Genomic DNA, 55,020 nt, shown 5'->3' with positions numbered 1-55,020 from the left:
AGCGTGCCGACCTGGTCCATGCCCTTCTGGCCGGACTTGACGACGATCTTGCCGCTGTCGATCAGCGGCTGCAGCACCGACATCGCGCCGTCGTAGAAGAAGAAGGCGTTGTTGTCGTCAGGCGAACCGCCGAACAGTTCGATGTTCTTCGCCTCGGTGGCGCCATCGAGCTTGAGGCCCTGCACCAGCGAGGTCGCCTGCTGCACGCCGACCTGGAAGTTGTCGAAGGTGGCGTAGTAGTCGACATTGCCCGAGTCACGGATCAGGCGGTCATAGGCAATGACCTTGACGCCCGCGTCATGGGCCTTCTGCAGGATGTCGGAGAGCGTCGTGCCGTCGATGGCGCCGATGACCAGAACCTTGGCACCCTTGGTCACCATGTTCTCGATCTGGGCGAGCTGGTTCGGAATGTCGTCGTCAGCGAACTGCAGGTCCGGGGTGTAGCCGGCTTCCTTGAACAGCTTCTCCATCGTCTCGCCGTCGGAAATCCAGCGGGTCGACGTCTTCGTCGGCATGGAAATGCCGACCGTGCCCTTGTCCTGCGCAAATACGGGCGCAGCGAAGGACGCGATCGAAATCGCAGCGGCTGCGAGAAGCGAAGTCATCAATTTCATCAGTTCTCTCCCAAAAAAGTTGAAGCCGGCAGGCAGAGCCTTTCCGTCTATGCGCAGCAATCCGCGGACCGGGATCTCGTCTCCGGCCGCGGATCAAGGTGAAGGAGAGACCTCCCCGCCTCGCATGCTCCTACATGCGCTGGCACATGAGCAAAAACTGGAATCAAATCATATAACTGTCAAATACAATATCGCTTTGAATGCATACCAAAAATGATATAGCAGACACAAACAGTGTGATTTTTGAAAATCCTTGAAAACCTGAAAGCCAGAAAGGTTGGGAATGCGCGACCAGAAGCCCGGCTCGACCGGAGAACTCTTCGATTCACCGCTTTTTCGCTCCGGTTTGAAGATCAGCCACCTCCGGCTGATTCTCGCGATCGATGATCACAGGCGCATCAGCGCCGCCGCGGAAGCCCTCGGCATCTCCCAGCCGGCAGCCTCGCGTATGCTGTCGGAAATCGAGACGATGCTGAAGGCTCCGGTCTGCGAACGCATTGCCCGCGGCGTCGAACTGACGCCTTACGGCGAAGCGCTGGCACGGCGCGCCCGCACGATTTTTCTGGAGCTTCGGGAAGCCTCGCGCGAGATCAACGAGCTCAAGACGGGCAGCGGCGGCTCGGTCTCTCTGGGTTCCGTCACCGGACCGGCGCTCAATCTCGCCGTCCCCGCCATTCGCCAGGTGATCACCGCCTATCCCGGCATCGAGATCAACGTCCAGATCGAAAACAGCAACGTGCTGGCAAGGGAGCTTCTCGCCGCGCGCCACGATTTCATCATCGGGCGCATCCCCGACGACCAGCCGCCGCGGCTCTTCAACATGGTGGAGATCGGGTATGAAGAAGTCTGCCTGATCGTGCGCGACGGCCATCCGCTGCTCGACAAGCCCATGGTCGGCGCCGAGGACCTGCCGTCCTACGACTGGGTGTTCCAACCGCCGGGCACGCTGCTCAGGCGCGCGGTCGAGGATAGTTTCGTGGCGGCCGGCGTGAGATTGCCGGCGACCGTCATCAACACCTCGTCGATCATCCTGACGCTGTCGATCGTGCGCCACACCAATGCGATCGCGCCGGTGGCGCTCGACGTCGCCAACCTGATTGCCGGCAACGGCACGCCGGCCGGCGAAATCCGCATCCTCAAGACCGAGATCCCGATCCGCATCAAACCCTACGGGCTAATCACGGCCGAGGGACGCGCGCTGCCGCCGAGCGCCAAGCTGCTCTACGATCTCATCCTGAAGCAGGGCCGCGCGTGATCAGCCCGGGATAATCTCCGGGCGGCATAGTGCCGCTGCAATCGGAGGCCACATGTTCGGAATGTCGGTGTTTCAGTCGGTGCTCGAACGGCTGAAGACGGAAGAGGATAGCGAGCTCGACCATGCAGCTGCAGCGACGTCGCGCGCACCGGTGCTTGCGAATGCCTTTGCGATCGAAAGCACCGGCCTTGCCGCCTTTGGCGCGGTCGAGCGCGCCTATCTCGATGCCGCCTTCGTTGAGCCGCCACCCGCCCCCGTCATGCCCGACTATCTCGCCCGGACGAGCCTTGCGGAAGTGGCGGAGGAACTGCGGCTTGCCGATGACGAAACATCGGCGACCCTTGCGGGGAAACGGCGGATGTTCGCCGCCGATAATCATCCCGACCGCTTGCCGCCGGAGTTCCGCGCCAATGCGACGGTGCGAATGAAACTTGCCAATATGCTGATCGATGAAGCCGCGCGGCAGATCCGTGCGGCCGGTGCGGCGCCATAGTTCTCAGTCGGCGGTCCCGTCCTGGTCGCCTCGGCCTTCGCTCTTTTCGCCGCCTCCCGCCCCCTCGTCGCCCTTCTCGCTCGGTTTGTAGAAGATCAGCAGCGCTGCCGAGGCATAGGCCGTGACCGCCAGGAAGATCATGCCCCACATCGCCTGTTCGCCGAGGAATTCGACCACCGTCCACACGGCGCAGAAGGCCACGATCAGCAGGCGGACCCATAGCGGGCGGTAAAAGGGGTGGTCCGGGTCGATGAACTTGAGCATTCTGTCCTCTGGTGGCCTTTTCGTGCACCGCCCATTTACGAGAACTTTGCCTGAGACGGCAAGTCCAGCGGCGACTGACGCCCCTTGACGGAGACTACAAAAATGGAATAAAAATTCCGAAATAATCCACATCAGCCACTTCATTCCAAAAAATGGAACGGCCGAGTGGAAGCGGAGGTACCAAGGGAGAGGCGCCGGCGCAGCGTTCCAACGCGCGATCTTTCGTGGCAATTCTCCGACCGATTCGCGGAAACAGCGTTCCGCGGCGCCTTTGCGCGATGAGCGCCGATCATCACGCCCCTTCCCGGTCGCGAACCGGAATTCGAGAGAAACAGAGATGACAGTCAGATTTGGTCTTCTGGGCGCCGGACGCATCGGCAAGGTTCATGCGAAAGCCGTCAGCGGCAATCCGGATGCCGTGCTCGTCGCCGTCGCCGACGCCTTCCCTGCCGCCGCCGAAGCCATCGCCAAGCAATATGGCTGCGACGTGCGCACCATCGAGGCGATCGAAAAGGCTGACGACATCGACGCCGTCGTCATCTGCACCCCGACCGACACCCACGCCGACCTGATCGAGCGTTTCGCCCGTGCCGGCAAGGCGATCTTCTGCGAAAAGCCCGTCGATCTCGACGCCGAGCGCGTCAAGGCCTGCCTCAAGGTTGTGGGCGAGACCAAGGCCAAGCTGATGGTCGGCTTCAACCGCCGCTTCGACCCGCATTTCATGGCCGTCAAAAAGGCGATCGACGCCGGCAAGATCGGCGACGTGGAAATGGTGACCATCACCTCGCGCGATCCGGGCGCCCCGCCGGTCGATTACATCAAGCGTTCGGGCGGTATCTTCCGCGACATGACGATCCATGATTTCGACATGGCCCGCTTCCTGCTCGGCGAAGAGCCGGTTTCGGTGACGGCAACCGCCGCCGTTCTCGTCGACAAGGCGATCGGCGAAGCCGGCGACTACGACAGCGTCTCGATCATCCTGCAGACAGCTTCCGGCAAGCAGGCGATCATCTCCAATTCCCGCCGCGCCACCTATGGCTACGACCAGCGCATCGAGGTGCACGGCTCGAAGGGCGTCGTCTCGGCCGAAAACCAGCGTCCGGTTTCGATCGAGATCGCCAATGGCGAAGGCTACACCCGCCCGCCGCTGCACGACTTCTTCATGACCCGCTACACCGAAGCCTATGCCAACGAGATCGAAAGCTTCATCGCCGCGATCGAAAAGGGCGCGGAAATCACACCTTCGGGCAAGGATGGCCTCGCCGCACTCGCGCTCGCCGACGCCGCCGTGAAGTCGGTTGCCGAGAAGCGGCAGATCAGCGTCGCCTGAGGCTACGGCCGGCGAAGCATCAAATGGAAAGGCCGGGCGCCACGCGCCCGGCCTTTTTTCGTGTCACCACTCTGGCAAATCGGGACCCGCGCAGGTGCCTCAGCCCTCGGCGCACGCCGGCATCTTCGCCCATCGCGGCGCCTCCCGGCCGGTACTGGGGGCAGCGCCCGGTCGGCCGGAGAGATAACCTTGGATCTGCAGGCAGCCCTCCTCCGCCAGGATCTGCCTCTGCCGTTCGGTTTCAACGCCCTCGGTCACGACCGCGAGCCTGAGGCTATGGCCGAGCGCGATGATGGCGCGGACGATCGCCTGTGCGGAAGGGTCCTTTTCGAGGGCAGCGGTGAAGCTGCAATCAATCTTCAGCTTGTCGAAGGGGAAGGTCTGCAGGTTGCTCAGCGAAGAATGTCCGGTGCCGAAGTCGTCCATGACGATCCGGACGCCGAGGACGCGCAGCCGAACCAGCACCGCCAGCACATCCTCGCGATTGTGCATCAGCGCCGCCTCGGTGATTTCGAGCTCCAGCCGCCAGGGATCAAGGCCAGTCCGACGCAATATGCTCGCGACCTGATCGAAGAGATTGGGCAGAAGGAACTGGACCGGCGAGATATTGACGGAAATCGGCAGCGGCTCGTTCCATTTTGCCGCTTCCGTGCAGGCCTGTTCCAGAACCCACTCGCCGATCTGGATGATCGAGCCGCTTTCCTCTGCGATCGGGATGAACACGTCAGGGCCGATCAGCCCGCGCTGCGGATGGCTCCAGCGTAGCAGTGCCTCGTAGCCGATGATCCTGTCGCTCTGGACCTCGACCAGAGGCTGGTATTCGAGAAAGAACTGGCGGCGAAGCACCGCATGGCGCAGGTCGTTTTCGATCTGCCGGCGGGTGCGAACCGCCTCATCCATTCCCCGGTCGAAGAAGCAGGCGATGCCCTTGCCGCTCTGCTTGGCGCGGTAGAGCGCCGTGTCGGCATTGTTGCGCAACTGATCTGCCGTCTGCCCGTCGAACGGATAGAGCGCAGCACCGATGCTGACGCCGACCGCGGTCGGATCGCGGTTGGTATCCATTTCCGCGGCAAACAGCGCCAGGATGCGGTCCGTCAATTGGCGCGCCGCCTCCGGCCGCTTGCCGCCCACCTGGATGATTGCGAACTCGTCACCGCCGAGCCGGGCGACCGTATCCTGCTCTCCGGCAGCCTGGCGCAGAATATCGGCAACCTTCTTCAGGATGCGGTCGCCTTCGCCGTGGCCGAAGATATCGTTGACCGCCTTGAAGCGGTCGAGGTCGAGGCAGAGGATCGCCAGCTCTTCGCCCCGCGCGGAGGCCGCGGCCAGAGTTTGGGCCAGCCTGCGGTCGAAGAAGGCGCGGTTCGGCAAGTCGGTGAGCGCATCATGATGGGCCAGATGCTCGATCGTGCGCTCGGCTTCCTTCCGTGCCCTCAAGTCGCGCACGAAGATCACTTCGCATTCGCGGCCACGATACTCGATCGTCCGGCACATGAATTCCACGGGAATGGTGCGCCCCTCTGCGTTGAGAAGATCGATCTCGCCGGGACCATCCCCGCGCCTGTGTCCCTCGAGCCCCTCCTCGCCGAAGACGAAGATCTCCGACGGGCGCCGCCCGGACAGATCGGAAAACGTCCGACCCGTGAGGCCGGAGAAGCGCTCGTTGGCTTCGACGATGACGCCATCGAAAACGATCGCCATGCCTTCGAGCGAGGCGTTGGCGAGCCCTCTGAGATCGGTCAGGTGCCGATCGACGAAGAGGGCGCCGAAGGCGAGCACGATCAATGTGGTGGAGGCTGCGATGACCCCGCCGGCAAGCCAGGCGGGATGAATGGTCCCGGCGACGGCCACATTGGCCTCCGGCATGAGCGTCACGCCGCTCATCGACGTGAAGTGCATGGCGCAGATTGCCAGCACCAGCAGCAAGGAGGAGACGACCAGCCGCCGCATGCTGCGCAAGGCGTGAAAAGCATGAAGCGCGGCACCCGCCAGCAGCGTTCCCACGACGAGCGCCGAAATAGTCGCTTGCGGATCGTAGGTTATGTGCCCGTGGATCTCGATCGCCTGCATGCCGGTGAAATGCATCGCCGCGACGCCGGCGCCAAGCACGAAGCCGCCGCAGGACATCGAGAGACGCGAACCACCACCGAGGCCGATTGCAAAGGCGACCCACGACGCGGCTATGGCGACGACCACCGACAGAGCGGTGCCCCAGAGGCCGTAAGCAACCGGCACACCACCATCATAGGCCAGCATGGCGATGAAATGCGTCGACCAGACACCGACACCGCAGGCAAAACCGCTGGCCGCGATCCAGAGGCTGCGCTGGCTACCTTCGCTTCGCCGGGCGCGCAGCAGCAGCAACATCGTTGCGACACTGCCCGCCAGGCAGACGATCGCGGCGGCCACGATAAGGCGCCAGTCGTGGTCATCGCTTATGCATGCAATCACTGAAAACATGAGTGTCTCCCGCGTCACGGCCACATTGACAAGGAGTTGCTAAATAACTGTAAATTGTATTACCAGAGGCGTTCGCCTTAGATACAACCTCAAAAATGGTTGCGTCAGGCGATGCACTTCAACCGTGCATCAGGAAGTGCCGGTGGCGGCAATATCGGCGTCGATCGCGCCCAGCGCCCGCTCCAGATGTCCCTCGAAGACGAGGCGTTGCTCGTCGGGCGCGACCGATATTTCGGGAGCTCCCTGGAGGCGGACCTGCATGGACTGGGCAAGTCCTTCTTCGATACCCGGCAGCATGAGATCGAAGTATCGGATGCCGGGCCCGGTGACGTGGACAGGCATGCGCTCGTAGAGGCTCAGCATGCGCGAGATGCCGTTGCCGAGCGCAAGGCCCGCCTGGCGGAAGGCGTAGCCGGCCATGCGATGTCCCTGCCGCGCGCTGGCCGCGATCTTGTCGAGCTCGGCGACGGGAACGAACTTGGCGGGGATGGTATCCGCCGGCACCTCGAAGGCGGCACGCAGAATCCCATAGAAACCGGCTGCCGCCTCGATGCAGCCATAGGCGCCGCAACGGCACAAGCCCGCCGACGGCGCGTGCAGCATGTGGCCGAAATTCGGCGCGCTGACATCCATCTCGCCGCTCTGGCTCTTGCGGGCAACGCCAAGGCCGATGCTGTGGCCAAGAGAGATCGCCGCAAGCGCTCTGAACCCACCTTCCGGCTTGCGTTCGGCTTGCGCTGCAAGCGCCTGTGCGACCAGCAGCGTCTCATTGCTGAGCATGACTTTCGCGCGCCATTGCGGCGCAAGCAGTGCAGCGAAATCCAGCTCTTCCCGACCGAAGACCGGCGACCACAAAAGCCGCGCCGTGTCGCTGTCGACCAGCCCCTTGCTGCTGATCGAAACGGCGAGCACGCGATCCCGCTCCAGCCTTGAGCGCTGCAGCAGACGTTCGAGCGCGTCCACGAATGCGCGGGCGAAAGGGACCGTGCCGCGCTCGTCGTGGTTTCGCGTTTCGTCGAAGCGGTCGAGAAGCGTGCCGCCGTAGTCGATCAGCGAATATTGCACGATGTCGGAGGAGATCCTGACGACCACGAGATGGCCGTAGTCGCGCCGCGGCGTGAAGAGCACACGCGGCCGCCCTCGCCCACCCTGCACCTGGTGCTCGGCCTTGGCGAGCACCCCCGCCTTTTCCAGCTCCGCCGTGATCGCGGAAACGGTCGCCGAGGCAAGCCCCGTATCAGCAGAAATTTCCGTATGGGAGAGATTGCCGGCACGCCTGAGCGCCGCAAGGACCAGCGCGCTGTTTTGCTGACGCACGAGCTCAGTGCTGGACTTGGTCAGCATGAGACGTCCCTGTCAGTGGCGGATCCTTCGAACACATGCCCCTCCCAAAGCATCTGTTGAACGGCAAGACAAGGCGCCGATTTTCTCGGCGGCCAAGAAACAACGGACGCGACCGCTCGCGAAGCACTTTGTTGATGCCGCGACCACCGCGTTCATGCCGTGTTGACACCCTTAAAAATCCATGACATTCATTTTCTCGACTGTCGAGAAAATAATTCCGCACGATGTAGCGGCACGATCTACGACAGCGTTCCAAGGCTGGCGGAGGATGGTGCGGGAGGTTCGCACGCTCGGCCGGCCGTCACTCGGGAGGATAAAATGAAATCTGTTTTGAAGCTGATGGCAGGCGTTGCCGTCATCGTTTCCCTGCATTCCGTTGCCCAGGCGAAGGACCTCGTCGTCGGCGTTTCCTGGTCGAACTTCCAGGAAGAGCGCTGGAAAACCGACGAAGCCGCCATGAAGGCCGCACTCGAGGCTTCCGGCGACAAGTACATCTCCGCTGACGCCCAGTCGTCCCCCGCCAAGCAGCTGACCGACATCGAATCGCTGATCGCCCAGGGCGCCAACGCGCTGATCGTTCTGGCCCAGGACAGCGACGCCATCGGCCCAGCGATCGAAAAGGCCACCGCCGAGGGTATCAAGGTCGTCGGCTACGACCGCCTGATCGAAAACCCGGCTGCCTTCTACATCACCTTCGACAACAAGGAAGTCGGCCGCATGCAGGCCCGCGAAGTGTTCAAGTTGAAGCCGGAAGGCAACTACGTCTTCATCAAGGGCTCGTCCGCCGATCCGAACGCCGACTTCCTCTTCTCCGGACAGATGGAAGTGCTGAAGGAAGCCGTCGATGCCGGCAAGATCAAGAATGTCGGCGAAGCCTACACGGACGGCTGGAAGCCTGAAAACGCTCAGAAAAACATGGAACAGTTCCTGACCGCTAACGACAACAAGGTCGATGCGGTCGTCGCCTCCAACGACGGCACCGCCGGCGGCGCCATCGCAGCGCTCGACGCACAGGGCCTCGCAGGCTCCGTTCCAGTTTCGGGCCAGGACGCCGACAAGGCAGCGCTGAACCGCGTTGCCTTGGGCACACAGACCGTCTCGGTCTGGAAGGATAGCCGTGAACTCGGCAAGCGCGCCGCGGAAGTCGCGGTCGAACTTGCGGGCGGCAAGAAGATGGAAGAAGTCGCCGGCGTCACCACCTTCAACGGCGGACCGAAGGGCGTCGCCATGCAGTCGGTCTTCCTCGCACCGCTGCCGATCACCAAGGACAACCTGAACGTCGTGGTGGACGCGGGCTGGATCTCCAAGGCAGAAGCCTGCCAGGGCGTCAAGGGCGACGTCGCGGCCTGCAAGTAAACCGCATCAGCAGAACTGAGCGCTGACGTCAGACAAGCGCCGCAACGCAACCCGTTGCGGCGCTTGCGCAAGGTGCGTGCCGGGCCGACAATGCCAGATGCACAACCAGCGCAACTCAACGAAAACGCTCGATCTCTGCCGTCGTACCGGACTTGTCGCGTCGATCCCGGCTCTTGGTGCCACCTGACGCGACGACATCAACACAAAAAGTGGGGGAAGGCACGTCCATGGCCGACATCACACAAGGCAACACGCAGGGCGCACAAGCAAACCGCGCCCGCACAGCGGACGAAAACCCGGTGAAGCGCTTCTTCCGCGCCACCGAAATCGACACCCGGCTGCTCGGCATGGTCGGCGCGCTCGTCATCATCTGGATCGGCTTTCAGATCATGACTGGCGGCCTGTTCCTGACGCCGCGCAACCTGTGGAACCTGACGGTTCAGACTTCTTCCGTCGCCGTGATGGCGACCGGCATGGTGCTGATCATCGTCACCCGCAACATCGACCTTTCCGTCGGCTCCGTTCTGGGCTTCTGCGGCATGGTCATGGGCGTCATGCAGGTAAAATTCCTGCCGCAATATCTCGGCCTGGAACATCCGGCCATCTGGATCATCACGCTTTTGAGCGGCATCGCCGTCGGTGCCGCCATCGGCGCCCTCCAGGGCTCGATCGTCGCCTTCCTCAACGTGCCTGCCTTCATCGTCACGCTCGGCGGCCTGCTCGTCTGGCGCGGCGCCACCTGGTTCGTGACCAGCGGCCAGACCGTTGCGCCGATGAACGCCACCTTCCGCCTCATGGGCGGCGGCACCGAAGGCTCCATCGGCGCAACGGCAAGCTGGATCGTCGGCATCCTCGCCTGCATTGCCATCGTCGCTGCCATCCTCAATTCGCGAAAGCAGCGCAAGCGCTTCCGCTTCCCGCTGCGCCCGATCTGGGCGGAGTACTTCCTGGCGATCCTCGGCTGTATCCTGGTGCTGGGCGCAATCGCCGTCGCCAACAGTTACTACTGGCCGGTGAACATCGCCCGCAAGTATGCCGACGCCAACGGCATCGCCTGGCCGGACGGCGGACTGCAGATCTCGCACGGCATCGCCATTCCGGTTCTTGTCGCAATCGCCGTCGGCATCGTCATGACCTTCATCGCCACGCGGCTGCGCTTCGGCCGCTACGTCTTCGCGCTCGGCGGCAACCCGGAAGCGGCCGAACTTGCCGGCATCAAGACGCGCTGGGTCACTGTCAAGATCTTCACGCTGATGGGCATTCTCTGCGCCATCGCCGCGGCGATCTCGACCGCCCGCCTCAACGCGGCGACGAATGCGCAAGGCGAGCTTGACGAGCTCTATACGATCGCCGCCGCGGTTATCGGCGGCACCTCGCTTGCCGGCGGCGTCGGCACGATCGCCGGCGCCATGATCGGTGCGCTCGTCATGCAATCACTACAGTCGGGCATGGTGCTGCTCGGGATCGACAGTCCGTTCCAGCGCATCGTCGTCGGTGTGGTTCTCGTCGTTGCCGTCTGGCTCGACACCATCTACCGCGCCCGCGCCAAGTAAGGAGTACGATCCATGAAAGACCAACGCACTCCGCTTGTGGAAATGAAGAACATTTCCATCTCCTTCGGCGGCATCCACGCGGTGGACAACGCCTCCGTCGACCTCTATCCCGGCGAGGTCGTGGCGCTGCTCGGCCACAACGGCGCCGGCAAGTCGACGCTGATCAAGATCCTCTCCGGCGCCTACAAGCGCGATGCCGGCGAAATCCTGATCAATGGCGAGGCTGCGGACATCAACAACCCGCGCGACGCCAAGAAATACGGCATCGAGACGATCTACCAGACCCTCGCCGTCGCCGACAATGTCGACGCCGCCGCCAATCTCTATCTCGGCCGCGAGCTCAGGACCCCCTGGGGCACGCTCGACGACGTGGCGATGGAGGCCAAGGCCCGCGAAGTCATGGGGCGCCTCAATCCCAACTTCCAACGCTTCAAGGAACCGGTAAAGGCGCTTTCCGGCGGCCAGCGGCAATCGGTGGCGATCGCGCGCGCGATCCTCTTCGACGCCCGCATCCTGATCATGGACGAACCAACGGCGGCCCTCGGGCCCCAGGAGACCGCCCAGGTCGGCGACCTCATCAAGCAATTGAAGCGCGAAGGCATCGGCATCTTCCTGATCAGCCACGACATCCACGACGTCTTCGACCTCGCCGACCGCGTGTCGGTGATGAAGAACGGCCAGGTCGTCGGCCAGGCCCGCACCGAGGACGTGACCAAGGACGAGGTGCTCGGCATGATCATCATGGGCAAGGTGCCGCCAAAGGCGATCCCCGGCCCCGGTGCCATGCAGGTGGCGTGAACCAATACTCGGCGGCGCGCCTAACCGGCCCGCCGCCGAGCACTTTTTGTCGACCGACAGAGACAGGGCGCGCGGCTGCATTTTCAGCAACAACCGCAAATTCCCCTGCGAACTCCGCCTTTTCACCATTGATGCGGCGCGCAAGCTAAGCTATGAACCGCTTCACAGCCTGGTTCGGCGGCCCTGCCGCCAACGGATGCACCCGTAGCTCAGCTGGATAGAGTGTTGGATTCCGATTCCAAAGGTCACAGGTTCGAATCCTGTCGGGTGCGCCATTTCCAAACAATTTGCCGTGGTGGCTCCGGCCTTGGTCACGGATTGGTCCATTCGCGTGGTGCTAGGTAGGCTGGCGCTGTGTCGCAACGAAATCTCCTCGACTGCACCCCACCGCTCTTACCGCCGCTTCTGAACACGGTATTTTTGAAGACTTTGGGATTCGCGCAAATCCGCCACGGCTGCCGCCTTCGACCTGGACAGACTGGGAATCGAAGGAGAACAACGCAATGCACTCCCGCAGGAACTTTCTCGGGCGCGAGAGCTGGGACACTGCTTGCGGTCGGGGACCGTTCAATGTGGCCGTCGAGATTGCCGAGACCGCAAAAGACGGGTTAGCCGTCGTGAACCGCCACATTGAAAGCCGCGTCACCGGCCTTGAGGTCGAGGCGGCGACTACTCAGGATAGGCTTGAACGTCCTCCGGCTCCGGCTTGTTGAACAGGATGAATACCAAGGGGTTGCCGGGCTCAGACATTGCATCGCTGCGCAGGCCGGTTATCTCTCCGGCCACGCCGCTTGCATACTCGGCAACCACCTCGCCGAAGCTATCGCGCTGGACGGCAACCTTCTGTCCAGCTCCGACCTTGTCGTTGAGTTTGACCAGATGCTCAACGAGCCCGCCCGCGGTCGCCAGGATCGGGAATGCGCTGTTACCGACAAAGACAGTCACGTCCTTGCCTGTACGTCCCATTGGCCCGGCGACGATACCGTGATGCTTGAGGACGTTCATTGTGCCTTCGACGAAGAGCGAGATCATCTCGGGGCTCAGGACGCGCGCAGCGCCGATTTCCGGCGTGAAGGACGGGATGCCCACGTCCATAAATGCGTTGTGCAGGACACCGGGATAGACATGATTGTCGAAGATCTGGCCGACGGGATACAGCTCCATCATCGCCTTGACCTCGGGCACATCCATGCCGCCAATATTGAATGCAGTGACTTCAAATCCGGTTGTCCCGGTGTGGAAGTCGATCGCGAAGTCGGCGTTCGGCCGCAGCAGCCGGTTGAACAGAAGTCCGGCGTGTCGGCTGGGTGCGGTGGCGCCGTTCTCGTTCCCGGGCCACTCCCGGTTCATATCGATCAGATCGATACCTCTGCCCTGGTTGGGCCATCTGCGCTGCATGCTTTCCAGGGCCGGGCGCGACACGTCCGTGACCGCCATTACCGTGCCCGACATCTGCGCCGGGTCGAGCTGGTTCATCACGGTGTGGACCGTATGCACAGAACTCATCTCGTCGCCATGCACGCCACTGGTCAGGACACCGCGCTTGCCCGGCTTTGCTCCCTTGGCGACCGTCACGGACACATACCAGTGCTGTCCGGTCGGCATCTCAACGCCCTGGAAATACAAAAGGTGCTTTTTGCCGGGATCAAGGTCGTTGACGTCGAGCGCGCTGACGACCTTTTTGCCTTCGATAACATCGCCGGTATAGACCGTTCCTGATGTCGGATTGGCAGGAGGTTTCGCTGCGTCCTGGGCATGCGCAGCACCAGCGTTGACGGTGACAGCGGCCGCGGCTGCGGCGCCGACCGTGGCAATGGATGCCATTATCAGATCGCGGCGATCAATACCTTTCGCAGACTTGTCCGGCATGATGGGGTCCTTTGTGATTGTCAAAGGCACGTTCGTACGATGGCACGGCGCACATCGGTCGCAAAATCCCGAGAGACTTAAAATACGGGTATGCCGCTGAACTCGCAAGGTTGCATAATTTCTACGGGAACCATGTCGGGGCTTGCGATCTTGCGGTGTCGTATGCCCAGGGGCCAGAGACGGTGCAATGCAGAACTGCCGCTCAAAAGTCGGCAGCGATAACAATTACATACGAGTTCGCCGTTTCATCTCGTCCGGTGCGCCATTATTTTCATTTGCTTCATCAAGCCGATTTCAGACGCGACGATTCTGCGTGTTGTCTTGACTCGCGCGTGTAGCATGGCACCTTGCAAGGAGAAGTTTTAGCAAAAGGCGCCTGAGCTTTGCGGGAGACAACAATGGCGAGGTTTGTAGCGAGAATACTTTTGGCCGGCCTGTGCGCAGGCGCAACAGTGGGGGCTGCCTCCGCGCGCAGTTGGCACTCGGACGATACGGCGGCACTGGTCGGAGGGTTGCTTCTCGGCGGCGTCGCAGCGGCTGCATCCTCCCATGACCACCACCATCAGAACCAATATATTGCGCCCCGGCCGGCCTATGGCGGCGCCCCCTTCAGTCCTTCCACCGGTGTGATTTGCTACCCGAACCAAGTCGCCTGTTACAACAACAACGGGACCTACCTTCCTGCATGGACGAGCCGCGCATTCTGACCCTGTCGAAGGATTCCACTATGAAGTTCTGGCTGTCACTCGCCGTTGGCGCCTCCCTCTACCTGCCTTCGGTCCACGCAAGCGCCAAGGATCCCGCGACGAGCTTTGTGCGATTGCACGCCATCGACCTGTTGGAAGGCGCGCTGAACGCAGACCAAACCGCGAAGCTGCAACTCATAGCCCACCAAGCCGCCATCGCCGCTGTGTGCGATGGGTTCACCCTGGACGACAAGAAAGTCTCAAAGGCCTTCGAAGCACTCGCACCTGTCGGTTCTGACAAGATGACTGCAGAGCAGAAGGATTATCATGACAAGCACATCCTTGTCATATACGGGATGCTGGTCGGCGGAGAGCTGACGGCGATGTCCGAGGGCGCCTGCAAGCTGGCCGAGCAGTCAAAGGCTGACCCCGACTTCGCGAAGGAAATGGTGTGGCAATAGCATTTCGGCCATCGCATTCATTTGCCGGCTCCGGCCTGTCGATGGGCCGCAAAAGCCGGTAGACCCGCTGCGTCTATCAGAGCGCGTCGCGCTCCGTGCGCAGATTGGAGACGACGCGGCGGTTCTGTACCTTGCAGGAGCGCTCCGTGCAGTCGCGGACCTCGCGATCGTTGCCGTACCCCTTGGACCACATGCGGTTTGGGTCCACGCCTTTCGAGCTCAGATAGGCCATGACCGCATCGGCGCGCTGCTGCGACAACGTCGCCATCTTTGATGCGGAGCCGCTGTCGTCGGAAAAGCCCTGCAGCTTGACGAGCCAGCGCGGGTTGCTGTTGAGCCAGATCGCCTGCTTGTCCAAGGTTGCCTTGGCAACGGGATCGAGCGTGGCCGAGTCCTGCGTGAAGTAGGTCCGGCGGCCGACGTTAAGGATGAAGTCCTCTTCGCTGCCCGCCGAGACAGTCTCGAAGCCGGGCGCCGGATCGTCGGTTTGTCCGGTCATCGGCACCACGGCCGGTTCTTCGACCGCGGCAATCTCGGTGGTGTTGCAGGCGGTCAGCGTCAGCAGAATGGCCGCAGCAGAAAGCAGCCTCGTATATCCGGGCATAGCGGGCATCAGGGTGGTATTCCTCATTCGACCTGGGTTGCGACCGGGGTTGCCTGGCTGACCTCGGGGGCCTTGTCGGCAATGTGCGGCAGGACCTGCACGGCGGTGCCGATGGGGCAGCGCTGATAAAGATCGATCGCGTCCTCGTTGAACATGCGGATGCAACCGCTGGAGGCATCCTTGCCGATGCTGCCCGGCTCCAGCGTACCATGGAAGCGATAGCCGGTATCGACGCCATCACGAAGCAGGTACATGGCGCGCGGGCCAAGCGGGTTCTTCGGCGAGCCGCCCTCGACGAACTCAGGCAGTTCGGGGTGACGCTCGCGCATTTCCGGCGGCGGCGTCCAGCGCGGCCAGAGCGATTTGCGGTCGATCGTAGCGCGGCCATACCATTTGAAGCCCTCGCGCCCGACCCCGACGCCATAGCGGATGGCCGTCTTGTTCTCCATGATCAGGTAGAGAAAATGGTGCCTGGTATCGACGACGACTGTGCCGATCGGCTCGGTGCTGAAATACTTGACGACCTGACGCTGCCATTTCCTGTCGATCTTGGCGAAATTCGTGCTTCGGTAAGTCACGCCATTATCGACTGCGGGGCCGGAAAAATAGGACGTCGCCGCAGCGAAGGCCGGTTTCTGGGCTGCGCCGGCGCTAAGCAGCGCCAAACCACCAAGCATAATATCCCTGCGGGTGCATTCCATCGGCAATATCCCCCGAAAAGCCAAGCAGCGAGCCGCAGTAAATCAGATTTTTCATTTGCCACAACGGAAAATTATCAAGCACCGATTCTTTCAGTGACTGTTTTACAAGAAGCGTTTCGCCGATAGTTGCAGACTATCACGCGATTTTGCCCGCTCTGCAGGTCTACAGCGTCGCGCGTCTTATCAGACGCGCAAAGGTCGCTGTAGCACTTTGAATTGCTGCATGTTTTTGTCCTTTAGTCGGGTACGATTAAAGGAAACATGCAGTAGAGGCTAGGATCTATCACCGGATCGGCCGCCCCAGTGAGCAACACCGGCAAGTGACGCTTGCGAAGCGCCACAATCGATTGGCTCTTCTCAGTATTCGCAACAATGGCACATTGGTTATTGTCGAAATTCACAACATCGGGTGACGATATTTGGGCAACCATAACCCTCGCGGCATCTTGGGAACCAAGGCAGCTTTTGTCGATCACGTCACCTGCAACAGGCTCGATGGCGAGTGCGGTCCTAAAGCCTGTCGCGCAAAAGTTCGCAGCGGTTTTGCGATAACGACACGCGAAATATCAGAAACTTAAAGCGCAAGGAGCGAATCTGAAAGATCGCGACGCGCTTTAGTTGGCCCTGATGTCCCGCGCCTGGCCCGATTCTCTCAGCTCTTTGACCGTCTTGCCGAGGCAGCTGCCGCCCTGTTCGGTGCCTACGGCCTTTGCCTCTCCGCCCAGGGTAATCGTCCCGGCGAAGTTGTCCGAGGCCAGGTATGTCGCCGTGCCATCGGCCGATACCTTCGACAGGTAGAAGGCATGCTGCGTGCCCTTGTATTCGCAGGCGACAGCGAACGGAAACTGATCGAACAGATTGCCCTGCGCGAGGGCAACAGATCCGAAAGCTTGAGTGCTGGCCGCAACCAGCAGCAGCGCCAGAGACTTGGACATATTCGTAGAGCGTATGCGCACCATCGATCCCCCCAACCCGGTATAGATAAGGTGTCCGTCGAAAAGGATGGTGACGCCAAGCTCCCGCTTTGACAAGCCCGACAGGCTGCATTCGAACTCGGCAAGGTTCGACCGCTGGTTGGCTGTCATCTCCGACCCAAGAGAACGGCGCGCGAACGCTGCCCCCCGGCGGGACCGCCGGCCTGGCAAATTCTCTGAGCGACCGTCAGGCCGGGTGGCTGAAGCGGGCGATCTGCGCACCCTTCATCAGGTTGCGGAAGTTCGATCCGCTCATGTGCACCAGCGTCCTGTGGTCGCCGCCCTCGAAGTAGACGTCGTTTACGTCGCCCAGACTTTCGTCGAGCAACACCGGTACGTCATAGGCCGAGCCGATCGGCGGCACCGCACCGATATCGCAATCGGCGAAGAGGTTACAGACTTCCTCTTCCGAAGCGAGCCCGAGGCGCCGGTCCATCACGTCCTGCAAGGTGGAGAGTTCAACCCGGTGCGTGCTCGGCACAACGGCAAGCACGTACCCCATCTCGTGGTGGACGACCACGGACTTGGCAAGCCTGTTGCCAGGCACATGTGCCGCTCTCGCCGTCTGGCTGGTGGTGGCTGTGCGGTGATGGGCGACGGTGTCATAGGCGACACCCGCACCATCGATATAGTCTTGTAGTTTTCTGGCGATCGTCATCGTCGACACCCCTTCTCTCGTGGTGGCGCGGAAAGGTTATTCTCCTCCCATCCACGATGAAGTCAACGACGGACGGGACCGACGGTCAGCGCTTGTCCTTCAGCATCGGAAAGGCCTGGTCGCGCGCCGACATCTGGGCGACCGGCAGCGGCCAGGCGATCGCGAGCCGCGGATCCAGGGCATTGAGCCCGCCCTCCGCATTGGGCGCATAGGGCTTGTCGTGCAGGTAGATCAGTTCGCAGTCGGCAGCAAGCGTCTGGAATCCATGTGCGAAACCACCGGGGATCATCATCGACCGGCCGTTTTCGGCGCTCAGCACCTCGCCATGCCACTGAAGATAGGTCGGGGAGTCCGGCCGCATGTCGACGGCGACATCGAAGATTGTGCCCGCGAGACAGGAGACAAATTTCGTCTCGTCGTGCGGCGCCCGCTGGAAGTGCATGCCGCGAACCGTGCCTGCCACCCGCGTAAGCGTATGATTGATCTGGGCAATGGAGCCGCCGGCGCCGAAATCGGCGAGTTCGTCGCGGCAGAAGAAACGTGAAAAGAAGCCGCGATCGTCGCCAAAGCGTTGGCGTTCGACAACAACGAGACCCGACAGGGGTGTAGGAATACGATCAAAGCGCGACATCGAACTCTCCGCGAGCGAGCGAACCGCCGCTCTTTTACCCCTTAACAAACCGGCCTTGACCGTATTTGCAATTGACGACATGAAAGCGTTCACAGGAAAGCGTCACGAATCGACGAGGCTGCAAGATCGCGAATCGTGACCTGCGGCGTATCCGAATAAAGGGTAGCAGTTATGGCAGCAGCAGACGATCGTCTCGCATTCGAGGCTCACAAGAAGGAAATGTCGCTCGCGCTCGGTAAGGACGAGGACGCCTTTCGCCAGTCGCTCGAGACATTGGTGACGCTCGACAAATACGACTATGCCTATCTCTGGTCGTTCATGGGCGTGCCGATCATCCAGATGCCGGCCGATGTCATGGCAACCCAGGAAGTGATCTGGAACACCAAGCCGGACGTCATCATCGAAACGGGCGTCGCCCGCGGCGGTTCGGTCATCTTCATGGCCGCGATGCTGCAACTGATCGGCAAGGGCAAGGTCATCGGCGTCGACATCGATATCCGCACACACAATCGGGATTCAATCGAAAAGCATCCGATGTCCTCGCGCATCACGCTGATCGAAGGTCCGTCGACAGCGGCCGAGACGCTGGCGAAGGTGAAGGCGGAAATTCCTGAGGGCGCCTCGGTCATGGTCGTGCTCGACAGCGACCACAGCCGCGACCACGTGCTGGATGAACTGCGCAGCTATGGCCCGCTGGTCACCGAAGGCCAGTACATGGTGGTGGCGGATACGGTCCTTGGATGGGCCGACACATCGCAAACGCCCACCAAGCGCTCGAAAATCTGGCGCGCCGGCGACGAGCCCTATGCGGCGCTCAAGGCGTACATGGAAGAAACGACCCGCTTCGAGACCGATGAGGCCTTGAACGGCAAGCTTGTCCTTTCAAGCTCGCCGCGCGGCTATCTGCGCTGCATCGAAAAGTAGGGGCACGAAAAGGGCGGCTCGACCAGGCCTTCGTGCCGCTCGCCAACGCTCGATCGCGAAAACACGAACACTAGGCAAGTACCGGATGACTCGGAATATCGTCATCTCACAATCCATGTACTTTCCTTGGGTTGGGATGCTGGAGCAGATCAAACTGGCGGACGTGTTCGTCCACTACGACGATGTGCAGTTCTCGCGCGGCAGCTTCACGAACCGCGTACAGATCAAGACCCAGAACGGCGTCCGCTGGCTGACCGTGCCCTTGAAAGACCTTCGCATGGGGCAGCGGATCGATGAAGTGCTGATCGACAATCGAGACGACTGGCGGAGCCGCCACCGCGATATCCTCCGGCAGGCCTACATGAAGGCCCCCTTCGCCAAGGATATGCTGGAACTGGTCGACGACGTGTTCGCCAAGGACGCATCGACGATTGCGGATGTTGCGCGCAATTCCATGCTCGCCCTTGCTGCCTACTTCAATCTGGACAGACCGAAGTTCGTCGCGTCGGACACGCTGACCATTGGCGGCGCGAGCAGCGAGAGAGTATACGACATCACTGCGCATCTCGAAGGGACGGTTTACATCACCGGCCACGGCGCACGGAACTATCTCGATCACGATCTCTTCAATCGCAACGGAATTTCAGTTCAGTACATGAACTACGAACGCACACCCTACCCGCAGATGCACGGAGAGTTCACCCCTTATGTGACGGCATTGGACCTCGTCGCCAATTGCGGTACCAAGGGCGCAAGTGTCGTGCATTCCGGAACTGTCGATTGGAAGGAGTTTACCCAGTGAAATCCGAGAACCTGGACAACGTGGCGTCGGAATATCTTCCAAACGCAGTTACATCGATCGAGAACAATCTCATTCTCAATTGGTATCCGCAGCGTATGGTCGAACGCTTTGGCAAATGCCAATCGCTGCTCGATCTTGGAATTGGCCACGGCTACACCCCTCACCTCTTCAACAAGGTCTGCGACCGGCACGTAATCGTGGAAGGCTCGCAGTTCGTCATTGATCTTTTCAAGAAGAACAGCCCGGACTTTTCCGGCGAGATCGTCTTCTCCTACTTCGAAGATTTCGAAACGGAAGAGCGCTTCGACGTCATCATCATGGGTTTCGTTCTCGAGCATGTCGACGATCCGGGCCTTGTCCTCGACCGATTCCGGCGCTTCCTGAAACCCAATGGCCGCCTGTTCGCAGCGGTGCCGAATGCCAAGTCTTTGAACAGACGACTGGGCGTGGAACTCGGCAAGATCGACGACATCTACAGCCTGAACGCCAACGATCTGGCGCTCGGCCATAAGCGCCAATACTGCCGGGACACTTTCCGCGCCGAACTCGAAAATCATGGCTTCCGCGTCGTGCACGAGGAAGGCATCTATCTGAAGCCTTTGCCACTGCCGGTGTTGCAGACGTTGCCCGATTTCGAGGCCAATCTTCATGCGATGCTCAGGGTCGGCATCGAATTCCCCGATCTTTGCGTCGGTCTGTTGATGGAAGCAGAACTGGCATGAAGACCGCTGCCATCATCGGCACGCGCTCGATGTTGGGGAGCCAGCTTGTCGCGCGCCTGCGGAACATCGGCGTCGAGACCATCAGTGTCGGCCGGGCGAAGACAGATGACATCTTCTTCGACATGGAGGGCGGCTCGGCAAAGGCACCGGATGGCCTGACCGCGGACGTGCTTTTCCATTGTGCCGCGAGCTTCGCAGACGACGGTCCATCGGGGATACAGCAAAACTTTGCGGCAAACGCCGCAAGCGCGCTTCACGTCGCCGAGCTCGCCAATCGGCTGCAGGCCGGGGCCGTTATCTATGCCGGATCGCTTTCCTCGGATGCGACGCTGGATGCGGCACCCCTGACGTCCTACGGTCTCACCAAGCAACTGGCTGAGCAAATCCTGGAATGGAGTTCGCAGAAACAGGGCTTTCGCTTCTGCAGCCTTCGCTTTTCGCAGCTTTATGACGTGGAGGGCCGCTGCTGCGCCCACCAGCCGTGGATGGGGCGCATCATCGCCTACGCGTCCCGCGGGCTCGACCTTCGCATGCCTGCTTCCCATGGCGTGCGCAACTTCCTGCACGTACAGGACGCGGCAGATATGATGATTCTGGCCGCCAAAACGGGCGCTTCAGGTGTCCGGAATGCGGTTCACACAGAGGCGATGACCTGCGACAGGATCGCTGAAATCGCCTATGAAACCTTCGGGCTCGGGGGCAGTGTCGTGATCGCTGCGGAGAAGGCTCCCTTTCGGAAGGTGAATTTTCCTGATGGTGCGGAAACACTGGCCGAGCTGGGCATGCCGCCTCTGATCACGATGCGAGACGGGATTGCCATGATCAAATCAGCCGGAACCGCCGAAGCATTCGGCCCGATGGACGTCAAGTAATGCACGACGACGCAAAGCAATCGAAACAGCCGATTACGGTCGTGGTGACCGCGGTAGGCGCAATCATCGGCCAGGGTATCGTCGCGTCGCTCCGCCGATTGAAAGCACCGATCCGGATCATCGGCATCGATCGTGATGCCAATGGTATCGGTCGACACTTCTGCGACGATTTCGTCGCCAAGCCGTCATGCGACGAGACCTCTCCCGAATATCTGGAGTTCTGGCTGGAACTGCTTCGGCGAGAAAACGTCGCACTGGTGTTACCGGGCCTGGAACTCGATGTCCTGTTCTTCAATGACAACCGTGCACACTTCGAGGCGACCGAGACGCGCGTCGTCTTGAACAGCTCGCCGCTGATCGCGCTGGCGCAGGACAAATGGGATATGGGCGAGGCACTGCTGCAAGCGGACCTTCCGGCCATTCCGAGCACGCTTAGCCGCAGCCTGGAAGATTGCATCCGCGAGCTCGGCCCATTGCCGCTGCTGCTGAAACCGCGTCGCGGCAACGGCTCCCGTGGAATTGCGCTGCTCCGGGATGCGGCAGATTTCGACTACTGGACCCTGAAGAGCGCGGACGACTTCCTCATCCAGAAATTCGTGGGCAGCAACGACCAGGAATACACGGTCGGCGCCTTCGGGTTTGGTGACGGCACGACGCTGCCGCCGATCATCTTCAAGCGCAAGCTGTCCGTCGCCGGCAACACCCAATATGCGGAGGTCGTCGACGAGCCTCTCCTGACCGAGGCCATGCGCAGGCTGTCGCAACACTTCAAGCCGCTCGGACCGACGAACTATCAGTTCCGGCTGGAAGGCACGATCCCCTACCTGCTCGAAATCAATCCTCGCTTCTCGAGCAGCACATCGCTGCGTGCCGCCTTCGGCTACAACGAAGCGGCGATGGCGCTCGAATACTACGTTTACGGGAGAAAACCCGAGGCGCCCGAGATCAAGACGGGCCGGGCCTGGCGCTACTCCGAGGATCTGGTGGTTCTATGATCGCCATCATTTCCGATATTCATGGCAACCTTCCCGCCCTCGAGGCGGTGCTCGCCCGCATCGATGAGCTCGGCTGCAGCTCGACCCTGTCGCTGGGTGACGTCGTCGGATATTACGCTCAGCCGGGCGAATGCGTCGACGTGCTGAAAGCACGCGGCATTGCGAACATCCTGGGCAATCACGATTATTACATCGTCAGCGGAGAAGGCTGCCCGCGATCGAAGATGGTCAATGACATCATCGAGTACCAGAGGGGCATCATTTCGGCCGATCAACGCGCCTGGCTCGCCGGATCGCAAACCTACGTCGTCGATGGATCGACCTATTTCGTTCACGGCAGCTGGCAGGATCCGATCGACGAATATCTCTACAAGGTCTCGCAGGCGCAGTTTCCCGACGGCTGCGAACGGCTTTTTGCCGGACACACCCATGTGCAGGTGCGCCTGGAGATCGGCGGCAAGGTCTTCTGCAATCCCGGCTCGGTCGGGCAGCCGCGCGACGGCGACCCGCGCGCCGCCTTTGCGACGCTCTCGCCGACAGGTATCGAACTCCACCGTGTCGCCTACGACATCGACAGGACGGCCCACCACATGCGGCAGGCGGGCTTCCCGGAGCGCTTTTACGAAAACCTCTATCTCGGCGCGCAGATCGGCGGCCGGATTGACAAGATCGTTGCCGCAGACGCAACCAACGACCGATCGGCTTGAGCACAGGCGACCCACATGACGAAACCTCGCATTCTCTACACCAAGCCCTCAATCACCGAACGCGAAGTCGCCTATGCCACCGATGCAGCGGCGAACGGCTGGGGCGAGCGCTGCTACGACTACATCAATCGCTTCGAGTCCGCCTTTGCCGCACATCTCGATGTCACCCATGCGATTTCGACATCGAGCTGCACCGGCGCGCTGCACATGGGCCTTGCCGCTCTCGGCGTCGGGCCGGGTGATGAAGTCATCCTGGCTGACACGAACTGGACCGCATCCGCCGCCCCGATCGTCCACCTCGGCGCAAAACCGGTCTTCGTCGACGTGCTCGCCGACAGCTGGTGCATCGACCCGGACAAGGCCGAGGCGGCCATCACGCCGAAGACCAAGGCGATCATGGCCGTGCATATCTACGGCAATCTCTGCGACATGGACCGCCTGCTCGAAATCGGCGCGCGGCACAATATCCCCATTGTCGAAGACGCAGCCGAAGCACTCGGATCGGAATGGCGCGGACGCAAGGCCGGTTCGCTCGGTGCCTTCGGCGCATTTTCCTTCCACGGCACCAAGACCGTGACGACGGGCGAAGGCGGCATGTTCGTCACCAGCGACAGCAAGCTCTATGAAAAGGTGCTGACCCTTTCCAATCACGGCCGGGCACGCGGACAAAAGAAACAGTTCTGGCCGGACGAAGTCGGCTTCAAGTACAAGATGTCGAACCTGCAGGCAGCCGTAGGCCTGGCGCAAATCGAACGCGTCAGCGAACTGGTCGAGCGCAAGCGCGAGATCTTCTACGCCTACCGGGAACAACTCACGGGCGTGAACTCCATCTCCATGAATCCGGAACCGGAAGACACGAAGAACGGCTTCTGGATGCCGACGGTCGTCTTCGCGCCTGAAACCGACGTCACGCGGGAGAAGCTTCAGGGTGCTTTCGCTGCCGAAAACATCGACGCCCGCGTCTTCTTCTGGCCGCTGAGCTCGCTGCCCCCCTTCGAGGGCGTGCCGGCAAACACTGTTGCCTATGACCTTCCCGGCCGGGCGATCAATTTGCCGAGCTATCACGACATGACGTCCGAAGAGATCACGCGGGTGGTGCAGGTTTTGCGCGACTGCGCAGCACAGTGAGGGACGAGATCAGCGAAGCGACAGGACTGATCGGAGCTTCTGTCTGAGCGCCCGTTTATGCGTCTTGAACCAGGGGGCGACCCGGCGGTCCATGTGCAGCTCAAGCGCGCGCTTCATTGCCTTCAGTTCGGATGCCGACCACTGTCGTTCTGCAAGCATCTCAAGTGCAATACGCTTGTAGCGACGGCGCGCCTCCAACAAGTCGAGCGGCGGCAGATGGTAGTCGGCTTGCCGCTTGATGCGCTGAATGAAACGCCCTTCCGGCGAAAGGGCGATTGCATTGTCGAGAATTGCAGGCAGCAGCGCGAGATGATCCGCCGCCCACGCGAACCCGTAGTCGGGAAGACGCCGCAGTGCCAAGGCTGTGGCCTCTCGGCGCCATAGGCCGTAGAACCAGCTTGGGTGGCAGCCGAGAAGGATGTCGCGAATGCGCAGCGCGCGCTCCCCTGACAGCTGAGACGGCAGGCCGTAAAGTCGCTCGATCCGCTCCGGCAGCTCCACTATCCTCAACACCGGCGAAACGGCAAGCGAGGCATGCGGCTCCCTGTCCAACGCCGCGACCAGGCCGGAAATATGGCTCGGATCGGCAAGGTCATCGTCGGCACGCCAGCAGAAAAAGGGAGCGCTGCTCATGGCATGCGCCCGGTGGAAGTTCTCCGTTGCCGAAACCGTCTCACGGTGGAACACGTGCCGAAAGCGCGTGTCGGTCTTCACGAAATCGGCGCAGATATCGGACGTGCCATCGGTCGATCCATTGTCCGAGATGAAGACCTCAAAATCCTCGAACGTCTGATCACGGAGGCAGGCGAGGCACTCGGCGATGAAATCCGCGCCGTTATATGTTGGCAGCCCGATACCCACCCGCGCCATTTCCGTGTCCTTCCCGGCAATTGATTGAGCCGGCAAATCGTGCAATGAACCGTGCGCGTCCGCCCCGAAAGTCGCGTTTCCGGCTGTGATAATTCGATCGCCTGGATTGTCAACATCGCACGAGCGATCCACGCGCAAGGTAGCATGGGTTATCTCAACGGGAGGAATGCGTCGCGCGCTGTACGCGCGTCACTGTGAGGTAGCTGCATGAAAGTCGTCATACTCGCCGGTGGTTACGGCACGCGCATCTCGGAAGAGAGCCATCTGAGACCCAAGCCGATGATCGAAATCGGCGGACGGCCGATCCTCTGGCACATCATGAAGATCTATAGCCACTACGGCTTTTCGGATTTCGTGATCTGCCTCGGCTACCGCGGCTACATGATCAAGGAATACTTCTCCAACTACATCCTGCACTCTTCCGACGTCACCTATGACATGGCGACCGGCGAGACACTCTTCCATTCCAACAAGGCCGAGCCGTGGCGCGTGACGCTCGTCGACACCGGCACGGATTCCATGACCGGCGGGCGCCTGAAGCGCGTCGCCGATCACCTGGGCGATACCTTCTGCCTCACCTACGGCGATGGTGTTGCCGACGTGAACATCAAGGCGCTTACCGATTTCCATCGCAGCCACGGCCGCGAAGCGACCGTGACCAGCGTCGTTCCGCCGGGGCGTTACGGCGCGCTTGCCGTCAGCGACGGGCGGGTTCAGAGCTTCATCGAGAAGCCCGCCGGCGACAACAACCGCATCAATGGCGGCTTCTTCGTCCTCAACCGGTCCGTGCTCGATCGCATCGAGGGCGACCACACCTCGTTCGAAACCACGCCGCTCGAAGGCCTGGCCAGTGACGGCCAGTTGATGGCCTTCCCGCATGACGGTTTCTGGCGGCCGATGGACACGCTGCGCGACAAGAACCAGCTCGAAGAACTCTGGCAACACGGTTCGGCGCCCTGGAAAGTCTGGTCATGAGCCGGCTTGCCAACCCCGCCTTCTGGGCCGGCAAACGCGTGCTTCTGACGGGCCACACCGGCTTCAAGGGAAGCTGGGCGCGGCTCTGGCTGGCGCAGATGGGCGCCCGCGTTGCCGGCTATGCCTTGCCGCCTGCCGCTGAGCCGTCTCTGCACGCCCTGCTCGGGCCAAGCGAAACCGCAGGCGAACATCTGAGCGATATCCGCGACGGCGATACGCTTGCGACGGCCATCCGCCAGTTCGACCCGGAAATCATCCTGCATATGGCGGCCCAGCCGCTGGTGCGCGAAAGCTACCGGACACCGGCCGAGACCTTCGATGTCAACGTCATGGGCACGGTGCGCCTGCTGGAGGCGGCCCGCACGGCGCCCGCGCTCAGAACGATCGTCGTCGTGACCACCGACAAGGTCTACCGCAACGACGAAAGCGGCCGGCATTTTCCGGAAGAGGCCGCACTCGGCGGCCATGACCCCTACTCCGGCTCGAAGGCTGCCTGCGAACTGGTCGTTTCGACCTGGCGGGATTCGTTCCTGCGCGAGCGCGGCATCCGGGTCGCGACCGCCCGCGGCGGCAATGTGCTGGGCGGTGGCGACTTCTCCGTCGACCGATTGGTCCCCGATATCGTCCGAGCTGCACTATCGGGCGAGATGCTCGATATCCGCAGCCCCATGGCGACCCGGCCCTGGCAGCACGTGCTCGATTGCCTCAACGGTTACTTCGTCTATGCCGAAGCGCTGCACGAGGGCCAAACCGATGTTGCAGCACTGAATTTCGGCCCCTCCCCCGCAGAACGGCAGATCCCCGTGCGCGATGTCGCCGGCGCAATCCAGATCGCCATGGGTCTGCAGACAGGATGGCGCGACAGTTCGTCTGAGGATCGGCCCCGCGAAATGCAGACGCTCGGCCTCGATCCGGCCCTTGCGCTGAAGGCCTTGTCCTGGACCGCGCGGCTCTCGCAGGATCAGGCGATCGCCTGGACCGCGCACTGGTATGACGGCTGGCGTCGCGGCGGCTCCGCCCGCGACCTGACGCTCGGCCAAATCGACGCTTTCATGAGAGGCTAACGACTTCGATGCCCCACAACTGCCGTTTCTGTTCGACGCCGCTCACGACCGTCGTCGCCGACCTGGGATCGACGCCCTGGTCGAATTCGTTCCTGGAGCCGACAGAGGAAGCAATCGCGCGCGAACGCTCGTTTCCTCTGAAGGCCATGGTCTGCTCCGAATGCCTGCTGGTGCAGACAACGGAGACCGTGCCGGCCGACGAGATCTTCACCGACGGTTACGCCTATCTCTCGTCGTTCTCGACCAGTTGGCTGGAGCACGCCCGCCGTTACGCCGAGACCATGACCGAGCGCTTCGGACTCGGCAACGCGTCACAGGTGGTTGAGATCGCCTCGAATGACGGCTACCTGCTGCAATATTTCGTCGCCAAGGGCGTGCCCGTGCTCGGCGTCGAGCCCGCCGCCAATGCGGCACGGATCGCCGAAGACCGCAACGTTCCGACCGAGGTGGCCTTCTTCGGCCGCGAAACCGCGACGGCGCTCGTCAATCGCGGCATCCGCGCCGACCTGACCGCCGCCAACAACGTGCTGGCCCATGTGCCCGATATCGCGGATTTCGTCGGCGGCTTCGCCATCCTGCTGAAACCCGATGGCGTGGCGACGTTCGAGTTTCCGCATCTGTTGCGTCTCATGGAAGGCGTGCAGTTCGACACGATCTACCACGAACACTATTCCTACCTGTCGCTGGCCGCCGTCGAACGGATCTTCGCAAACGCCGGCCTGAAGGTCTTCGACGTCGAGGAACTCGCGACCCACGGCGGTTCGCTGCGGGTCTTTGCTCAACTGGCCTCCGGTGCGCGCGAAGCGACCGAAATGCTCGCGGCCGTCCGCGAGAAGGAAGCCGCTGCCGGCCTGATGCGGATGGAAACCTATGCTGCCTTCGACGACCGGATCGCCGCCGTCTGCAAAGGGTTTCAGGAGTTCCTGGCGCGTGCCAAGGCCGAAGGCAAGACGGTGGCCGCCTATGGCGCCGCCGCCAAGGGAAACACCTTCCTCAATGTCTGCGGCGTGAAGCCGGGCGACATTGCCTTCGCGGTCGACCGCAACGATCTGAAGCAGGGCAAGCTGTTGCCGGGCACCCATATCCCGGTGCACGCACCGGCCCAGCTGCAGGTTGTGAAGCCCGATTATCTCGTCATCCTGCCGTGGAACCTGACCACGGAAATCGTTGCGGACAACGCCGCAATCCGCGCCTGGGGCGGACAGTTCGTCGTAGCAATTCCGGAGCTGAAAATCTTCTGATTTCCCGGCACCGGGCGGAGGAATGTGGACATCCTTCCGCCCGGACTGCACGCGAAGCAGCGAAAATCCACAATGTTTGTCGCCTTGGGTTGGTCTGCCCCAAATTTGACGTGTTCAGATTGAAATTCGGCGATGGCGTGGTTCCAACAGTTGCAAATTAGCACCCTAAGGAGGTGCAATGTCCACTATTGACCTATGCCTTGTCGCCACCCGGCGACCGGACCTGCTTGCCCAGACGCTGGCCAGCTTCCGGGACAAGATCTTTCTCAGGTTCGAGCTGCGCGGCGCCTATCTCAACCTCGATCCGGTCTTCGGATCGCCCGACGATCACAGCGCTTGCGTCCAGATCTTCCGCAGCCACTTCCCCGACGGCATCGTCTTCCAACCGAAGAACCCCGGCTTCTGCGCAGCCGTCGCGCGACTCTGGTCGGCGACCAGCGCCGACTGGGTCTTCCATCTCGAGGACGACTGGATCGCCCTGCGGGACATGGGAGAGGAATTGCTGGCACCCTTTGCCGATCCGGCGACCACCCAGGTGTCATTCCATACGGCGGACCAGAACTGGGATATCAGCCGCAAGGGTCACTTCCACCGGCGAAACGAGTATGCGCGCCTCTTCGGGATCAAGATCCCGCTGTTTCGTACCTTCCCGAAATTCACGACGTCTCCATCCATCCTTCGCGGCGGCTTTGCGCGCCATTGCGCCGGGCTGATGGATTTTTCTCGTGACCCCGAGAAGCAGTTCTATTCCGGCGTAAATCCGGCGATGGAAACCTACGTCGCCCGGTGCCGGAACTACATCTTCTCGCCTGATGCCCGCCCGGTCATCAAGGACATCGGACGGGAATGGCGCGAACAGCGCCGCATCCAGAAGGTGATCACGGACTCGACCTCGATCTGGCGGCAAAGCGCGTAAACGCGCCGGCTCTACTGCATGTTTCCTTCAATCGTACCCGATTAAAGGACAAAAACATGCAGCACTTCAAAGTGCTACAGCGACCTTTGCGCGTCTGATAAGACGCGCAGCGCTGTAGGCGCGGTTCCCTCCCACCAAGGATACGCAAGCGGGATGCTCGTCCCGCTTGCGCTGGTACCGTCACGCGGTCGCGGCGGTGTCCTTGCGCTGGAAGCCCTTGCTCGCCACCATCAGGCTGCGCGTATAGTCCTCGCCGATGCGGCCGGCGACGAGATCCGCCGCAGACAAGCGCTCGACCACGCGTCCACCCTGCATCACCGCCAGCCGGTCGCACATATGAGTGACGACGCCAAGATCGTGGCTGACCATGATGAAGGTGAGCTTGCGGTCGCGCCTGACCTGCTCCAACAGGTTCAGCACCTCCGCCTGAACCGAGGCGTCGAGCGCCGACGTCGGCTCGTCGAGCAGCAGGATCGACGGCTCGAGGATCAGCGCCCGGGCAATGGCGATACGCTGGCGCTGCCCACCAGAAAGCTGATGCGGATAGCGGAAGCGGAACCCCGACCCGAGACCGACTTCGTCGAGCGCCTTGAGGATGCGGCGTTCGCCGTCCGCAACGCCGTGGATCGCCAGCGGTTCGAGCAATTGCCGGTCGATCGTCTGGCGCGGATGCAGCGAGCCGTAAGGATCCTGGAACACCATCTGCACGGCGCGATAGAAGGCCTTGTCGCGCTTGGCCCCCTTGAGCATCCGGTCGTGGACGCGAATGGTACCGCCCGTGATAGGCGCGAGACCGGCGATCGCCCGGAGCAAGGTCGACTTGCCCGATCCGGACTCGCCGACGAGGCCGAAGGATTCGCCCGGCGCAATCTCGACGCTGACGTCGTTCAGCGCCTTGAACTCGTCATAGGTGACGGAGAGGTTCGAAACGGAAACGGCTGATGTCATTGAGCCCACTCCGGCTTGCGGTCGAGAACCGGCAGCGGATGGCGATCGGAGCCGATCGCCGGCATGCAGTTCAGCAAACCTTGCGTATAGGGATGCTTGGCATTGGCGAGTTCGGACGCCGCCAGTTCCTCGACGATCCTGCCGGCATACATCACGATCACCCGGTCGCAGAAGGACGAGACCAGGCGCAGGTCGTGCGAGACGAAGATCAGGCCCATGCCGCGCTCGGCAACCAGCTTGTCGAGGATACCAAGCACTTCGAGCTGCACCGTTACGTCGAGCGCCGATGTCGGTTCGTCAGCGATCAGCAGTTCCGGCCCCGCAACCAGCATCATGGCGATCATCGCGCGCTGCCCCATGCCGCCCGATACCTCGTGCGGGAAGAGATCGTAGACGCGCTTCGGATCGCGGATCTGCACGGCCGCCAGCATGTCGAGCGCCCGCTCCCGGGCTTCGCCGCGGCTGACACTCTCATGCTGCCGCAGCGTCTCGACGATCTGCCGGCCGATGCTCATGACCGGGTTCAGCGAATACTTCGGGTCCTGCAGGATCATCGCGATGCGCTTGCCGCGGAGGTTCCGGCGGACCTTCGGCGATGCCGAGAGCAAATCGATACCGTCGAAGGACAGCTGCTTTGCCGTCACCTGCGCATGAGAAGGCGTCAGCCCCATGATCGCCCGGCCCGTCTGCGACTTGCCGGAACCGCTTTCGCCGACGATACCGAGGCGTTCGCGGCCAAGCGTAAAGGAGACACCACGCACCGCCTCGATAAGGCCGGTGCGAGTTGGGAACGAGACCTTGAGGTCTTCGACCGTCAGAAGCGTACTCATTGGCCGCTCTCCCGGGGATCGAGCGCGTCGCGCAGGCCGTCGCCGAGCAGGTTGAAGCCGAGGCTGACGATCAGGATCGCAATGCCGGGCATGGTCGCTACCCACCACTGGTCGAGGATGAAGCGTCGGCCCGAAGCAATCATCGCGCCCCATTCCGGCAGCGGTGGCTGCGCGCCGAGGCCGAGAAAGCCGAGTCCGGCGGCGGTCAGGATGATGCCGGCCATGTCGAGCGTGACGCGAACGATCAACGACGACATGCACATCGGCATGACGTGGCGGAAGACGATGCGGATCGGCGACGCGCCCATGAGCTGCACGGCGGCGATATAATCCGAGTTGCGCACCGTCAGCGTCTCGGCGCGGGCGATGCGTGCGTAGGGCGGCCAGGAGGTGATCGCGATCGCGATCACAGCGTTCTCAATGCCGGGTCCGAGGGCTGCGACGAAGGCGAGCGCCAGCACGAGCTTCGGAAAAGCAAGGAAAATATCGGTGATGCGCATCAGCACGGCATCGACCCAGCCGCCGGCATAGCCGGCGACGGCGCCGACGATGAGGCCGATCGGCGCGGCGATAACAGCGACGAGCAGCACGACGGCCAGCGTCAGCCGCGAACCATGGATCAGCCGCGAGAGGATGTCTCGGCCGAGATCGTCGGTGCCGAGCAGGTATCCGGGGCTTCCTGGCGGTTGCAGCCGGGCATTTGCGAGATCGCCGATATAGGGCGAATGCGGCGCCAGGAAATCGGCGAAGGCGGCAATGAAGACCAACGCCAACAGGATGATGAGGCCGAGAACGGCAAGCCTGTTGGCGGCAAACCGCTGCCAGGTCATGTAGGCGCGGCCGAGCCGTGCCTGGGTGCGCGACTGGGGGCGATCGGACAGCAGCCATTCGCGGCGCGTCATGGGACGTGTCTGGGTAACCGTGCTCATCGCTGGCGCGTCCTCGGGTCGAGCGTCCGGTAAAGAAGGTCGGACAGGAGATTGATGCCGATGAAGACCGAGCCGATGACGATGGTGCCACCGAGGACGGCGTTCATGTCGGCATTCTGCAGCGAGTTGGTGATGTAGAGGCCAAGGCCCGGCCAGGCGAAGACGGTTTCCGTCAGCACCGAGCCTTCAAGCAGGCCGGCATAGGAGAGCGCAATCACGGTCACGAGCGGCACCGCGGCGTTTCTGAGCGCATGCCCCCAGATGATGCGGGTTTCCGACAGGCCCTTGGCGCGCGCGGCGACGATGTATTCCTGCTGCAGCTCATTGAGCATGAAGCTGCGCGTCATGCGGCTGATATAGGCGAGCGAGAAATAACCGAGCAGCGACGCCGGCAGGATGATGTGGCGGAAGACGTCCCAAAGCACATCCCATTGCCGCTGCCAGAGCGCATCGAACAGATAGAAGCCGGTGATTGGCGTGAACGTATATTCGAAGACGATATCGATACGGCCGGGATAGGCGACCCACTTCAGCCGCGCATAAAACACGAGCAACGACAGCAGCGCCAGCCAGAAGATCGGCACGGAATAGCCGACGAGGCCGATGACGCGCACGATCTGGTCAGCGATGCTGCCGCGCTTGACGGCGGCGAGAACGCCGAGCGGCACGCCGAAGATGGCGCCGATCAGCGTGCCGAGCGTCGCGAGCTCCATGGTCGCCGGGAAAACACGGCGGATGTCGGTCATGACCGGATTGGTGGTCAGCACCGAGACGCCGAAATCACCCGTTAACGCCTGGCGGACATAGATGAAGAATTGTTGGTAGAGGGGCAGATTCAGCCCCATCGCCTCGCGCGTCCTTTCGACGACATGCGTCGGCGCCCGGTCGCCGAGGACGGCCAGAACCGGATCGATCGGGACCACCCGGCCGATGAAGAAGGTGACGGCCAGAAGGCCGAGATAGGTCGTCACGACGACGACGAGAAAACGCAGCACTGCCGCCACGATCTTGCCGGGACGGGCGCGTTTGCGCCCGTCCACGGTCCCTGTTCCGCTCATGCTCAAGGGAACGATCCTTTCGGTTTATTCCTTCGAGACGGCTTATTCTTTTGTGATGCCGGCGACGAAGTTGGTGTCGAAGCTCGGACCGAGCTTCAGGCCCTTGACGTTGCCGCGGTAGCCGGCGACTTCGGTCTGCTGGAAAATGATGACGAACGGACTTTCGCCGAGCACCGTCTTCTGCAGTTCCTTGTAGGTCTCGGCGCGCTTGGCGCTGTCACGCTCAAGCAGAGCGTCCTTGGTCTTCTTCGTCAGCTCCGGAACGTCCCAGGCATTGCGCCAGGCAAGCGTCTTGTTCTTGCCTTCGTCGGAATTGTCCGGGTTGCTGGTGAAGGTTTCGGCGTTGGAGTTCGGATCGAAGTAATCCATGCCCCACTGGCCGATATACATGTCGTGGTTACGGGCACGATACTTCGTCAGCGTCTGCTTGCCGTCACCGGGGATGATTTCGAGCTTCACGCCGGCCTGGCCGAGCGTCTGCTGGAAGGATTCGGCAATGCCGGTGACCGGCTGGCCGTTGCGAACGTCCATGGTCACGGTGAAGCCGTCGGCGAGACCGGCCTTGGCGAGCAGTTCCTTCGCCTTGGCGACGTCGAGCTTGTAGGGGTTTTCGTCGAGAGCACCGAGCACGCCCTTCGGCAGGAAGCTCTGGTGGATTTCGCCGATGCCCTTGATGATCGTCGAGCCGAGCGCATCGTAGTCGACCAGATACTTGAAGGCTTCGCGCACTTCAGGCTTTGCGAGGTTTGCGTTCTTCTGGTTGAGGCTGATGTAATAGACCGTACCCTTTGCCGCGTTCGTCGTGCCGAGATCGGCATTCTTCGAGACGGCATCGAGATCGCCCGGCTCCAGGTTGCGCGCGACGTCGATGTCACCGGCTTCGAGCGCCAGGCGCTGGCCGGAGCTTTCCTTCATGTGACGGTAGATGACGCGGGCGAGCTTCGCCTGTTCGCCATAGTAGTTGTCGTTGCGCTCGAGCACGATGACTTCGTTGGCGCGCCATTCGCGCAGCTTGAACGGACCGGAGCCGGCATAGCCGGTCTTCAGCCATTCATTGCCGAAGTCATTGTCGTACTTGTAGTCATCGGTCGGCGTGACCGGCTTGACGTTGTCGAGCACCAGCTTCTTGTCGAGGACCGCAGCGACGGTTGCCGTCAGGCAGTTCAAGACGAAGCTCGGCGCATAGGGCTGATCGACGGTGAAGACGAAGGTCGTCTCGTCAGTGGCCTTGGCCTTTTCCGTCACGTTGTCGCCGTTGAGGCCAAACTGGGTGAGGATGAAGGCCGGGCTCTTGTCGAGCTTCACGGCGCGCTCGAACGACCAGGCGACGTCCTCGGCGGTCACCGGGTTGCCGGAGGCGAACTTCAGGCCGGACTTCAGCTTGAACGTATAGGTCAGGCCGTCATCGGACACGGTCCAGCTGTCGGCGAGGTCGCCGACGACCTTGGTCGTGTCGTTGATGTCGAGGCGCACCAGCATGCTGTAGGTGTTGCCGGTGATTTCGGCCGCGGTCAGCTCGAAGGCTTCGCCCGGATCCATGGAAATGACGTCGTCGATCGCAAAGGCTTCGACCAGCGTGTCCTTCGGCGTTTCGGCGAAGGCCGGTGCGGTCGCGGCCATAACCATGGCGAGCGCTGCCGAAGCGGTCAGAAGACGAAGACGTCCATTGAGCTTGTGCATCATTTTTGCAGTTCCCTCGTTTGCGCCCTTTTGGGCCCTTCTTCATGGGTTCAGGCGGCCTCGTGCCAAGCCTGTCCCAGAACTCTCCACCAGTTCTCCCGGCATATCTTTGCCAGTTCGGCGTCACCATATCCGGCGCCTCTCAACGCAGCAACGAGCGCCTGGTTACCGGCTGCGTCAGTGATCCCCTCGGGGATCGTGGCCCCATCGAAATCCGAACCGAGCGCCACACATTCGACGCCCATGCGCTCGACCATGTAGTCGACATGGCGGATCATGTCGGAAAGCGGCGTTGCGGCATTCTCCCGGCCGTCGGCGCGCAGCATCGTTGTCGCATAGTTGAGCCCGACGAGCCCCTTGCTTTCGCGGATGGCGTCCAGCTGCTTGTCCGTCAGGTTGCGCGCAACCGGCGTCAGCGCATGCGCATTCGAATGGCTGGCGACCAGCGGCTGGTTCGTGGTTTTCGCGACGTCCCAGAAGCCCTTTTCGGTGATGTGGGCGAGGTCGATCAGGATGCCCAGCCGGTTGCAGGCACGCACGAGTTCGAAACCCGCATCCGTCAGCCCCGGCGCTGTGTCCGGCGACTTCGGATAGGAGAACGGCACGCCATGGCCGAAGACGTTGTGGCGGCTCCAGACCGGCCCAAGCGAGCGCAGGCCGGCGGCATAGAAGGTTTCGAGCGCCGACAGATCCGCACCAATCGCCTCGCAGCCTTCCATGTGGAGCACCGAGGCGAAGACACCTTTCTCGACCGCTCCGCGGATTTCGGCGGTCGAGCGGCAAAGCTTCCAGGCCCCTGCCCAGTCGAGGCGAACGGCGATGTCGGCGAGCTCCATGGCGATCGCCAGCGACGGCAAGTGTTCGAGGGGCGCGGAGAGCGACGTTTCGTAATGGCCGTTTTCATCCGGCGGCTGCAGGACCAGATCACCCGAGGGCACGTAGATCGCCGAAATGCCGCCGATGAGGCCGCCCGCTTTGGCGCGCGGCGCGTCGATGTGGCCCTCGCCGATACCGTCGACGAATTCGCGGACCGGGTCAGCCCCCTTTCGGGCATTCTGCCACAGGCGCAGAAGCACGTCGTTGTGGCCATCGAAAACCGCCTGCATTCCTGAATTCCTTCATCATTTCAGGGAGATCGAACGGGACACCTACGGCCGCGTCCGGGGAAAGGTTGTGGCGATGCTAGTGAAAGGCCAAAGCCTTTTCAATGAATATCAGGGGGTTTTACCCAGGGCTGCCTGTAGCGAAATGTTGCATGATTGTCGCAATCTCGCCGTCAAACACAGCGCCGACAGGTGTGCAATGCCGATCAAGGGATGAAAATCTGGCGTTTCTACTGCAAGGAATTGGCTCGGTCCCGATCGCCGGGACGTCGCACCGCATGATGCGGTACTGGGGGTTTGGTTGCTGCGTCCGTTTTCACTCGCAGGTTCGCAAGGGCATTGGAGCCGCATCGCCGCCGCGCTCCTTCTCGCCGTAACCCTCGCGGCCTGTGCCGGCCGGCCGGTCGGCGTGCTCGTTCCTTCGGGCACGACGGGTGGCGCCTCCCAGGTCGACCTGATGGTCGCGACAACGCGCGCGCCCACGGCGGAACCGGGCGTCCTTTTCAGCGGCGAACGGTCGGACCAGCTTTCCCTGACGGAAATCGTCGTTTCCATCCCGCCGGAGAAAAACCGGCAAGTCGGCCAGGTGCAATGGCCGAAAAAGCTTCCGGCCAATCCGGAGCGCGACTTCTCCACGGTCAGCGTCACGCCATTGAACGAGGGCAACGACGTCCAAAGCTGGCTGAAGGGTAACCTGCCGAAGGGCCGGCGCGTGCTGATCTTCGTTCACGGTTTCAACAACCGCTACGAGGACGCCGTCTACCGCTTTGCCCAGATCGTCCATGACAGCGGCACGGACGTCGCCCCCGTCATCTTCACCTGGCCCTCGCGCGCCAGCATCTTCGACTACAATTACGACAAGGAAAGCACCAACTATTCGCGCGACGCGCTGGAGGAACTGCTTCGGCGTGCGTCGAGCAATCCTGAGGTCGGCGAAATCACCGTCATGGCCCATTCCATGGGGTCGTGGGTGACGGTCGAAGCTTTGCGCCAGATGGCAATCCGCGACGGACGCATCGCACCCAAGATCACCGACGTCATCCTGGCATCGCCCGATCTCGACGTAGACGTCTTCGGCCAGCAGATCCGCGCCATGGGCGACAAGCGCCCGAAATTCACGCTGTTCGTGTCGCGCGACGACCGGGCGCTGACCCTCTCCAGGCGCATTTCCGGCAATGTCGACCGCCTCGGGCAGATCGATCCGACCGCCGAGCCCTATCGCACACAGCTGGAACAGGCCGGTATCAGCGTCATCGATCTGACGGCGCTGAAGGGCGGCGACAAGCTGAACCATGGCAAGTTCGCCGAAAGCCCGGAAGTCGTGCGCCTGCTCGGCAACCGCCTGATCGCCGGCCAAACGGTGACCGACTCCGATGTCGGGCTCGGCGAACGGCTGGGCGCCGTCACACTCGGCGCCACGCAGACGGTCGGCAGTGCCGCAAGCCTGGCGGTCTCGACGCCGATCATGATCTTCGATCCCAACACCCGCAAAAACTACGACGCGCAGGTGCGCCGTCTCGGCCAATCGATGGAAAACACCGTCGGCTCAGCGGTGACCCCTTGGGTACCGCCGCAAAGCGGGGGAGCTGCCAAAAGCAGCTCCCCCGACCGTCACTCTCGTTAGAGCAATTCCAGGAGAAGTGTGAAACGGTTTTCCGTTCGGAATTGCGCAATTTTAAACAGTTGGAGCAATTCGCTGTTTCAATGAAACAGTGAATTGCTCTAGACGGGCAGCTCGCGCCGCTCGGCTTCCGTCACCATTGCGAGGTCCAGGACCTTCTGCAGGTTCGCCGCGTGGCGGAATCCCGGTTCCTCCGTCTTGCCCTTGCGGACTGCCGCGACGAAGCGCTCATAGTTCGTCGGGACGGTACCCGTGTCGACGTCACGCCAGATCGCCTTTTCGACATCGGCGCCGAGGCAGGCGCGGAGCGTCGAGCCATCGGGCGTGTGCACCACTTCGAGCGCGCCCTTGTCGCCATGCAGCCGGAGCCGCAGCTCGTTCAAGTGCCCGGTCGCCCAGCGGCTGGCATGGACGACACCCATGGCGCCGTTGCCGAACTCGGCGGTCATGACGAAGCTGTCATTGGCGTCGAGATCATACTCGCCGATGCGGTTATCAGGCGCCTTGTCGAAGGTCTTCAGCCGCGCAAAGATCCGGGCGGCGTCCGTGCCCGCGCCGTAACCGGCAAAGTCGAGGATATGGATGCCGACATCGCCAAGAACGCCGTTCGAGCCGTGCTTGGTCGAAAGTCGCCACAGCCATTGCGATTCCGTTGCCCAGTCGCCCCAGGCCTTGGAGACGAGCCAGCTCTGCAGGTACGACGCCTCCAGATGCCGCAACTGGCCGACATCACCGGCGAGCACCATCGCCCGTGCCTTCTGCAGCGGCGCGACATTGCGATAGGTGAGGTTCACCATCGTCACAAGGCCGGAACGCTCGGCCGCGTCCGCCATCTCCGCCGCCTTGGCGTAATTTTCCGCGAGCGGCTTTTCGCAAAGCACATGCTTGCCGGCGGCAAGCAATGCCAGCGTCGTCGGGTGGTGCGCCTTGTCGGGCGTCACGTTCGTCGCCGCATCGAACTTGCCCCAGGCGATCGCCTCGTCAAGCGAGGTGAAGGTCTCGGCAATGCCGTGCTTGTCGGCAAAGGCGCGAGCACGTTTGGGGTCGACATCGACGGCGCCGACCATCTCGACGCCTTCGATTTTGGCAAAGGCCTGGGCATGGCTATTCGCCATGCCGCCGGTTCCAACTACAAGAAGTCGCATGGTTCTTACCTGTATCCTGCTTCGCCGGCCTGGTGCAGCCTGGGGCCGCGTTCGACGATCGGCTCCAGCGCCCTTTCGACCGGCACGTTCGGCGCATCGTGGATCGCCGTGTAGCGGTTATCGGCGTTGTAGGCCCACTTCACCGAATTGCGCAGCACCTTCTGGACATTGGCGTCGTGATAGGTCGGGTAGGTCTCATGACCGGGGCGGAAATAGAAGATGTTGCCGGCGCCGCGGCGCCAGGTGAGGCCCGAACGGAACACTTCGCCGCCGGCAAACCACGAGATAAACACGGTTTCGAGCGGCTCGGGCACCGAGAACTGTTCGCCATACATCTCCTCGTTCTCGAGCACGAAGTTCTCGTCGAGCCCTTCGGCGATCGGGTGCCGCGGGTTGATCGCCCAGACGCGCTCGCGCTCGCCGGCCTCGCGCCACTTCAGCGCGCAGGGTGTTCCCATCAGGCGCTTGAAGATCTTCGAGAAGTGGCCGGAATGCAGAACGATCAGACCCATGCCTTCCCAGACGCGCTTGGCGACCCGCTCGACGATCTCGTCGCTGACGGCGCCATGGTCCTTGTGTCCCCACCACAGAAGCACGTCGGTATTGGCAAGGCGCTCGACACTCAAGCCATGCTCCGGCTCCTGCAGCGTCGCCGTCGTCGCCTCGATCGCGCTTTCCGTGTTCAGCGCCGCCGCGATCGTGTTGTGCATTCCGTTCGGATAGATGCTGCGGACCACCTCGTTGGTCTGCTCGTGGATATTCTCGCCCCAAACGACTGTTCTGATAGGCACGGTCATTCTCCTTACATGTTCGCCCGTTGCGGGCATGTCGACTTACGATTGATGGGGTTCGCCACAACTTGGCGACCCCGAAGCTCGAGACCGTTTCGGTGTTCTTCAGGTCGTGTCAGGCCGCCCCTTTCATAGGCGTGCGGCCCAGAGCTTGCCCCGCTGCATCGAAGCGGTGGATGTTGTCGCCGACCGGCGAGATCTCAACCGCCTCGCCTGGTCGGTGAAGCGAGGTGCCGCCCTCCCGCACGATGACCGGTTCCGCGGCACCGATGTCGAGGTAGATGTAACTGTCGGAACCGAGCATTTCGGAATGCACCACCGTTCCCGACCATCGGCCGTCGCCTGCCCTGATCTCCAGATGTTCGGCTCGGATGCCGATCGTGTGCGCATCGTAGGGCGCGGCGAGAGCGCCGGTCAGAAAGTTCATCTTCGGCGAACCGATGAAACCGGCGACGAAGACCGAGTTCGGGCTCTCGTAGAGTTCGAGCGGCGTGCCGATCTGTTCGACCCGGCCATCCCGTAGCACGCAAATGCGATCAGCCAGTGTCATCGCCTCGACCTGGTCGTGGGTGACATAGATCATCGTCGTGTTGTGCATGCTGCGATGCAGTTTCGCGATCTCGATCCGGGTCGCGACGCGCAGTGCGGCATCGAGATTGGAGAGCGGCTCGTCGAAGAGAAAGACCTTCGGATCGCGCACGATCGCCCGGCCGATGGCGACGCGCTGGCGCTGGCCACCCGAGAGCTGCCGCGGCAGCCGCTGCAGATTGGGGGTCAGTTGCAGCATCTCGGCCGCCGCCTCGACGCGTTTCCTGCACTGCTCCTTGTCCTTGCCGGCGAGCTGCATGCCGAAGGACATGTTCTCGAAAACGGTCATATGCGGGTAGAGCGCATAGGACTGGAACACCATCGCGATTCCGCGTTTCGACGGAGTCAGCTGGTTGACCACCTGTCCGTCGAAGGAAAGCGTCCCCGAAGAGATGTCTTCAAGCCCGGCGATCAGGCGTAAGAGCGTGGACTTGCCGCAGCCGGAGGGCCCGACGAAGACCATGAACTCGCCGGCCCGGATGTCCATGCTGACGCCCTTGATCACCTCGAAGGCACCGAAGGACTTGCGGATGTTGCGCAATTGAAGCTCTGCCATGTTTTCTCCCCTTATCCTTTGACGCCGCCGGCCGTGAGCCCGGAAATGATCCGTCGCTGAAAGATCAGGACAAGGATCACCAGCGGCACGGTGACGATGATCGATGCGGCCATGATGTTGCCCCACGGGATTTCGTGCTGGCTGCTGCCCGAAAGCATTGCGATCGCGACGGGCACGGTGCGCTGGCTGTCGGAAGACGTGAACGTCAGCGCAAACAGGAACTCGTTCCAGGCGGCGATGAAGGCGAGCAGCCCTGTCGTCACCAGCGCCGGCCACATCAACGGCATGAACACGCGGGTGATGATTACCCAGGGTGTGGCTCCATCGACGATCGCCGCTTCCTCGATCTCGACCGGCAGGTCACGCATGAAGGTGGTAAGCACCCACACCGTGAAGGGCAGCGTAAAGATCATGTAGGAAAAAATCAGCGCTAAGGGCGTGTTGAAGATACCGACGCTGCGGATGAGTTCGAAGAGACCGGCAAGCACGGCGATCTGCGGAAACATCGACACCGACAGGATCGTCAGAAGCAGCAATCCGCGGCCGCGGAACCGCACCCGCGCCAAGGCATAGGCGGCTGTGACCGCAAGCAGCAGCGACACCGCGACGACAACAGTCGCAACCAGCAGCGAATTGGCGAGGTTGCGCAGGAAGGTGCCGCTGGAGACGATGCCGGCGTAGTTTTCGAAGGAGATTTCCTTTGGCCAGTAGTCGACCTGGAAAAGCGCGGTTCCGGATTTGAAGCTCGTCAGCACCGCGTAGTAGAACGGGAAGACGGCCATGATGATGATGGCGGCGACGAGAGCGTAGAACGCCGTGCGCTTGGCAAGGGTGGCAACCATCAGCGCTCTCCACCTTCGAGGTTGACGCGACCGAACCACATGTAGGCGACGGTGATCGCCGCAATGATCAGGAACAACATCGTCGAGGCAGTGGCGCCATAGGCGAACTTGTCGAAGTCGAACAGGTTCTCGCGCGCCAGCACCGACATCGTCTTGGTCTGTGCGTTGTTGGGCGTCAGCACGTAAATGAGATCGAAGATGCGCAGCGCATCAAGCATGCGGAAGATCACCGCGACCATCAGCGCTGGCCTGATCAACGGCAACGTCAGCCGCCAGAAGACCTTCAGCGGATGCACGCCGTCGATCTTGGCCGCCTCGTAAATATCCGTTGGCACCATCTGCAGGCCGGCAAGGATAAGCAGCGCCATGAACGGCGTCGTCTTCCAGACGTCGACGATCAGCACCGCGACCATCGCGGTCTCCGGATTGGCCGTCCAGGCGATCTTCTGGCTGATCAGGCCGAGGCCGAGCAAAAGGTCGTTGAGAATGCCGAACTGGTCGTTGAGCATCCAGGCCCACATCTTGGCGGAAACGATGGTCGGGATCGCCCAGGGGATCAGGATCGCGGCGCGCACCAGCCCGCGGCCCGGGAAATGGGCGTTCAGCACCAGAGCAACGATCAGGCCGAGCACCGTCTCGATGGTGACGGAGACGGCGGAAAACTTCAGCGTGTTCCAGACGGCATTCCACCAGGCAGGATCGGCAAGCAGGCCGTTATAGACCGTGCGCCCGCTCTTCAGCGTGATCCAGCTCAGATAGTTCTTGAAGCCGACGAACTCGGCACCTTCAAGGTTGGTCAGCGACGCATTGGTGAAGCTGAAATAGACGGTGCGTATGAGCGGCCAGCCGGCGACGAGCGCGAGCACCAGCAAGGTCGGCGCGAGGAAGATCCAGGCGGAGCGAATGCGGCTGGCGTTGAGGTCGGAACGGATCCCTGCCTGTTGTCCGAGGGCGGAAGGGGGATCTGCGAGTGAAAGATCGGTCATTGTCTTGGCTCACTCCTGCCATTCGGCGCGCGGCCGAGCGGTTGGCCCGAGAGGAACGACGCCACCAGGCAATTCCAGGAAAGTGTGAAGCGTTTTCCCATCCGGAATTGCTTGCTTTCAAAGCACTTGTTCAGAGCGCTGGGCGTCGTCGGCGGTTGCTCGGTGGAGCGAGGGAAGGCCCGGAGGCGCTCCCCTCGCCCCCGGGAGGATTACCAGCTATCGCCCTTCATCTCGGTGAGCTCGACTTCGAGCAGCTCCAGGTTTTCCGCAGCCGTACCGTTGCCGGAGAGCGAGTTATGGACCGCATTCCAGAACTTGGCCGAAACCTCGTTGTACTTGACCTTGGTGACCGCCGACGGGCGCGGCACGGCGCTCTCGAAGATCGGCTTCCAGGCCGGCATGAACGGCTGGGCCTTGGCGACCTCCGCGTCGTCGTAGAGTGCGGCAATCGTCGGCAGGTTGGAGAGCTCGATGGCCCTGCGCTTCTGCACCTCTGCCGAAGAGAGGAATTTGGCAAGCGCGATCGCTGCTTCCTGGTCGTCGGAATATTTGGAGACGGCGACGTTCCAGCCGCCGAGCGTCGAGGACGGCTGATCGCCATCGGTCGCCGTCGGCAGCGGCGTCACGGCGAACTTGCCTTTCACCGCGCTGTCGTCACCATTGCCGAGCGCATAGGCATAGGGCCAATTGCGCATGAAGACAGCATTGCCCGTCTGCCAGACGCCGCGTGATTCCTCTTCCTGATAGGCGAGCACGCCTTGCGGCGAAATCGTGCCGACCCACCCCTTGATGCGGTCGATCGCTGCGGCCGCCTTCTCGTTGTTGATCGAGATCGTGCCATCAGGCTCGACGATCTGGCCGCCGCCGGACGATTTGACCCATTCGAGCGCATTGCAGGTCAGCCCTTCATAGGCGTTGCCCTGGAAGACGTAGCCCCAGAGGTCGGCCTGGCCGGCGGCGCGTTCCTTCTCCTGGATTTCCTTGGCGGTCGTCGCCAGTTCATCCCAGGTCTTCGGCGGCGCCTTGCCGTACTTTTCCAGGAGGTCCTTGCGATAGAAGAGCGCCGGTGCATCGGTGAAAGCCGGCAGGGCCACGAGGCGCCCGTTCACTGTCTGCGAGGCGATGATCGACGGGAAGTGCTGACCGACAACATCCTTGGCCGCTTCCGAGAGGTCGACGAACTGGTCGGCAAGCTGCGGGGCCCAGACGACGTCGGTCTGGTAGACGTCCACATCCTTGTTTCCGGCGGCGAGCCATAGGCGGTACTGGCTGAATTGCTCGCTGCTCGACGGCGGCATGGTGACCAGGCTCACCTTGTGCCCCGTCTGCTTCTCGAAAATGTCGAGCTGCTCGCGGATGAAATTCACGTTCTTGCCGGTCGTGTTGGCGGCGAGCGAGAGCTCGGCGGCGCTGGCCGTTCCGGCTGCAACGATTGCGGCACAAAAACTCAGGGCATTGAGCATGGTTGTCATTGGGTCGACTCCTCCTGTTCCCCCTCCACCGCACGAAAGCTCCTCAGCAAATTCGAAAGCGGTTTGGATTGAAAAAAGTTGGCAGAAGACGCAAAAACTGTCAATCCATCGACAAGAAAAAGTCATTCGGCCGTGAATTGTTCAAAATAATGATTTAATTTCAATACTATACCGGAGAAGGAGAAACTTCACCCGCATCGCGCCGCAACCCATAAAATCAAAGGGGAACTGCATTAATTTAAAACGGTTTGGTAAAATTCCATCACGGTTCGAGGCGCTGGACGCCCGCGACAAACCGATTGTTACCGGCAACGAAGGTGTATACTTCTGGGACCGGGCTAGGCTGAGGAAACGCATACCGAATGAAACTGAGGGAGTTCGCACAACAACTGGGTCTTTCGCCAACCACCGTCAGCCGAGCGCTGAGCGGCTATCCCGAGGTCAGCGAAAAGACGCGCAAGCGCGTGGCCGAAGAGGCAACCCGCCTTGGCTATCGTCCGAACATCAATGCCGTAAGGCTCGCCACCGGTCGCGCCGGCGCCATCGGCGTCGTCATGGGGCGCTCCGGCGAATTCCATTTCTCCGAATTCATGGGCGGCCTGGCCGAGCGGCTCGGCACCGAGGACATCGACATCCTCGTCAGCCCGATGGATGACAAGAACCCCACGGGCGAAATCCAGCTTTACAGCCGGCTCGCTGTCAGCGGCCGTGTCGACGCGGTGATCGTGCATTCACCGGAGCCGAACGACGAACGCATTGCCCTTCTGCACAAGCTCGGCATGCCCTTTCTCGTGCACGGTCGATCTGATATCGACGTGCCGCATGCCTGGCTCGATATCGACAATGAGGGCGCCATCCGCCGCGCGACCTCGCATCTCATCGATCTCGGCCATCGCCGCATCGCCATGATCAACGGCAGGCAAGGACGCACCTTCTCGCTTCACCGCGACAAGGGCTACCGCGATGCGCTGCAGGCGCGCGGCCTCCCGTTCGATCCGCGCCTCGTCGCCCACGGCAACTTCACCGACGAACTCGGTTTCCGCTTCGCACGCTCCTTCCTGGAACAGACGCCGCGGCCGACGGCCTTCGTCGCAGGCTCAATGATGACGGCCCTCGGCATCTATCGGGCGGCGCGGTCCATGGGCCTGGAAATCGGTCGCGAAGTCTCGGTCATCGCCCATGACGACGTGTTCCCCTACCTGACCGCCGAAAACATGGTGCCGTCGCTTTCGGCGACCCGCTCGTCGATGCGCGCCGCCGGCGCACGCTCGGCCGATCTCGTGCTGCAGCTTCTCTCAGGCAGGCCGACCGAAGAGGTTCACGAACTCTGGCCGGTGGAGCTGATCCTGCGGGAATCGACCGCACCCCCGCCAGAGGGCGCCTGAGGACTGGCCGCCGACCGCCTCAGTGGAAGGTAGACTTGGAGAACAGGTTGAGCACAACCACGCCGGATATGATGAGGCCCAGCCCCAGGATCGCCGCCAGGTCGAGTTTCTGCCCAAAGGCGAAGTAACCGACGAGCGAAATCAAGACGATCCCGAGCCCGCTCCAGACCGCATAGGCGATGCCAACAGGGATGAAGCGCAGCGTATAGGACAGGAAGAAGAAGGCGATCGCGTAGCAGATCACCATGATCACCGTCGGTCCCAACCGGGTGAAGTGCTGGGCCGCCTGCATCGCGGAGGTGCCGAGCACTTCGAAGACGATCGCCGCAACCAGGACGGTATAGAGCATGGCGGGGTTCATGGGGGACTCCATCCGGGTTACTGCGCCGAAAGCGCCTTGAGATTTTCAACGAGACCGGCCCGCGCCCCGGCGTCGAGATCGTGGCTCTGCATCAGATCCGCCAGCCAGACGCCGTCGCAGGCAAAGCGGGCAAGCACGCAGCCGGTCGAGGCGTCCGTGTCTGCGAACTCTGTCGATCGCCGGCTGACCCAGTCGCGCCAGCGGCTTTTTAGATGCGGCTCGGCAATGAGCGCGATCGTCAGCATGCGCCAGCCCGGCACATCGGTGGCGGGATCAAGCGCGAAGCAGACGTCGATATAGGCACGGGTAAACCGCCCCATCGCCACCGGATCGCACGCCATCGCCGCCTCGATCTCACGATCGAACCGCGTCACCAGATCGTCGAACAGCCCGTCCAGCAGAGCGAGTTTGTTCGGGAAGTGGTGCAGCAGCCCACCCTTGCTGACGCCCGCCGCCTGCGACACGGCATCGAGGGTGATGCCTGACACCCCCTGCTCATGCGAAAGGCGTGCGGCAACCTCCAGCAATTGCTGGCGCACCTGTTCCGGTTGTTTCTTGCGGCGATGAGCTTCGGTCATGCTCCATAAAGATACCGTCTGGACGGTTTGTCAAGAGGGACCTTGATCGACCGCGATGAAACGCCGCAAACCGGTGCTCTTAAAATCGTTGTTCGCCCCGTCGCCGCGCGCTAGGACCGACAGAATGAAGGACGCGAGCATGGCGGAAACGGAAACCACGACCCTCTACAAAGCGATCGGCGGCGACCCGACGGTTCGCGCACTCACGCGCCGCTTCTACGAGCTGATGGACACGCTGCCGGAAGCGGCGCGATGCCGCGCCGTGCATCCGCCGGATCTTTCCGGCAGTGAAGAGAAATTCTACGAGTACCTGACCGGCTGGCTTGGCGGACCGCCTGTTTATGTCGAGAAGCGCGGCCATCCGATGCTGCGCCGCCGCCACTTCGTCGCCGAGATCGGCCCCGAGGAGCGGGACGAATGGCTGCTCTGCTTTACCCGTGCGCTTGAAGAAACGATCGCCCATCCGAAGCTGAGGCAGATCATTCTCGACCCGATCACCCGCCTCGCCCTTCATATGCAGAACAAGGAATGACCTGACATGTCGCACAGCGGATTTCGCGCAACGACGCTTTTTGTTGCCGGCTTGATGGGCCTGACCGGCGTTGTCTGCGCGGCGGCTGCTTCGCACGGCGACGATCCAAGATTGATCGCCGGCATTTCCGCGATGTGCCTGGCGCATGCCCCGGCCTTGGTCGCGCTCTACGCCGCCTGGCCGAGCTTTCGCACGGCGGCCGTTGCGGCCTTGCTGATCGCTCTCGGAACAGCACTGTTCTCGGCAGATCTCGCCATGCGCCACATCTCGGGCCACGGCCTGTTCCCGATGTCCGCTCCGCTCGGCGGCACGACTGTTATGGCGGGCTGGCTTGCCGTTTCCCTCGGCGCCTTCCTGCCGCGAAAGACAGCCTGAGAAAAAAATTCACCTCCCGGATGGCCCCATCCGGGAGGTGAATGGAACATACAATCAAAAATTTACGCGGCCGACTGCGCACGAAGCCGCATGATCAGGCGCCTTCGACAGCCGAGAAGCCTTCGAACTTCGGCGGACCGAGATACATCGCCTTGTTCTCGCCGGCATTCCTGTGCGCCGCACGAAAATTCTCAGACTTCGTCCAGGCCGAAAAGGAATCCCTGTCCTTCCAGACTGAATTCGAAACGAAGAGCGTGTAGCCCTCCTCCGGCACGCTGTCGCCGCGCAGCAGGTGGAAGGAAACGAAGCCGGGCATCTCCGACAGGCCGGAATCGCGCCCCTTCCACACGGCCTCGAAGGCCTCCTCGTGACCGATAGCAATACGGAAACGGTTCATGGCAACGTACATCTTGGTCTCCTATAGCGTTGCGCGTCTTTTAAGACGCGCAAAGGTCCCTGTCGCACTTTGAACTGCTGCATAATCCCGGACGGAAAACCGCTTCGCACTTTTCCTGGAATTGCTTCCTGAGCTTCCGCAATCCCGGACGGAAAACCGCTTCGCACTTTTCCTGGAATTGCTCTTAGGCGCTTTCCTTCTTGCGGGCGGCGTCGTTTGCTGCCCGCGGAAAGGCGAGGATAGTTCCTTCCTTCGGCTCTGCAAGACCGAGAGGGTCGCGAACCGGCGGGCGGGCCTGCCAGGTTGGAAACTCGGCGACATTGGCATTCTCGTCCAGCATGCGCGCGCGGCGCGTCAGGATCTCGTAGAGTTCAGGCACCAAGCCATCGCCATGCTGCGCCGCCAGCTTGTGCAGACCGATCATCATGCACAGGTCAGGACGTTCTTCGTTCATTCCACACTCTCGTCTTGTCTTGGGAGGATTACCGCTCGTCGCGGCTGGTGGTGAGGTCCTGAAGTGCCCGCTCCAGGCTCGATTTCGAGCCGTTGCGCAGCGGCACGAAGGCCTTGCCCCACTTCTTGCAGCCGGTCTTCACGCGAAGACATGCATCATGGCTGATGCAGTCGATCGGGCAGAAAACGCAATCGACGGACGGCAGAACCCGGTCGATGCGCGAAACGGCTTCGCGGAGACCGCCATCATGGTGAAGCAACTCGGCGCCAAAGGAGCTAGCGATTTCGCGCAGATGCGCCACCTGACAATCGCGGCCGCCGACATAGAGAAAACTGCGCCCTTCGAGCGTTGCCTTGCCGGCCTCCTGGCGGGCTTCGGTCGGTTCTGAACCCGAACGACCCTTGCCATTCTTCGCCGCATTCTGGTGACGCTTGCCGCGCATGCAATCCTCTCCGCCTGATCGTGCGACAAGGGCCTTCACAGGCAGCCGGTCGCATCGGGACATCATCTCGACACACACCCTTGGGCTGCGTGACGAGCGCAACCTATTAAACTTGATAAACGGAGTAAAGTATAAACATGAGTTTTCTCATCATATTTTTTCAACCAAATCCCGGCCCGCACAAATGAGCATACGGAACGGCGCCCGCCTCAGCGGACGCTGGCAACCATCGGAACGATGAAGGATTTGGAGCTCGGCCCCCCGGCAGGGAAGGCCGGGAACGGCGCCGCATTGCGCACGGCATCGACGGCTGCGTCGTCGATGGCGGGAGAACCTGAGCTGCCGGCGACGTTTACCCGGGTCAGCTCACCGTTGGCGGTCAATGTGAAGCGGACGGTCGCCGTGCCGGAAACGCCTTCGCGCCTTGCCGAAGACGGCACCTTGAATCTCCGCATGATCTTCCTGCGGACCTTGCCGTCATAATTTTCCATATTGGCATTGCCGACCTCGGATGCGCGGCTGTTGCCGGTCGCGGCTGCGGCACTGCCGCTTTCCTGGCCGTCCTGCTTGCCCTTGACCTGGTTCTGCGCCTGCTCGCCCTTGTCACCCGTCTTCTTGCGGGTCACTTTCTTCTTCTTGACCGGCTCCTTCTTCGGTTCCGGCTTTTCTACCTTCTCCTTCTTGGGCTCTTCGATCTCGGGTTTTTCTTCAGGCATCACGGTTTCGACCGGCGCAACACTCGCCGTCACGACGGCCTCGGCGACCTGGAGGGTCGGCATCTCTTCAGCCGGCAAGATCACGTCAGCCTCGGTCGCGGTTAGATCATGCGGCTGTTCGGCAACGATTTCCTGAGTTGTCGAGGTGAGATCTTCGACTGGCGACATCTCCTCCGGCTTGACCTCGTCCGGAACGTCCTCGGTCGGCTCGACGATCTCCGCCGGATCGCCGGATTGTAGCGTCTCTTCAAAGGCGTCGCCAAGGACCGCGACCTCGGTCGCCTCTCCGCCAAGCATGAGGGCATGCTCTTTTTCCGGCGGCCTTGGGCCAAACAAGGTAGCAAGCACGACGCCATGCGTTGCAAGCGAGATGATGGCGGCCCCAGCCCAGATGACGATACGCTTCATTACAGCCTTACCTTCGCCGCACCGGGCGGCGCAAACTTCACGCTCCGAAAGAGCGGCCTCACTCAGCCCCGTTCGTTCAGCCCTTGAGTTCCACCGCCGATTTCGAGCCGGTCTTGATCCCGCTCATGCAGGCGCCCGGCTGCACGCCGTCGCCGACGCAAGCCGGCGCATCATTGATCAGCAGGCTCTTCACCGCATCACAGTTGGTACCGGGGAGATCAAACTGGCGAACCTTGGTCTTGCCGGCGGGCAGATCGCGGAAGTCAAGCACGGCCATGCGCTCGACGAGGCCCTTCTGGTCGAAGATCACGAACTCGAAGGAAACCTTGCTCAGCGACTGCGCAAGCGCGTTGCCGGCGACGAAGGTGAGCTTGCAACCCTTCTGCGACGGCGCAACGTCGTTCAACTCGATCGTCAGCCCGGCGGCGGGCACAGCCTCCTGGGCGTTGACACTGCCCGCAGCGATAAGGGCCGCAAGAGCAGCGGAAACAACTGGAAGGCTGGAAAACTTCATATCGACATCACCCCAAAGGTTGCAGCGAACCACCGAACGAGACCCGCACGCCCTTGTCCACAAGCCGGCAATAACTAACTTGAGTGCAGAAGTCCGGTATTGCGTCCATAAATAAATATGAGTAATGAAGTCAAGATAGTAAACGAATTGCACGGCAGGAAATGCTGTAAAAACAGCGCGGCCTGCCCTCTCGAAACGGCCAAACGCAGTGACCAACGACAGTGACCTTGCACGCCCATCCGAGCCGCCGATCCAGGCCGGGCGCGCGCAGCGGATTATCGAAAGTCGCGAACTTTTCGGCAGCGAAAACGAGATCCTCATTTCCCACGACGGCGCGATCTACCGCATGAAGATCACCCGCCAAGGCAAACTGATCCTGAACAAATAGGCAGATGAAAATGACCGAGAGCCTCCGCCCCACTCCTTCCGAAATCCGCGCCTATCGCGCCGAGAACCCGAAGATGCGCGAGCGTGATATCGCAGCCCAGCTCGGTGTTTCCGAAGCCGCTCTCGTTGCTGCCGAATGTGGGTTGACCGCCGTGCGCATCGATGCCGATGCCAACCGCTTCCTGTCGCGCGTCGAGGAACTCGGCGAAGTCATGGCGCTGACCCGCAACGAAAGCGCGGTCCACGAGAAGATCGGCGTTTACGAGAAGATCACCACCGGCGAGATGGCGAGCATCGTGCTCGGCGAGCAGATCGACCTGCGGGTTTTCCCGAGCGCCTGGGCGCACGCTTTCGCCGTGACGAAGACGGACGACCAGGGTGAAGCCCGCAAGAGCCTGCAGTTCTTCGACAAGTGGGGCAATGCGGTGCACAAGGTGCATCTGCGCCCGGAATCGAACGTTGCCGCCTATGACAAGATCGTCGCGGACTTCCGTCTTGACGACCAGACGCAGGAATTCGCCGTCGACGCCAGCGTGCCGGCAACCGACGACAAGCCGGAAACCGTGGTCGATGTCGTCGAACTGCGCGACCGCTGGACGAAAATGACGGACACGCACCAGTTCCATGGCATGCTGCGCAAGCTGAAGATCGGCCGTCGCCAGGCGCTCAGCAACATCGGCGAGGATTTCGCCTGGCAGCTCGACCCCTCCAGCATCGAAGCCATGATGCGCGCGAGCGCCGAAATCGAACTGCCGATCATGTGCTTTGTCGGCAACCGCGGCATGATCCAGATCCATTCCGGTCCGATTGCCAAGATCGCGCCGATGGGCCCGTGGCTGAACGTCATGGACCCGACCTTCCATCTGCATCTGCGCACCGATCACATCGCCGAACTCTGGGCCGTGCGCAAGCCGACGGCCGACGGCCATGTCACCTCGATCGAGGCGCTCGACGCCAAGGGCGAGATGATCATCCAGTTCTTCGGCAAGCGGAAAGAGGGTCTCGCGGAACGGCCGGAATGGCGCTCCATCGCCGAAGGCCTGCCGCGTCTCGACACGACTGTCGCCGCCTGAGGACAGGATAGGATACTCAGATGATCAAGGGTCTCGACTTCCGTCGCCTTCGCCGCTGGGAACTGGCGCTCGCCGCCTTCGCCCTTTCGGCTCCCTTCCTGTTGCCGGCGGTGGCACCCGGTGCCCCCTCCTTCATCCGGCCGGCGATGGCCGAGGACATGCAGAAGACCGACGTCTCGCGCGTCGTTTCGGTCGGCGGAGCGATCACCGAGATCATCTATGCGCTCGGCGAGGAAGGTCGCCTCGTCGGTCGCGATTCCACCAGCACCTATCCGGAGGCGGCAAAGGCGCTGCCGGATGTCGGCTACATGCGCCAGCTCGCACCGGAAGGCATCATCGCCGCCAACCCGAGCGCGATCATCGCCGTCGAAGGCAGCGGCCCACCAGAGGCGCTGGCCGTGCTGAAGGAGGCGAATATCGCCTTCACCAGTGTGCCGGAAACGTTCGACAAGGCCGGCATCCCCGCCAAGATCCGCGCCGTCGGCACCTTCCTCGGTGTCGAGGAAAAGGCCGAAACCCTGGTAAAGAGCGTCGAGGCCGATCTCGATGCGGCAGTCTCCGAGAATGCCGCCCGTCCGGAAGCCGAACGCAAGCGCGTGCTCTTCATCCTGAGTACGCAGGGCGGCAAGGTCATGGCCTCGGGACAGGGAACCGCCGCCAACGGCATCATCGAACTCTCGGGCGCCATCAACGCGGTCGGCACCTTCCCCGGCTACAAGGCACTGACCGACGAGGCGATCATCGAGGCCAAGCCCGATGTCATCCTGATGATGGACCGCGGCGGCGAACATTCAGCCAAGGCGGACGAACTCTTCGCGCTTCCGGCGCTCAGCCTCACGCCGGCCGCCAAGAACAAGGCGCTGATCCGCATGGACGGCCTGCACCTGCTCGGCTTCGGCCCGCGCACTGCAAGCGCCATCCGCGAACTGAATGCCGCAATCTACGGGAAGAAGGCCAATGCCTCGCAGTGAGGCATTGGACCGCGGCATGCGCCTGACCGCTTTTGCCGCCGATATCCGCAAGGAATGGCGCTCGGGCAACCGCTCGCGGCTGGCGCGTCTCGTCATCGCCGCCCTGATCACGTTTGCGGTCGCGACCTTCGTCGGCTCGATCATGACCGGTGCCGCCGATGCATCGCTCGCCAACGTCTGGCGCTGGCTGATGGGTGAGGCCGATCAGGCCCTGAGCATCCGCGACCGCATCATCATTCTCGATATCCGCTTGCCCCGCGCCGTGCTCGGCATGCTCGTCGGCGCTTCGCTCGCCGTTTCCGGCGTCGTCATGCAGGGCCTTTTCCGCAATCCGCTGGCCGATCCTGGCCTCGTCGGCGTGTCATCGGGCGCGAGCCTCGGCGCCGTGCTGCTGATCGTACTTGGAACCGCCGCCTTCGGGCCGCTCTTCGCGCTGTTCGGCTTCTATGCGTTGCCGGTGGCGGCTTTCGTTGGCGGCCTTGTCACGACGCTGCTGCTCTACCGTATCGCCACTCGCGGTGGCCAGACGTCGATTGCCACGCTGCTGCTCGCCGGCATCGCGCTCGGCGCGCTGACCGGTGCGGTCACCGGCGTTCTCGTCTTCAGAGCCGATGACAAGCAATTGCGCGACCTGACCTTCTGGGGGCTCGGCTCGCTGGCGGGGGCCAACTGGACGAAGATCCTGGCTGCGGCGCCGATCATCGTCGCTTCGCTCGCCGTTACCCCTTTCCTGGCGCGCGGGCTAAATGCCATCACGCTCGGCGAAGCGGCCGCCTTCCACATGGGCATTCCCGTCCAGCGGCTGAAGAACATCGCAATCGTCAGCGTCGCCGCGGCAACCGGCGCGTCCGTCGCTGTCAGCGGCGGCATCGGCTTCGTCGGCATCGTCGTCCCGCATCTGCTGCGTCTCGTCATCGGCCCCGATCATCGCTACCTACTGCCCGCCTCGGCGCTGCTCGGCGGCACGCTTTTGATCCTCGCCGATATGATCGCACGTACCATCGTCTCCCCGGCGGAACTGCCGATCGGCATCGTCACCGCCTTTATCGGCGCGCCATTCTTCCTCTGGATCCTGCTGCGCGGCCGTTCGAACATGGGACTCTGAGCGAAGGCATGATCAACGTCTCCAATCTTTCCGTCCGCCTCGGCGGGCGACCTGTCATCCACGGCGTCTCGCTCGAGGCGCTGCCCGGCGCACTGACTGCCATCGTCGGCCCGAACGGCTCCGGCAAGACCACGACGCTGAAGGCGATCTCGGGTGAGCTGTCGCCGTCGAACGGAACGATCCGCATCAACGGCCGCGACCTGCGCGGGCTGAAGCCATGGGAGCTCGCGCTGATGCGCGGCGTGCTGCCCCAATCGACGGTCATCTCCTTCCCGTTCACCGTGCGCGAGGTTGTAAGATTGGGCCTTGCCGCCGGTGCCAATGCGGATCCCGCCGCGCACGACCGGGTCACGGCCGAGGCGTTGGAAGCGGTGGACCTCGCCGGCTTTGCCGGGCGCTTCTACCAGGAACTGTCGGGCGGCGAGCAGCAGCGCGTGCAGCTTGCCCGCGTCCTCTGCCAGATCACCGATCCGGTCATCGACGGCGAGCCGCGCTACCTGCTGCTCGACGAACCCGTTTCGAGCCTCGATATCCGCCACCAGCTCGGGATCATGCAACTCGCCCGCAAGTTCTGCGAGCGCGGCGGCGGGGTCGTCGCGGTGATGCACGACCTCAACCTGACAGCCATGTTCGCCGACCGAATGGTGATGATGAAGGCCGGCAAGGTCCGCGCCAGCGGTGCACCCCGCGAGGTCCTGACCGACGAGACGATGGAAGCCGTCTTCGGCTGCCGCATGCAGGTGGGTGTCGCGCCGGCACCGCACGTGCCGTTCGTCCTGCCGCAGACAGCATCGCTCTGACGCCACGCCCGCGGATCCGGCAGATGCCCATTGGGGCCTCCGGATTTCCCGAGCCTCAACACCAAGATTTATCGAAACAATTTCCGCACTTGTGCGTTGTTCTCCCGAAGCGCCGGCAAGGGCCTCTAGTTGTGTCCGCCGGTTCCGTCAGACAGCGCCGACCGTTCGCGGCCGGCGCATGCGTGAAAGGGAGTATCCATCATGGCGCCTAGCCTCTTCTCCGGCTCGAGCTCGCGATCGACAAAAAGCAACGGCAAGCTCGCCGATATCTCCATCGAGGAACAACTGGGCGAGCTGCGCAGTGACGTGGCAACGCTCGTCGCATTGCTCGCCGATCGCGGATCGGCCGCCACAAAGCAGGCACGCGGCAAGGCGCACGACGCCCGTGAACAGGCCGAAGCCGGCATCAGCGAATTGCTGGCAAGCGGCGAAGACCTGTTGGCCGAACTTCGCGACCGTTATGCCGGCACGGAAAAACAGGTTCGCCACGCAGTTCGCGAGCATCCCATCGCCACACTCGGCGCGGCCGCTTTGATCGGCCTCGCGGTGGCAGCATTGCTTCGCCGCTGACGTGCAATCGGCCGAACCTGGCTCGCGGGCAAGAGCTCGCGGTACGGGGCGGGGTGATCCCGCTCCAATTCTGAGGGTCGATCACGACGGGAGTAACGCATGGGACCATTGACGGCCGCCCTCGCCAGCCTCTTGG

Annotated in this window: 59 protein-coding genes and 1 tRNA gene (2 of these 60 running past the window's edge); 30 read left to right on the top strand and 30 right to left on the bottom strand. The window is 62.1% G+C overall.

Annotated elements, in window-relative coordinates; translation table 11 throughout:
* A protein-coding gene (gene chvE, locus V7S54_RS28955) for a multiple monosaccharide ABC transporter substrate-binding protein (RefSeq protein WP_065374316.1) crosses the window boundary here: on the bottom strand, window positions 1-614 show its 5' portion. Its footprint begins 454 nt before the window's first position; 614 of the gene's 1,068 nt are visible here — the first part of the coding sequence; its start codon is at window positions 612-614; its stop codon lies off the left edge, out of view.
* A 283-nt stretch (window positions 615-897) separates the two neighbouring features.
* On the opposite strand from chvE, the gene V7S54_RS28950 reads away from it, so the two are divergent.
* Window positions 898-1,869 (top strand): LysR family transcriptional regulator, encoded by a 972-nt coding sequence (locus V7S54_RS28950; RefSeq protein WP_065374317.1) that lies wholly within the window; start codon window positions 898-900, stop codon window positions 1,867-1,869.
* Between the two features lie 52 nt (window positions 1,870-1,921).
* Entirely contained in the window at window positions 1,922-2,362 is a 441-nt protein-coding gene (locus V7S54_RS28945) for a hypothetical protein (RefSeq protein ID WP_065374318.1), read from the top strand.
* Between the two features lie 3 nt (window positions 2,363-2,365).
* On the opposite strand, the gene V7S54_RS28940 is transcribed toward V7S54_RS28945, so the two are convergent.
* Window positions 2,366-2,626 (bottom strand): hypothetical protein, encoded by a 261-nt coding sequence (locus tag V7S54_RS28940; protein ID WP_065374319.1) that lies wholly within the window; start codon window positions 2,624-2,626, stop codon window positions 2,366-2,368.
* 337 nt (window positions 2,627-2,963) lie between these two features.
* Between V7S54_RS28940 and iolG the strand changes: the two genes are divergently transcribed.
* Complete coding sequence (iolG, locus tag V7S54_RS28935) at window positions 2,964-3,956, top strand: inositol 2-dehydrogenase (RefSeq protein ID WP_065374320.1); 993 nt, start codon at window positions 2,964-2,966, stop codon at window positions 3,954-3,956.
* A 99-nt stretch (window positions 3,957-4,055) separates the two neighbouring features.
* On the opposite strand, the gene V7S54_RS28930 is transcribed toward iolG, so the two are convergent.
* Together V7S54_RS28930 and V7S54_RS28925 are read right to left on the bottom strand one after the other, a co-directional pair.
* Entirely contained in the window at window positions 4,056-6,416 is a 2,361-nt protein-coding gene (locus V7S54_RS28930; protein ID WP_065374321.1) for a bifunctional diguanylate cyclase/phosphodiesterase, read from the bottom strand.
* Window positions 6,417-6,545: 129 nt separating this feature from the next.
* Entirely contained in the window at window positions 6,546-7,760 is a 1,215-nt protein-coding gene (locus tag V7S54_RS28925) for an ROK family transcriptional regulator (protein WP_065374322.1), read from the bottom strand.
* 318 nt (window positions 7,761-8,078) lie between these two features.
* Here V7S54_RS28925 and xylF point away from each other — a divergent pair, with 318 nt between their 5' ends.
* From xylF to V7S54_RS28905, 4 genes are all read left to right on the top strand, one after another.
* A complete protein-coding gene (xylF, locus tag V7S54_RS28920) occupies window positions 8,079-9,116 on the top strand; it encodes a D-xylose ABC transporter substrate-binding protein (protein WP_065374323.1) in 1,038 nt (345 codons plus the stop codon).
* A gap of 227 nt (window positions 9,117-9,343) precedes the next feature.
* Window positions 9,344-10,669 (top strand): sugar ABC transporter permease, encoded by a 1,326-nt coding sequence (locus V7S54_RS28915; RefSeq protein ID WP_065374324.1) that lies wholly within the window; start codon window positions 9,344-9,346, stop codon window positions 10,667-10,669.
* 12 nt (window positions 10,670-10,681) lie between these two features.
* A complete protein-coding gene (locus V7S54_RS28910; protein WP_034793927.1) occupies window positions 10,682-11,467 on the top strand; it encodes an ATP-binding cassette domain-containing protein in 786 nt (261 codons plus the stop codon).
* Window positions 11,468-11,665: 198 nt separating this feature from the next.
* A tRNA-Arg gene (locus tag V7S54_RS28905) sits at window positions 11,666-11,742 on the top strand.
* 394 nt (window positions 11,743-12,136) lie between these two features.
* Here V7S54_RS28905 and V7S54_RS28900 read toward each other — a convergent pair.
* A complete protein-coding gene (locus tag V7S54_RS28900; RefSeq protein ID WP_058320817.1) occupies window positions 12,137-13,336 on the bottom strand; it encodes a M14 family metallopeptidase in 1,200 nt (399 codons plus the stop codon).
* A gap of 685 nt (window positions 13,337-14,021) precedes the next feature.
* Between V7S54_RS28900 and V7S54_RS28895 the strand changes: the two genes are divergently transcribed.
* Entirely contained in the window at window positions 14,022-14,483 is a 462-nt protein-coding gene (locus V7S54_RS28895) for a hypothetical protein (protein WP_065374325.1), read from the top strand.
* A gap of 76 nt (window positions 14,484-14,559) precedes the next feature.
* Here V7S54_RS28895 and V7S54_RS28890 read toward each other — a convergent pair whose 3' ends face one another.
* From V7S54_RS28890 to rfbC, 5 genes are all read right to left on the bottom strand, one after another.
* Window positions 14,560-15,114 carry an OmpA family protein gene (locus tag V7S54_RS28890; RefSeq protein WP_083203613.1) on the bottom strand — a complete coding sequence of 185 codons (555 nt, stop codon included), beginning with the start codon at window positions 15,112-15,114 and terminating at the stop codon, window positions 14,560-14,562.
* A complete protein-coding gene (locus tag V7S54_RS28885) occupies window positions 15,111-15,788 on the bottom strand; it encodes a L,D-transpeptidase (RefSeq protein WP_065374327.1) in 678 nt (225 codons plus the stop codon). Before V7S54_RS28885 ends, V7S54_RS28890 begins: the two co-directional genes overlap by 4 nt.
* Window positions 15,789-16,402: 614 nt before the next feature.
* Window positions 16,403-16,873 (bottom strand): hypothetical protein, encoded by a 471-nt coding sequence (locus V7S54_RS28880; RefSeq protein ID WP_327078010.1) that lies wholly within the window; start codon window positions 16,871-16,873, stop codon window positions 16,403-16,405.
* 76 nt (window positions 16,874-16,949) lie between these two features.
* Window positions 16,950-17,420, bottom strand: coding sequence for an aminoacyl-tRNA deacylase (locus tag V7S54_RS28875; RefSeq protein WP_065374458.1), 471 nt, complete (start codon window positions 17,418-17,420; stop codon window positions 16,950-16,952).
* Window positions 17,421-17,505: 85 nt separating this feature from the next.
* Window positions 17,506-18,051, bottom strand: coding sequence for a dTDP-4-dehydrorhamnose 3,5-epimerase (gene rfbC, locus V7S54_RS28870; protein ID WP_065374328.1), 546 nt, complete (start codon window positions 18,049-18,051; stop codon window positions 17,506-17,508).
* A gap of 171 nt (window positions 18,052-18,222) precedes the next feature.
* On the opposite strand from rfbC, the gene V7S54_RS28865 reads away from it, so the two are divergent.
* The 7 genes from V7S54_RS28865 (at window position 18,223) to V7S54_RS28835 (ending at window position 24,201) form a co-directional block, all read left to right on the top strand.
* The gene (locus V7S54_RS28865) at window positions 18,223-18,975 is read left to right on the top strand and encodes a cephalosporin hydroxylase family protein (protein WP_065374329.1); all 753 of its coding nucleotides are present in this window, start codon (window positions 18,223-18,225) and stop codon (window positions 18,973-18,975) included.
* A gap of 85 nt (window positions 18,976-19,060) precedes the next feature.
* The gene (locus V7S54_RS28860) at window positions 19,061-19,777 is read left to right on the top strand and encodes a WbqC family protein (RefSeq protein ID WP_065374330.1); all 717 of its coding nucleotides are present in this window, start codon (window positions 19,061-19,063) and stop codon (window positions 19,775-19,777) included.
* On the top strand, window positions 19,774-20,499 hold the full coding sequence (locus tag V7S54_RS28855) for a class I SAM-dependent methyltransferase (RefSeq protein WP_210183799.1): 726 nt from the start codon (window positions 19,774-19,776) through the stop codon (window positions 20,497-20,499). The genes V7S54_RS28860 and V7S54_RS28855 overlap by 4 nt, the downstream gene beginning before the upstream one ends.
* Window positions 20,496-21,371: an NAD-dependent epimerase/dehydratase family protein gene (locus V7S54_RS28850; protein WP_065374331.1), complete on the top strand. Its 876-nt coding sequence runs from the start codon at window positions 20,496-20,498 to the stop codon at window positions 21,369-21,371. Before V7S54_RS28855 ends, V7S54_RS28850 begins: the two co-directional genes overlap by 4 nt.
* The gene (locus V7S54_RS28845; protein ID WP_065374332.1) at window positions 21,371-22,366 is read left to right on the top strand and encodes an ATP-grasp domain-containing protein; all 996 of its coding nucleotides are present in this window, start codon (window positions 21,371-21,373) and stop codon (window positions 22,364-22,366) included. Before V7S54_RS28850 ends, V7S54_RS28845 begins: the two co-directional genes overlap by 1 nt.
* Entirely contained in the window at window positions 22,363-23,073 is a 711-nt protein-coding gene (locus tag V7S54_RS28840; protein ID WP_065374333.1) for a metallophosphoesterase family protein, read from the top strand. Before V7S54_RS28845 ends, V7S54_RS28840 begins: the two co-directional genes overlap by 4 nt.
* 15 nt (window positions 23,074-23,088) lie before the next feature.
* Window positions 23,089-24,201, top strand: a complete 1,113-nt coding sequence (locus V7S54_RS28835) for a DegT/DnrJ/EryC1/StrS family aminotransferase (protein ID WP_065374334.1) — start codon at window positions 23,089-23,091, stop codon at window positions 24,199-24,201.
* Between the two features lie 9 nt (window positions 24,202-24,210).
* On the opposite strand, the gene V7S54_RS28830 is transcribed toward V7S54_RS28835, so the two are convergent.
* Complete coding sequence (locus V7S54_RS28830; protein ID WP_234793016.1) at window positions 24,211-25,203, bottom strand: glycosyltransferase family 2 protein; 993 nt, start codon at window positions 25,201-25,203, stop codon at window positions 24,211-24,213.
* A gap of 75 nt (window positions 25,204-25,278) precedes the next feature.
* Between V7S54_RS28830 and rfbF the strand changes: the two genes are divergently transcribed.
* The 4 genes from rfbF (at window position 25,279) to V7S54_RS28810 (ending at window position 29,267) form a co-directional block, all read left to right on the top strand.
* A complete protein-coding gene (gene rfbF / locus V7S54_RS28825) occupies window positions 25,279-26,046 on the top strand; it encodes a glucose-1-phosphate cytidylyltransferase (protein WP_057249097.1) in 768 nt (255 codons plus the stop codon).
* Window positions 26,043-27,110, top strand: coding sequence for a CDP-glucose 4,6-dehydratase (gene rfbG, locus V7S54_RS28820; protein WP_057249096.1), 1,068 nt, complete (start codon window positions 26,043-26,045; stop codon window positions 27,108-27,110). Before rfbF ends, rfbG begins: the two co-directional genes overlap by 4 nt.
* 8 nt (window positions 27,111-27,118) lie before the next feature.
* A complete protein-coding gene (locus tag V7S54_RS28815; protein WP_065374336.1) occupies window positions 27,119-28,351 on the top strand; it encodes a class I SAM-dependent methyltransferase in 1,233 nt (410 codons plus the stop codon).
* A 178-nt stretch (window positions 28,352-28,529) separates the two neighbouring features.
* Window positions 28,530-29,267: a glycosyltransferase family 2 protein gene (locus V7S54_RS28810; RefSeq protein WP_336409430.1), complete on the top strand. Its 738-nt coding sequence runs from the start codon at window positions 28,530-28,532 to the stop codon at window positions 29,265-29,267.
* Window positions 29,268-29,447: 180 nt separating this feature from the next.
* On the opposite strand, the gene V7S54_RS28805 is transcribed toward V7S54_RS28810, so the two are convergent.
* Genes V7S54_RS28805 through V7S54_RS28780 form a run of 6 tightly spaced genes read right to left on the bottom strand, consistent with a single transcriptional unit; the run spans window position 29,448 to window position 35,818 of the window.
* The gene (locus tag V7S54_RS28805; protein ID WP_065374337.1) at window positions 29,448-30,215 is read right to left on the bottom strand and encodes an ABC transporter ATP-binding protein; all 768 of its coding nucleotides are present in this window, start codon (window positions 30,213-30,215) and stop codon (window positions 29,448-29,450) included.
* Window positions 30,212-31,045, bottom strand: a complete 834-nt coding sequence (locus V7S54_RS28800; RefSeq protein ID WP_065374338.1) for an ABC transporter ATP-binding protein — start codon at window positions 31,043-31,045, stop codon at window positions 30,212-30,214. The genes V7S54_RS28805 and V7S54_RS28800 overlap by 4 nt, the downstream gene beginning before the upstream one ends.
* The gene (gene nikC / locus V7S54_RS28795) at window positions 31,042-31,974 is read right to left on the bottom strand and encodes a nickel transporter permease (RefSeq protein WP_065374339.1); all 933 of its coding nucleotides are present in this window, start codon (window positions 31,972-31,974) and stop codon (window positions 31,042-31,044) included. The genes V7S54_RS28800 and nikC overlap by 4 nt, the downstream gene beginning before the upstream one ends.
* Entirely contained in the window at window positions 31,971-33,032 is a 1,062-nt protein-coding gene (locus V7S54_RS28790) for an ABC transporter permease (protein ID WP_065374340.1), read from the bottom strand. Before V7S54_RS28790 ends, nikC begins: the two co-directional genes overlap by 4 nt.
* A gap of 42 nt (window positions 33,033-33,074) precedes the next feature.
* Window positions 33,075-34,715: an ABC transporter substrate-binding protein gene (locus tag V7S54_RS28785; protein ID WP_065374341.1), complete on the bottom strand. Its 1,641-nt coding sequence runs from the start codon at window positions 34,713-34,715 to the stop codon at window positions 33,075-33,077.
* A gap of 47 nt (window positions 34,716-34,762) precedes the next feature.
* Entirely contained in the window at window positions 34,763-35,818 is a 1,056-nt protein-coding gene (locus tag V7S54_RS28780) for a dipeptidase (protein WP_065374342.1), read from the bottom strand.
* Between the two features lie 346 nt (window positions 35,819-36,164).
* Here V7S54_RS28780 and V7S54_RS28775 point away from each other — a divergent pair, with 346 nt between their 5' ends.
* Window positions 36,165-37,439 carry an alpha/beta hydrolase gene (locus V7S54_RS28775; RefSeq protein WP_065374461.1) on the top strand — a complete coding sequence of 425 codons (1,275 nt, stop codon included), beginning with the start codon at window positions 36,165-36,167 and terminating at the stop codon, window positions 37,437-37,439.
* A gap of 98 nt (window positions 37,440-37,537) precedes the next feature.
* Here the strand turns inward: V7S54_RS28775 and V7S54_RS28770 are convergent, their stop codons facing one another.
* From V7S54_RS28770 to V7S54_RS28745, 6 genes are all read right to left on the bottom strand, one after another.
* Window positions 37,538-38,581 (bottom strand): Gfo/Idh/MocA family protein, encoded by a 1,044-nt coding sequence (locus tag V7S54_RS28770; RefSeq protein ID WP_065374343.1) that lies wholly within the window; start codon window positions 38,579-38,581, stop codon window positions 37,538-37,540.
* A gap of 5 nt (window positions 38,582-38,586) precedes the next feature.
* Window positions 38,587-39,378 carry a ThuA domain-containing protein gene (locus tag V7S54_RS28765; RefSeq protein ID WP_419178162.1) on the bottom strand — a complete coding sequence of 264 codons (792 nt, stop codon included), beginning with the start codon at window positions 39,376-39,378 and terminating at the stop codon, window positions 38,587-38,589.
* 109 nt (window positions 39,379-39,487) lie between these two features.
* On the bottom strand, window positions 39,488-40,516 hold the full coding sequence (locus tag V7S54_RS28760) for an ABC transporter ATP-binding protein (protein WP_336409429.1): 1,029 nt from the start codon (window positions 40,514-40,516) through the stop codon (window positions 39,488-39,490).
* 11 nt (window positions 40,517-40,527) lie between these two features.
* On the bottom strand, window positions 40,528-41,358 hold the full coding sequence (locus V7S54_RS28755; RefSeq protein WP_065374345.1) for a carbohydrate ABC transporter permease: 831 nt from the start codon (window positions 41,356-41,358) through the stop codon (window positions 40,528-40,530).
* A complete protein-coding gene (locus V7S54_RS28750; RefSeq protein WP_065374346.1) occupies window positions 41,358-42,344 on the bottom strand; it encodes a carbohydrate ABC transporter permease in 987 nt (328 codons plus the stop codon). The genes V7S54_RS28755 and V7S54_RS28750 overlap by 1 nt, the downstream gene beginning before the upstream one ends.
* A gap of 209 nt (window positions 42,345-42,553) precedes the next feature.
* A complete protein-coding gene (locus V7S54_RS28745) occupies window positions 42,554-43,816 on the bottom strand; it encodes an ABC transporter substrate-binding protein (RefSeq protein WP_065374347.1) in 1,263 nt (420 codons plus the stop codon).
* A gap of 362 nt (window positions 43,817-44,178) precedes the next feature.
* On the opposite strand from V7S54_RS28745, the gene V7S54_RS28740 reads away from it, so the two are divergent.
* Complete coding sequence (locus tag V7S54_RS28740) at window positions 44,179-45,201, top strand: substrate-binding domain-containing protein (protein WP_065374348.1); 1,023 nt, start codon at window positions 44,179-44,181, stop codon at window positions 45,199-45,201.
* A gap of 19 nt (window positions 45,202-45,220) precedes the next feature.
* Here the strand turns inward: V7S54_RS28740 and V7S54_RS28735 are convergent, their stop codons facing one another.
* Both V7S54_RS28735 and V7S54_RS28730 read right to left on the bottom strand, forming a co-directional pair.
* On the bottom strand, window positions 45,221-45,562 hold the full coding sequence (locus V7S54_RS28735; RefSeq protein ID WP_065374349.1) for a DMT family transporter: 342 nt from the start codon (window positions 45,560-45,562) through the stop codon (window positions 45,221-45,223).
* 17 nt (window positions 45,563-45,579) lie between these two features.
* Window positions 45,580-46,140, bottom strand: coding sequence for a TetR/AcrR family transcriptional regulator (locus V7S54_RS28730; protein WP_065374350.1), 561 nt, complete (start codon window positions 46,138-46,140; stop codon window positions 45,580-45,582).
* A 139-nt stretch (window positions 46,141-46,279) separates the two neighbouring features.
* Between V7S54_RS28730 and V7S54_RS28725 the strand changes: the two genes are divergently transcribed.
* Together V7S54_RS28725 and V7S54_RS28720 are read left to right on the top strand one after the other, a co-directional pair.
* The gene (locus tag V7S54_RS28725; protein WP_065374463.1) at window positions 46,280-46,672 is read left to right on the top strand and encodes a globin domain-containing protein; all 393 of its coding nucleotides are present in this window, start codon (window positions 46,280-46,282) and stop codon (window positions 46,670-46,672) included.
* A gap of 6 nt (window positions 46,673-46,678) precedes the next feature.
* Window positions 46,679-47,047, top strand: a complete 369-nt coding sequence (locus tag V7S54_RS28720) for a DUF423 domain-containing protein (protein ID WP_065374351.1) — start codon at window positions 46,679-46,681, stop codon at window positions 47,045-47,047.
* 94 nt (window positions 47,048-47,141) lie between these two features.
* On the opposite strand, the gene V7S54_RS28715 is transcribed toward V7S54_RS28720, so the two are convergent.
* From V7S54_RS28715 to V7S54_RS28695, 5 genes are all read right to left on the bottom strand, one after another.
* Complete coding sequence (locus tag V7S54_RS28715) at window positions 47,142-47,456, bottom strand: antibiotic biosynthesis monooxygenase family protein (protein WP_065374352.1); 315 nt, start codon at window positions 47,454-47,456, stop codon at window positions 47,142-47,144.
* Between the two features lie 172 nt (window positions 47,457-47,628).
* Window positions 47,629-47,898, bottom strand: a complete 270-nt coding sequence (locus tag V7S54_RS28710; protein ID WP_065374353.1) for a hypothetical protein — start codon at window positions 47,896-47,898, stop codon at window positions 47,629-47,631.
* Between the two features lie 28 nt (window positions 47,899-47,926).
* Window positions 47,927-48,340 carry a DUF2325 domain-containing protein gene (locus V7S54_RS28705; protein ID WP_065374354.1) on the bottom strand — a complete coding sequence of 138 codons (414 nt, stop codon included), beginning with the start codon at window positions 48,338-48,340 and terminating at the stop codon, window positions 47,927-47,929.
* Window positions 48,341-48,549: 209 nt separating this feature from the next.
* Window positions 48,550-49,464: a cell envelope integrity protein TolA gene (locus V7S54_RS28700; protein WP_065374355.1), complete on the bottom strand. Its 915-nt coding sequence runs from the start codon at window positions 49,462-49,464 to the stop codon at window positions 48,550-48,552.
* A gap of 76 nt (window positions 49,465-49,540) precedes the next feature.
* Entirely contained in the window at window positions 49,541-49,978 is a 438-nt protein-coding gene (locus V7S54_RS28695) for a hypothetical protein (RefSeq protein ID WP_065374356.1), read from the bottom strand.
* A 208-nt stretch (window positions 49,979-50,186) separates the two neighbouring features.
* Between V7S54_RS28695 and hemP the strand changes: the two genes are divergently transcribed.
* From hemP to V7S54_RS28660, 7 genes are all read left to right on the top strand, one after another.
* Window positions 50,187-50,366 (top strand): hemin uptake protein HemP, encoded by a 180-nt coding sequence (gene hemP, locus V7S54_RS28690; RefSeq protein ID WP_176907420.1) that lies wholly within the window; start codon window positions 50,187-50,189, stop codon window positions 50,364-50,366.
* Window positions 50,367-50,376: 10 nt separating this feature from the next.
* A complete protein-coding gene (locus V7S54_RS28685) occupies window positions 50,377-51,438 on the top strand; it encodes a hemin-degrading factor (RefSeq protein ID WP_065374464.1) in 1,062 nt (353 codons plus the stop codon).
* 20 nt (window positions 51,439-51,458) lie between these two features.
* Complete coding sequence (locus tag V7S54_RS28680; protein WP_065374357.1) at window positions 51,459-52,409, top strand: heme/hemin ABC transporter substrate-binding protein; 951 nt, start codon at window positions 51,459-51,461, stop codon at window positions 52,407-52,409.
* Entirely contained in the window at window positions 52,396-53,514 is a 1,119-nt protein-coding gene (locus tag V7S54_RS28675; RefSeq protein ID WP_065374358.1) for a FecCD family ABC transporter permease, read from the top strand. The genes V7S54_RS28680 and V7S54_RS28675 overlap by 14 nt, the downstream gene beginning before the upstream one ends.
* Before the next feature lie 8 nt (window positions 53,515-53,522).
* Window positions 53,523-54,314, top strand: coding sequence for a heme ABC transporter ATP-binding protein (locus V7S54_RS28670; protein ID WP_065374359.1), 792 nt, complete (start codon window positions 53,523-53,525; stop codon window positions 54,312-54,314).
* Between the two features lie 201 nt (window positions 54,315-54,515).
* The gene (locus tag V7S54_RS28665; protein ID WP_065374360.1) at window positions 54,516-54,884 is read left to right on the top strand and encodes a DUF883 family protein; all 369 of its coding nucleotides are present in this window, start codon (window positions 54,516-54,518) and stop codon (window positions 54,882-54,884) included.
* A gap of 99 nt (window positions 54,885-54,983) precedes the next feature.
* Window positions 54,984-55,020: the start of a hypothetical protein gene (locus tag V7S54_RS28660; protein WP_065374361.1), read on the top strand. Its footprint extends 395 nt past the window's final position; only the first 37 of its 432 coding nucleotides appear in the window; its start codon is at window positions 54,984-54,986; the stop codon falls past the right edge of the window.

Origin of the sequence: Ensifer sp. CCNWLY38 (genome assembly GCF_037120565.1) — a bacterium.
GTDB classification, from domain to species: domain Bacteria; phylum Pseudomonadota; class Alphaproteobacteria; order Rhizobiales; family Rhizobiaceae; genus Ensifer; species Ensifer adhaerens_H.
The sequence above is the reverse complement of the archived record's forward strand: the minus strand, read 5'-3'. Positions and strand labels throughout refer to the sequence as shown.

Coding starts and splice junctions, on each gene's coding strand:
- V7S54_RS28950 (WP_065374317.1), top strand. CDS start 898: ATGCGCGACCAGAAGCCCGGCTCGACCGGAGAACTCTTCGATTCACCG.
- V7S54_RS28945 (WP_065374318.1), top strand. CDS start 1,922: ATGTTCGGAATGTCGGTGTTTCAGTCGGTGCTCGAACGGCTGAAGACG.
- V7S54_RS28940 (WP_065374319.1), bottom strand. CDS start 2,626: ATGCTCAAGTTCATCGACCCGGACCACCCCTTTTACCGCCCGCTATGG.
- iolG (WP_065374320.1), top strand. CDS start 2,964: ATGACAGTCAGATTTGGTCTTCTGGGCGCCGGACGCATCGGCAAGGTT.
- V7S54_RS28930 (WP_065374321.1), bottom strand. CDS start 6,416: ATGTTTTCAGTGATTGCATGCATAAGCGATGACCACGACTGGCGCCTT.
- V7S54_RS28925 (WP_065374322.1), bottom strand. CDS start 7,760: ATGCTGACCAAGTCCAGCACTGAGCTCGTGCGTCAGCAAAACAGCGCG.
- xylF (WP_065374323.1), top strand. CDS start 8,079: ATGAAATCTGTTTTGAAGCTGATGGCAGGCGTTGCCGTCATCGTTTCC.
- V7S54_RS28915 (WP_065374324.1), top strand. CDS start 9,344: ATGGCCGACATCACACAAGGCAACACGCAGGGCGCACAAGCAAACCGC.
- V7S54_RS28910 (WP_034793927.1), top strand. CDS start 10,682: ATGAAAGACCAACGCACTCCGCTTGTGGAAATGAAGAACATTTCCATC.
- V7S54_RS28900 (WP_058320817.1), bottom strand. CDS start 13,336: ATGCCGGACAAGTCTGCGAAAGGTATTGATCGCCGCGATCTGATAATG.
- V7S54_RS28895 (WP_065374325.1), top strand. CDS start 14,022: ATGGACGAGCCGCGCATTCTGACCCTGTCGAAGGATTCCACTATGAAG.
- V7S54_RS28890 (WP_083203613.1), bottom strand. CDS start 15,114: ATGAGGAATACCACCCTGATGCCCGCTATGCCCGGATATACGAGGCTG.
- V7S54_RS28885 (WP_065374327.1), bottom strand. CDS start 15,788: ATGGAATGCACCCGCAGGGATATTATGCTTGGTGGTTTGGCGCTGCTT.
- V7S54_RS28880 (WP_327078010.1), bottom strand. CDS start 16,873: ATGACAGCCAACCAGCGGTCGAACCTTGCCGAGTTCGAATGCAGCCTG.
- V7S54_RS28875 (WP_065374458.1), bottom strand. CDS start 17,420: ATGACGATCGCCAGAAAACTACAAGACTATATCGATGGTGCGGGTGTC.
- rfbC (WP_065374328.1), bottom strand. CDS start 18,051: ATGTCGCGCTTTGATCGTATTCCTACACCCCTGTCGGGTCTCGTTGTT.
- V7S54_RS28865 (WP_065374329.1), top strand. CDS start 18,223: ATGGCAGCAGCAGACGATCGTCTCGCATTCGAGGCTCACAAGAAGGAA.
- V7S54_RS28860 (WP_065374330.1), top strand. CDS start 19,061: ATGACTCGGAATATCGTCATCTCACAATCCATGTACTTTCCTTGGGTT.
- V7S54_RS28850 (WP_065374331.1), top strand. CDS start 20,496: ATGAAGACCGCTGCCATCATCGGCACGCGCTCGATGTTGGGGAGCCAG.
- V7S54_RS28845 (WP_065374332.1), top strand. CDS start 21,371: ATGCACGACGACGCAAAGCAATCGAAACAGCCGATTACGGTCGTGGTG.
- V7S54_RS28840 (WP_065374333.1), top strand. CDS start 22,363: ATGATCGCCATCATTTCCGATATTCATGGCAACCTTCCCGCCCTCGAG.
- V7S54_RS28835 (WP_065374334.1), top strand. CDS start 23,089: ATGACGAAACCTCGCATTCTCTACACCAAGCCCTCAATCACCGAACGC.
- rfbF (WP_057249097.1), top strand. CDS start 25,279: ATGAAAGTCGTCATACTCGCCGGTGGTTACGGCACGCGCATCTCGGAA.
- rfbG (WP_057249096.1), top strand. CDS start 26,043: ATGAGCCGGCTTGCCAACCCCGCCTTCTGGGCCGGCAAACGCGTGCTT.
- V7S54_RS28815 (WP_065374336.1), top strand. CDS start 27,119: ATGCCCCACAACTGCCGTTTCTGTTCGACGCCGCTCACGACCGTCGTC.
- V7S54_RS28810 (WP_336409430.1), top strand. CDS start 28,530: ATGTCCACTATTGACCTATGCCTTGTCGCCACCCGGCGACCGGACCTG.
- V7S54_RS28805 (WP_065374337.1), bottom strand. CDS start 30,215: ATGACATCAGCCGTTTCCGTTTCGAACCTCTCCGTCACCTATGACGAG.
- V7S54_RS28800 (WP_065374338.1), bottom strand. CDS start 31,045: ATGAGTACGCTTCTGACGGTCGAAGACCTCAAGGTCTCGTTCCCAACT.
- nikC (WP_065374339.1), bottom strand. CDS start 31,974: ATGAGCACGGTTACCCAGACACGTCCCATGACGCGCCGCGAATGGCTG.
- V7S54_RS28790 (WP_065374340.1), bottom strand. CDS start 33,032: ATGAGCGGAACAGGGACCGTGGACGGGCGCAAACGCGCCCGTCCCGGC.
- V7S54_RS28785 (WP_065374341.1), bottom strand. CDS start 34,715: ATGATGCACAAGCTCAATGGACGTCTTCGTCTTCTGACCGCTTCGGCA.
- V7S54_RS28780 (WP_065374342.1), bottom strand. CDS start 35,818: ATGCAGGCGGTTTTCGATGGCCACAACGACGTGCTTCTGCGCCTGTGG.
- V7S54_RS28770 (WP_065374343.1), bottom strand. CDS start 38,581: ATGCGACTTCTTGTAGTTGGAACCGGCGGCATGGCGAATAGCCATGCC.
- V7S54_RS28765 (WP_419178162.1), bottom strand. CDS start 39,378: ATGACCGTGCCTATCAGAACAGTCGTTTGGGGCGAGAATATCCACGAG.
- V7S54_RS28760 (WP_336409429.1), bottom strand. CDS start 40,516: ATGGCAGAGCTTCAATTGCGCAACATCCGCAAGTCCTTCGGTGCCTTC.
- V7S54_RS28755 (WP_065374345.1), bottom strand. CDS start 41,358: ATGGTTGCCACCCTTGCCAAGCGCACGGCGTTCTACGCTCTCGTCGCC.
- V7S54_RS28750 (WP_065374346.1), bottom strand. CDS start 42,344: ATGACCGATCTTTCACTCGCAGATCCCCCTTCCGCCCTCGGACAACAG.
- V7S54_RS28745 (WP_065374347.1), bottom strand. CDS start 43,816: ATGACAACCATGCTCAATGCCCTGAGTTTTTGTGCCGCAATCGTTGCA.
- V7S54_RS28740 (WP_065374348.1), top strand. CDS start 44,179: ATGAAACTGAGGGAGTTCGCACAACAACTGGGTCTTTCGCCAACCACC.
- V7S54_RS28735 (WP_065374349.1), bottom strand. CDS start 45,562: ATGAACCCCGCCATGCTCTATACCGTCCTGGTTGCGGCGATCGTCTTC.
- V7S54_RS28730 (WP_065374350.1), bottom strand. CDS start 46,140: ATGACCGAAGCTCATCGCCGCAAGAAACAACCGGAACAGGTGCGCCAG.
- V7S54_RS28725 (WP_065374463.1), top strand. CDS start 46,280: ATGGCGGAAACGGAAACCACGACCCTCTACAAAGCGATCGGCGGCGAC.
- V7S54_RS28720 (WP_065374351.1), top strand. CDS start 46,679: ATGTCGCACAGCGGATTTCGCGCAACGACGCTTTTTGTTGCCGGCTTG.
- V7S54_RS28715 (WP_065374352.1), bottom strand. CDS start 47,456: ATGTACGTTGCCATGAACCGTTTCCGTATTGCTATCGGTCACGAGGAG.
- V7S54_RS28710 (WP_065374353.1), bottom strand. CDS start 47,898: ATGAACGAAGAACGTCCTGACCTGTGCATGATGATCGGTCTGCACAAG.
- V7S54_RS28705 (WP_065374354.1), bottom strand. CDS start 48,340: ATGCGCGGCAAGCGTCACCAGAATGCGGCGAAGAATGGCAAGGGTCGT.
- V7S54_RS28700 (WP_065374355.1), bottom strand. CDS start 49,464: ATGAAGCGTATCGTCATCTGGGCTGGGGCCGCCATCATCTCGCTTGCA.
- V7S54_RS28695 (WP_065374356.1), bottom strand. CDS start 49,978: ATGAAGTTTTCCAGCCTTCCAGTTGTTTCCGCTGCTCTTGCGGCCCTT.
- V7S54_RS28685 (WP_065374464.1), top strand. CDS start 50,377: ATGACCGAGAGCCTCCGCCCCACTCCTTCCGAAATCCGCGCCTATCGC.
- V7S54_RS28680 (WP_065374357.1), top strand. CDS start 51,459: ATGATCAAGGGTCTCGACTTCCGTCGCCTTCGCCGCTGGGAACTGGCG.
- V7S54_RS28675 (WP_065374358.1), top strand. CDS start 52,396: ATGCCTCGCAGTGAGGCATTGGACCGCGGCATGCGCCTGACCGCTTTT.
- V7S54_RS28670 (WP_065374359.1), top strand. CDS start 53,523: ATGATCAACGTCTCCAATCTTTCCGTCCGCCTCGGCGGGCGACCTGTC.
- V7S54_RS28665 (WP_065374360.1), top strand. CDS start 54,516: ATGGCGCCTAGCCTCTTCTCCGGCTCGAGCTCGCGATCGACAAAAAGC.